Source organism: Tabrizicola thermarum (assembly GCF_003574395.1).
Taxonomy (GTDB): domain Bacteria; phylum Pseudomonadota; class Alphaproteobacteria; order Rhodobacterales; family Rhodobacteraceae; genus Tabrizicola; species Tabrizicola thermarum.
In genome coordinates, this window is the sequence record NZ_QMJY01000072.1 from 1 (window position 1) to 53,828 (window position 53,828).

A 53,828-nucleotide genomic window follows, 5' to 3' on the forward strand; every position below is an offset into this window, starting at 1 on the left:
TTTGGTTGCGGGGGCAGGATTTGAACCTGCGGCCTTCAGGTTATGAGCCAAAGGTGAGCGATTCCAATATCTTAGCCAGTCCAGCCACTTAGGCGGCAAGCTTTTGTTTAGGCGGGGTTTTCGCCTCCGCACTCAGCCGCGTTCGCAGGCATTGACATGCAAAACAAGTGTGCAGCCCGCAGTCGCAGGTTGATGTGGTGTTGATGTAGCCCACGCGCCCGCCCCGCAGATCATAATCGCAGGCCGTCTTGTCGGCCTTCATTTCCGATGCTCCCGCAGCCCAAGCTCGACCCACATCCAGCCGAAATCGTATTCGGCAATCGGACCCTCGCCATGTCCGGCGCTGCGGTTCTCCAGCATCTTCAGCCACTCGATGACCTTCTCACGCCCCGCGACGGTCCGGACCGCCTGGCGCGGTGACTTGCCGCCCAATGCCGGGATCGGAGCGTCCAGCGTTTCGCGGTAATGCTTGTCCAGGTGATCCCGCATGAGCTGTCGCGCGATCTCGGGCGGGATTTCATCGGCCGCCTCGCTTGGCTCGTCACGCCGTTGGTCGGCCCGCATCTGCTCGACCGTCCGGATCGTGGTCAAGGGTGCCCTCAGCAGATCCCCGGCGGCGGCGCCGATCAAGGTCTGGACCTTGGCCGCGCGCTCGGCCGAGTTGACAGTCACGAGCAGCGTCTTGCCCGTCAGTTCCAGCGAGCCCAGAACGGTTGCGCCTTCCATCTGCGTGTCGAGCATGATGCCGCCGCCCGCCTTGCCACCACGCCCCTTGCGCGTGGCCAGCCAGTTCCAGAACTTCGGCCCCTCGGGCAGGAAGCCCTTTACGCGGTCCAACCGCTCCGCCACCGCTTTCTGCGTGACGCCGGTGGCAAACGGATACCGCAGATCGTGAAACAGCACATCATCGCCGTCCGAGTTGGTGAACTGCGGCTGCACCGGGGTGAGAGCACGGTCGATCTCGATGAACAGCCAGGCGGAGGTGAAGATCGGTGCGCAGCCCATCAGTTGATCGTGCGAAAGCCGCAGCGCATCCCGCTTCTTCAGCTTCAGGGCATCGCGAAGCCCGGCGAAAAGAAAATCCACCGCCTCGGCCCGGAAGGGCAACAGCGCCCCGGAGATGACATGGTGATCGCGCTCGGGCACCACCCGCACAGCGATCCGGTCCCATTGCTTCAGCGTGCGCGTGGCGGATTTCTCTTTCACCGTGACGGGTGCGGCATCCGACAGCAGGTCGCGCAGCACCATCGACGTGCCGGGCTGGACATCGCTGACTTCGTACAGACTGACCGGCGCATCCCGCAGCGCCGCGAAATAGGCCCGGTTCAGCGCCGTTTCCTTCCAGCCGCGCCGTTTCAGATAGAGATCGACGATGTTGCCGTCCTCGTAGTGCTGGCCAAGGAAATCCTCGAACCCGCAGCCCCAAAGGACGCCTGACCACTGCTCGCCCAGCAGGTCGGCCAAGCTGTCCTGATCGATCTCGAATTCCTCCAGCGCGGGCATCAGGTGTTCGGCGACAACATCCTGCAGCCGGTCGCGCCAGTCCCCTTCCCGGCCGATGAAGGCCAGAAGGCCGGAAATGTCGTTTCGTTCAGCCATTGCCCCTCACTTGTCTGATCGCGCGAAACGAAGCCGAGAGTTTCTGCCCTGGGCCAGAAACCCGCAGCTTGGCATCCATTTCTAGGTAAGGCGCCGCTGGAGCGCCACACGATAGCTGTACGGTGCCACTTCCTCGACCGTCACCATGTCCCCGGCACAAACGCCATGCCGTTCGAAGAACTCCCGGATCCAGCCGCGCTTGCGGAAGAACTTCTTCTGACCATCGAGGTCTGTCATGACAACGGTCGCTCCGCCCCAGTCGACGGCAATTTCGCGCTGGGCGACCGAGGCACGGTTTGATCCGCCGATCGCATCCGCCGGGAACTTCTCAAAGAAGCTCCTGAGATAGATGTGACTGTTGTCGATGTTGCCCTGTTTGATTTCGGTCGTGCCGATGTGGCGCCGCGAGTGCTGGCGCGGGATTGTGTCTGGTGACAGCAACGGTGCGGCCGGAGCCTCCCGCATAACCATCACGGTGTTGTCGTCGTCCTCGATCAGGTCGAAATCCTCGTCGTCCACAATCACAATCTGGCCCGTCGGAACCGGAGGCTGCGTGCGAACAGGCTGAACGCCTTCGGCGCGAAGGACTACCTCCGCCGCTGCGCGGGCATCCTCGCCTGCGTCATGATGCTCGAACATGAGGCCAAGATGCTGCTTCAGGCTTGCAAGGCCATGGCCGCCATTGCCCCGCAATTCGGGCCAGGCAGCCCGGGCAACGTGAACACTGTCGCGCCAGTCCCACTGCGGGACCGTCAGGCCGCAGTTGCCACAGGCCGCGGCGACGGCGCTGCGGTCAAAGCCAGAGTGCTGATAGACCGTAGCGCCGTTCAGCGCATCCCGCAGGACCGGCAGCACCTCGGCAAAGGTCGGAGCGGCCTGCACCGTGCGGGCGCTGATCCCGTGAAGGTAGGTGAACATCCAGCGATCCACCCGCGGATCGACATAGGTCACCCAAGTCTCAATTGAATTGTTGGGGCGCACGCAGGCGACGCCGATCTGGCAGATGCTGCCACGGTCGTTGTTCGCCGTCTCGACGTCCAAAGCAAAGAAGCGGAACGGGCCCTTCGGAAACGGTGTGACATTTGCCTGCCGCATGGATGCACGCTTCGGCGCTGGCGCCGCGACGGGACCAACCATCGCGGAAAGGAAGCGCAGGCGCTGCCGTTCGATAGCCGCCTTTTCGCGAACACCCCAGCCAAGGCGGCGCAGAGTGGCCTCGACCAGATCAACCGGTTCGTCATAGGCCTGCATCCGGCGCCGGTTCCAGGCGATGGCATGATCGGGCGCGAGGGAGAGCACCTCGGCCTCCAGCCGCGCGATGTCGGCGGTGTCGGGCAAGGGAAGCCAGACAGCGCGGCAGTGATCGACGACGAATTCGTTGCGCAGTGCCTTGGCGATGTCGCCATCGGCCTTGGTCAAAGCATCCGTCCGGTCGCGCCACATCCGGCCGGTGTTGTACATGGCAGAGAAATAGTGGCTCGTGTTCTCGGACCCGGTGCGATGGCGCTGGTGGATCCGTTCATAAAGGGTCTGTTCCCTCGAACTGGTCGAGCCGATGTAGCGAAGATCACCATGGTGATCGACGAGGCCGTAAAGGCCACGTGCATCGCGCGGCGCCTGAACGGTCGGGCGGGGCGCCACTTCGAGCAGCGCGGAAAGCAGGTCTTCGGCAGAGAAGCGCATCATCAGACTCCGGATCACATCGACATCAGCTGGCGACGTTCGATGCGCTTCCAGTCGCGCCCCGAGACAATGCCCCAGTTGCCCGCCTCGTTCGGACGGCGCCAGCGCGGCGTGGCCATCTTCTGCAGGGCAGCGAGCGCCTCGTTGAAGGAGGGATACGAGACCTCCTCGCCCTTCGCACCGATCATGAACTTGCCGCCGCGCGCGAGACCGGGATGGAAATGGCTGCCGTCAGCGGCGACGGGGACGAAGACCACCTCGCCCGAGAAATCCGGGCTCGGCGCCTCGGGGGCAGCTTCATCCGGCTGCTGCCAGATCGAGGCAAAGAATTCCTTCCGACCCTTCAGCCACGCGGCCGCGCTGACAGCCGTCACCCGCTGGCCGACCTTTTCCAGACCACCGTCACCGCTGGACAGGATGTTCCGAATCCGGCCTTCCGTGACGCCGCCGAACAATGCAAGCGACTGCAGGTCGACCTCGCCCGCGCCGGTGTCGATGGCGTGGCGCGAAAGAGCAAGATTGATGATCCGGGCAATCACGCCCTGCGGCTCCGGATTCGCAAGCTGCCGGAACTGGTCAAGCTGCTGCGCCAGCGCATCAATCCAAGCCTTGCGGGCATCGAACGGAACTTCCGCAGGAAGCACACCGTAAAGGCCGTAGATGCCCGCGTTGTCGATCAGCTTCGTGCCGCTCCAGTGCGGGGTCAGAACCGGGTCATAAGTCTCGAACGCCTCGCGCCAGTTCGTACCTTCCACATCGGGACCATGCAGCATCGCGAACAGATGCGGCGCCACTTCCTCTGCGCCGAGGATCATCTCGATCACGCGGAAACGGCTGGCGAGAAGTTCGAGAAGCTCGGGTCCATAGTCATAGTTCTGCCGGTAGTCGATGTTGTCAGCGCTGAAGTATCCAGCCAGTTCGCGGTGGAACCAGGTCTCGCGGCGCTGTTCGGCCGTCATGGTTTCGGGGGTCAGGGCGGGCATGTTCATGGTTTTGTCCTTCAAGCGTGCAGGCGGCGGATCATGGCGCGGAGGTTGTGGCGCGCGCGGTGATCGGAGGGGGTGGATGCCGCGATGAGGAACCCTCTCTCGAAATGAAGAGCGTAGTGACGACCGCGCGGCTCGATGCCGAGCAAGTCAACACCTTCAGCACGACACAGCTGCTGATACTCTCTGACGACCTTGCGCATGAGGCACTATCCGTGAAATCATATTTGTTGCATCATGTATATCCGCCGCTCCGCGCCTTCGTCAATCACATTATTTCACGATTCACGCATTTTACCTCAGCAACATGATGGCGCCCAAGCGAGGCCTATGGCGAACTGTTTTTCCACGCATTTTCATGCACAAAGCCTTGCCGCCCTCAGCGGCAGAAAGCGGTGATGCGCGGCTTCACGCACCAGCCAGCCTTATCCACAGCGTCATTCGGACCACCCCCTTGCTCCGAATCGAAGCCCACGGCAGGTTGCATCCTTGAGGAGAGCAGCCCTCAACCATAAGCATAACAGGTCTATCAGAACGGCATTCTGGCAGGGTCGAGGCGCTTTGGCGCCCTCAACGACCTTGCTACCGATCATGTTTTCCCCCGCACCGTCGTGCTGCGGGCTGCGGGTGGTTTGAGCCAAGCCGATCCTCTGTCTGAAGGAGGATGTATCGTTCATGGGCTTGCCGCCACGCGTCTATTTCACCGTTCACGAAGTCACTGCCCGCTGGGGCTGCAACATCGCCGATGTCGCCGGATGGGCCGATGCAGGCCGGTTCCGGATCCTGACGGGCATCCCCGCCGTCCGCTGCGGCGACGATGTCGTCGCGGGAAAGGTGGTGCTGTCCCCGATGGACCTTCTGCCGCTCTTCCGCCGCTGCGGCACCGGCCCGACCGAAGGAATGATGCGCCGTATCCAGCCGATCGGGCGACAGGACTGGCTGCTCATCACGGATCCTGCTTGCGGCATACCCGTCGCCGTTGCCGACATGCTGGTTCTGGCCGAAGAGGTTCATGCCTTCGAGGAAGAGAACGAGATGGTGCGCCGCGTGACGAGCGGGCCGGGTGCTGCCACGCCCTACGACTGGGAGGGCATGACGGTCGCCCTGATCCATCGCATCCATGAGCGGGGCCTCCCCGCCACGCAGGCCGAGCTGGTCGCCGAGATGCAGGACTGGTTTGCGGATCAGACGGACGGCCGGAAGATCCCCGACAGCCGCAGCATCCGGCGCAGGGTAACCCCGGTCTGGAAGAAGCTGCGGGGAGATGGGGCGTAAAGTTGCGGCGCGACTATCTGGGTCACGCGGACTGGCGTCCCCCCTGCTCGTCGGCGTCATGGACCAGCCGGGGCTTCGGCCGGAAGGCGCTGGCCACGGCGTCCACACCGGCGCGCAGAGGCGAGTCCATCAGGTGGGCATAGCGCAGGGTCGTCTGCATCTGGCTGTGGCCCAGAAGCTTGCCAATCATTTCCAGCGAAGCCCCGCCGCTGACCAGAAGCGACGCAAAGGTGTGGCGCAGGTCATGGATCCGGACGTCGTGCAGCCCGCACTGCTTCTGGACCTGCGCCCAGAAGCGGCGCACCTCCTGAACCGGCTGGCCGGGCGTGTCGCCGGGAAAGAGCCACGGCGATCCCTTCGGCACCAACAGCTGCCGCTGGCGTACGATGGCGGCCGTCTCGTCCGAGATCGGCACGCGGTGGGCGCGGCGCTGTTTCGTCATGGTGGGCGGCTTCGACCAGCTCATGTGTTCGAGGTTGAACTGCTCGAACCGGGCCTGCCGCACCTCGCCCAGCCGGGCGCCGGTCAGCATGCACATGCGGATGATGTCGGCCGCGCGCCGGTCCTCGGCCGCATCCAGCGCGGCGGCAAGCTTGGCGATCTCTTCCTTGGAGAGAAAGCGTTCGCGCGGCGTCTCGGTGCGGCGATGGAAGCGCTGGGCGGGGTTGTCTTCGCACCAGCCCCACTGGACCGCCAGCGTGAACATCTTGCGCAACACCTCGCCGATCCGGTTGGCACGCACCGGCGTGGGCTTGGCACCCTGCAGCTTGCGCGCCCGGTTGTTGGGCTTTTCCTTGTGGGGCCGCGCCCTGCCCTCGGCGATCTTCGCCAGCAGCTTGTCGACGTCGGTCGGCGTGATTTCCGTCACCAGCTTCCGGCCCCAGACCGGTTCCACCATCTTGGCCAGCGCCGACCGCTGATCGGCCGCGCTGCGTTCGGCCAGTTTCGGCAGATGCTCGGCGCAGTAGCGGTCGATCAGGTCGGTCACGCGCGGGGCTTCGCGCTTTGCTTCGCGCTGGCCTAAGGGATCGGCCCCGGCGTCGATCTCGCGCCGCAGTTCCTTGGCCCGCTCCCGCGCCGCCGACACCGACCATTCCGGCCAGCGCCCGAAGGTCATCCGGCGCTGGCGCCCGGCATGGCGGTAATCCAGCGTGAAGGCCCGCCCGCCGCCGCGATAGATGCAGACGGCAAAGCCCCGGACGTCGGTGTCGAAAATCTGGTAGTCCCGCCCCGGCACCGGCTCGGCGTCGCGCAGCACCTTCTCGGTCAGCTTGATGCGTTCGGGCATGGCTTCGGTCCTTCTTGCATCCGACATGAGGCGTGGTTTCGCCTGGTTATCAAGGCAAGCATGGCGCCTCGGATGGCGGGGAGGCAGAGGGTGGCAGGAAGGACGCCCGAGCCGTGCCACCCCTTGTTTTCATGGGATTTCGGCGCTGGGCGGATCGATGCGCGACTGGCGACGACAGGCGCAATGTGACGTGTGAAAGGGCAAGCACGGTCGTCGCGCTGCAGATCCGGCATTCAACGAACCGCAGAGCGACAAATCCTCAAGGAATTCAATGGGTGGCAGGGGTGCCGTGTCGGGTGCCACCCCCTCTTTGCCCATCAATGCCGGACAAACACGGTCAATCCGGCTGTTCGCTGGTGGTTGCGGCCTTGGTGTCCGTTTCGTCCATCTGGCAGGACTGGCCGTAATTTCCCCACGCCATCCGACCACCATCGCAAATCCCAACAAAACAAGGGGTGGCACAAAGGCGGCATCCTTTCCGCCACCCTCCGCCTCGCCGCCACCCCGCGGGCTCTGCGCTCACTGGTCCCTGCAAGACGTCCCCGATCTTCGGGGCCAGGACCAGGAGACCCCGATGCCGCATCTCGGATCGATGCCAGACCCGAAGGACAAACCCCGCAGCCTGCTGGTCGGCTGGATCAGCCGCCTCGACCTTGCGCTGGAACTCGGCCTTTCGGTCGACACGCTGCGCCGCTGGGAGGCGATGCGGACGGGCCCACCCTGTGTTCGGGCCGGACGCAAGGTCTACTACCGTCGCGCAGCTGTCGAGGAATGGCTGGAGGAGCAGGAGCAGGCCGCCCCGCGCCGCCGTCGTGCCGGAGGGCGCCGGTAATGACGATCCAGTCCCGCACATCCGCCTGGCCCGCCGACCGCGTGGCCGAGGCGCGCGCCGTGATCGCCGACGTTGCGCATCACAGCGATCTCCTGATCCGGCTCGCCTGCAATGTGCTCGCCCAGCATGGCGAGACCCCGGGCGAGTGCGCCGATGCCCAGCGCCTGCTGGTAGTCGTCGACGCTCGACGCCCCGTTCGGCGCGCCCAGCGCGAGGATCAGGGGAGGGCCGCACGATGATGCGCCGTGGTACCCCCGAGGCTGATTTGCAGCGCACGGTCGTACAGGCGCTCCGCATCGCCCTGCCCCGCACTGCCATCATCCACCACTGCGCCAACGAGGTCACCGAGGCCGGGCCCCGCGGGGCAAAGCGCCAGGCAATCCTCGTCGGCATGGGCGTCCATGCCGGGTTCGCTGACCTGATGGTGATTTGCGACGGCCGGGTCCTGTTCCTCGAGCTAAAGGCACCGAAGGGGCGGCTGCGGCCGGAGCAGGAGGCGTTCCGCGATGCGGTGCAGGCGCAGGGGTTCGGCTGGGCGCTGGTGCGCAGTCTCGACGACGCGCTGGGCGCGCTGGCGGATCACGGCTTCACCACGCGCATCGCGCCCGGCCCGCGGAGGCCCGAGCCATGAGCCACGAGGCCACCAACTGGGCCATCAAGCAGCGCGGGTTGAAGCCCACGACCAAGATCGTGCTCTGGCACCTCTGCGACCGGTTCAACCCGGATTATGGCTGCTTTCCCTCGCAGGATCGGCTTGCGCATGACTGCGAGATCAGCCGGTCGACGCTGAACGATCACCTTGGCCAGCTCGAGGCCGTGGGCCTGCTGCGGCGCGTGCCGCGGCTCGATCCAGTGACCAGGCGCCAACTGCCCACCCGCTACATCCTGGGGTTCGAGCCCGGCTTCACACCTGTGGCTGTAGTGCCGTGTCCGGAAATCGGACACGGGGACGACCGCGGCGCAGAAAACGTCGACGATGCCTATGGTTGTGCTGGTGACGGCATGGCCGATACGCTGCCGTGTCCGGATTTCGGACACGGGGATGAGGCGGGAGCCGTGTCCGAATTTCCAGCCGAGCCGTGTCCGGAAAATGCCGAAAGCCGTGTCCGGATTTCGGACACTAACCCTGTAAGGGAACCTCTAAGTAAACCAGTAAAGGAGGAGGAGGGCGCGCAAGCGCGCGAGGGCGTTTCCGATGAGGTTTTTGGGGATCTGCTCGACGCGCTGGGCCTCGATCCCGCCGCCCTGCCCGGCTGGTGGCAAGGCTGGCCACCCCGGCTGCACGTCCAGCGCTGGCGCGACGAGCTCGGGCTGACCGAGGCGGAGATCGTCGGTGCGGCCGAGGCCTCCCGCCAGGAACATCCCGAACCGCCCGATGGACCGAAAGCGCTGGACCGGGCCATGCAGCGCGCCGCCCAGCGCAAAGCCGAAGATGCAACGCGGAAGCGCCGGAAGGCGAAGACGGCCCCGGCCCCGGCCGCGAAGCCGATCACCGACCTCCCCGCCTTCTACGCTGATCTGGTCAACTCCGACCGCTATCTGCCGGTCAGCGCGATCAGCAACACGATGCGCGATGCCATGCTGGCCCGGGGGCTGGTCACGGCCGAACGCCTGCGCGAGCGCGGGGTGCGGTGAATGGCATGGTGTCACGTCCCCGGCACGGACTCTCCCTCTGCGCAGGCGGCGGAGGCCTTGATCTGGGCCTCATGCTCGCCGAACCCGGCTATCACACCCGCGCCTTCGTCGAATGGGGGGACTGGCCAAGGGCGGTCCTCATCGCCGCCCAGCGCCCGGGTTACTTCGCCCCAGCCCCGATCTGGACCGATCTGCGCAGCTTCGACGCCCGTCCCTTTCGCGGCGCATTCGATGCTGTCCTCGCCGGATACCCCTGCCAGCCCTTCAGCGCGGCGGGAAAGCGCGGTGGCGCTGACGACCCTCGCCACCTCTGGCCCGACGTCGCCCGCGTCATCGGAGAATGCCGTCCCGAATGGGTCTTCCTCGAAAACGTCGCCGGGCATGTCACCCTCGGACTCGAGACCGTCCTGCGAGAGCTTTGGGGATTGGGCTACACGCCTGCGGCGGGCCTGTTCTCGGCGGCAGAGGTCGGCGCGCCGCATGAGCGGTTGCGCATCTTCATCCTGGCCCACACCGATGAGCCTGCATCCCGGCACCGGCCGCTACAACCCGGCCGGGAACAGCGACTTCACCCGCAAGGCCGAGGCGCTGGCGCTGGGCATCGCGAAGGCTCTGCCGAACCACTGGCCGAGCCCGGCCGCCCAGAACTGGAAGGGCAGTTCCGAGGCCAGCATCACCCGCACCGACGGCAAGTCCCGGATGGACCTGCTGCACTACCGGGCCGAACAGGGCTTCACCCGCCCGGCCCCGGCGATCACGCCGGATGGGCTGCGGTTCTCGCATCACGCCCCGATCTCGCGCCCGCTCTGGGCTTCAATGATTGCCTCGCATGGGCGCGTCGTCTCGCGGCGGATCCTGAAGGGCCGGTCGCGGCGGCGGCTGAACCCGCTCTTCGTCGGATGGCTGATGGGCTGGCCCATCGGGCACGCGCTCTGCGCCTGCTCGGAAACGGAGTTCACCCTCTGGCAGCGGCACATGCGTGGCGCTCTCTCGCAGCTGCCCATGGCCTCGGGCCCGTGGATCTGGCGGCCGACGGATGCAGCCCAGCGCCCGGCGCAGATGGATTTCCTTGAAGGATTGCAGCCATGAGTTTCCACGGCCGCGTCAGCGGTACCAGGATCAAACGCGCGCTGGGCGTGCAGGCCGCGCTGGAATGGGCGTTCCGGATCGAACAGGCGCAGCTTGAACTGCCTCTGCCCCCCGACGTCACCGAGGAAGGTTTCGGCTTTGGCCTGGAATACGTCCTGCTCCAGCGCGCCGTGCTGGGCTGCAAGATCGACGGCGGCCAGCACAAGATCGGCGGCTACACCCACGAGGATGCCGAGGTCATCGCCGCCAGCGTCGCCGGGATCCCCGACAGTCTCGGCGGCAAGCGCATGGCGATCCGCGTCGCAGAACTGGCCCGCGCCGGGCTGACACCGGACTGGATGCCCGGCGCCATCCCGCGCTGCGTGCCGACCATCGTCAAGCAGAACCAGCACGGCACGCATGCGGGCGCCATCGTCGTCGGCACCGAACGCATCCGGGTGCGTGGAGCGGGCGCGCGCGCCACATGGAAGACCATCGACATCCTGGCCTGCCCGGTCACGTTCTCCCCCCACCCACAGCAGATCGAAGCCGCCCGGCGTGGCTACGACGACTGGTGGCAGGCGCTGGGCTGGGTTCGGGCCGGGCTGATCGAAGGCGGGATGCTGCGAGAGGTCGAGGTGACGGCGGCGATGCCGAAGGAGCGGCCTTGGGAAAGACCGCCCTGAAATGGTGCCGATGAGACGAGGCTGCGCGCACAGCCGATAACGCCGTCCGCACAGCTTTGGGATGCAAAACGATCGAAACCTCTTTAGGTTAGCCGCAATCGTCGCCAACCCGAAGGTTTCCGTTTGTCCATGTCCGATTCCCTGCGTGATCTTGTCCTTGCCCATATTCCCGAAGACGGCTCTGCCATCGGCAATGGCGCCCTGCTCGCGCGGCTGCGGGAAACCCTGCCCGATCTGACGGACGAGGACTATGCCGCAGCCAAGGACGCGCTGGTGGACGAAGGCATCATTGGCAAGGGCAAGGGGCGCGGCGGGTCGGTGTTTCTGATCACCGACGACGCTGACGAGGACGAAGATCAGGACGACGATTTCGAACTGACACCCACCGAGGAACCCGCCCCAAGGGCCAGGCGCGCGGCGGCCAAGACCAAGGCCGCGCCGCGCAAGTCGGGGGAACCCGCGCAGGTCATCAGCTATCGCCACACCGACACGCGGGTGAACAACCCCGAGGTCGGCATGGTCCACCCCGACAACGACCCCGACCAGCCGAAAACCGTCTGGGCCTATGACCCGCACCTTGACCCGGCGCTGATGTTCGACAGCCGGCGCGCCCGGGTGGAGAGATTGATCGACGATGCGCTGGCCTCGGGTGATGCCGTCACCATGCGCGACACGCTGGAAGAACTGAAGCGGCTGCAGGCGCCCTATCTGAACTGGGCGGGCAAGGCGGAACGGACGAGTTTCGAGGTCGATACGGTATCCCTGCATGTCCACGAGCGGGTGGATCCGGCGACGATCCTGGCCAATGCGAGGAAGCGGCTGAAGGGCGAGGCGAAGGCGGCCGAGGTCTGGCGCCAGGCCGATCTGTTCGCCGCCCCGTTCGAGAACCTGCCGCTGCGGCAGGCGCTGGATTTCTACCACCACGAAAAGGGCTGGTCGAACCGGCTGATCGCGGGCGACAGCCTGCTGGTGATGAACTCGCTGTTGCAGAAAGAGGCGATGGCGGGACGGGTGCAGATGATCTACATCGACCCGCCCTATGGCATCAAATACGGGTCGAACTTTCAGCCCTTCACCAACAAGCGCGACGTGAAGGACGGCGCGGATGACGACCTGACCCAGGAACCCGAGATGATCAAGGCGTTCCGGGATACCTGGGAACTGGGCATCCATTCCTACCTGACCTATCTGCGCGACCGGCTGTGGCTGGCCAAGGACCTGCTGCATGAGAGCGGGTCGGTGTTCGTGCAGATTTCGGATGAGAACCTGCACCATGTGCGGGAGCTGCTTGATGAGGTCTATGGCCCTAGCAATTTAGTCAGCGTGATTACGTTCAAGAAAACGACGGGCGCAGGCAGCCCAACTGGCGGCACAAATGTGCTGGCAGCAACGAACGATTATATCATCTGGTATGCGAAAGACCTTTCACGGGTCAAATATCGTCAGCTTTACCTTTCGCGGGGTGGAGAAGGCTGGGTCAATTACAACTATATCCGGGCCATAAACGGCGAATTTCGAAGGATGAGTAAAGACGAAGCCTCGGATTGGTCGGCATTGCCGAAGGAAGCTGAGGTCTATCGACGGGACAATCTCACTTCGACTTCTTCTGCCGGGGAAGCTGCAAACCCCTTCGCCTTTCAGGGAGTGAGCTACTCTCCTCATCCTGGAGGCTGGAAAACATCGGCCAACCCCGGGCTTCAACGCTTGCTGCGCTCCGAGAGAATGGAGGCGTATGGCAAAACGCTTGCGTACAGACGCTTTGCTACAGATTTCCCGTGGTTCAAGATAACGAACCTATGGGACGACACAGTTACAGGAGGCTTTGCAGAAGATCGCCACTATGTCGTCCAGACCGGCGCGAAAGTCGTTGAACGTTGCATGCTCATGACCACGGACCCCGGCGATCTGGTGCTTGATCCGACCTGCGGCTCGGGCACCACCGCTTTCGTGGCCGAGAAGTGGGGCCGTCGCTGGATCACCTGCGACACCAGCCGCGTGGCGATCACGCTGGCGAAGCAGCGCCTGATGACCGCAAGTTTCGATTACTTCCGCCTCGCCTATCCGCATGAGGGGCTGAAGGGCGGCTTCGTCTATCAGACGGCGCCGCACATCATGCTGCAGTCGATCGCCAACAACCCTGACATCGACACGATCTACGACGCCAAACACCCCGCCATCGTCACAGCGCTAACGGCGCTGAACGCCACCCTTTCCACCGCCCCGCCCTTCCGCCCCACCCAAGGCGCGCGCAAGGGCAAGCCCGTCACCTTCACCAAAGGCGAGCGGCTGGAGGAATGGGAGGTGCCGTTTGACCTGCCCGACGACTGGCCCGCCGCCGCCGCCGAACCCTTCGCCGCCTTCCACGCCGCGCGTCAGGCCATGCAGGCCGCGATGGATGCCTCGATCCGCGCCCATGCCGATCAGGAAACCCTCTATGACAAGCCCGAGGTGGACAAGACCCGCCTGCGCATCACCGGCCCGTTTAGCGTCGAGGCCGTGCCCGCGCCATCGGTCCTGTCGCTTGACGATGTGACCGCCCCCGACCAGGCCGATGCGACAGTCGCGCGGTCGGGCGAAACCTCGCGCCAGACGCAATGGCGCGACGAACTCGTGCGCACCGGCCTGCGCGCCAAGGGTGGCGCCGTTCTGAGGATCACCGATCTGCAGGTCGCCCCCGGCCTGTCGCATATCCATGCCACAGGATCGGTCGCCGAGACGGGCGAGACGATTGCGGTCAGCTTTGGCCCTGAACATGCCGCGCTGGAGCAACGCCAAGTCGAGCGCGCCATCGAAGATGCGCAGAAGCTGGTCCCGAAGCCGAAGTTCGTGGTGTTCTGCGCCTTCACCTTCGACCCCGAGGCCGCCAAGGACATCGACGAGATGCAATGGCCGGGCGTGACCCTGCTGAAGGCGCAGATGAACACCGACCTGCTGACCGAGGATCTGAAGAAAGCGAGATCGTCGAACCAGAGCTTCTGGCTGATGGGCCAGCCCGAGGTGGAATGCCGCAAGCGCGCCGACGGGATGTTCGAGGTCGAAGTGCTGGGTTTCGACTATTTCGACCCGCGAACGGGCAAGCTTGAGGGCGGCTCGACGAAGAACATCGCCATGTGGTCGCTGGACACCGACTATGACGGGCGCAGCCTGATGCCGCATCAGGTATTCTTCCCCATGGCCGGGGCCAAGGACGGCTGGAACCGCCTGAAGAAGACGATCCGCGCCGAGCTGGACGAAGATCTGCTGGAGCAGTTCCACGGCACGGTGTCGCTGCCCTTCGAGGCGGGCGACCAGCGCCGCGTGGCGGTGAAGATCGTCGATGACCGGGGGATCGAAAGCCTCAAGATCATCGCGCTGGGGGCGTGAGGGATGGAAAGGCCGAAGTCCCTGATCATCAACTCGCCCTTCGTCTGCCCGGCCCAGCATTGGGTCGAGGGTCAGGGCGGGAAGCTGGAAATCAAGCCCGAACGCCGCCCCGCGAGTTACGAGGTGATCGACTCGCGCAACAACACCAAGCGGGTGGAAACGCTCGACCTGGTGAACACGATCCGCGGCCGGGTGGATGCCTGGCGCGCGGCAGGCTGGCCCGGCATCACCATCGTCACGCGCAGGCTGCTGGAACACTGGCACGACCGGACCGAGGGCATCCGGCCCTATCCGTTCTACTTTTGCCAATTGGAAGCGATCGAGACCCTGATCTGGTGGGTCGAAGGGGCGCAGGAATTCAAGCAGGGGATCGTCATTCCGGGCGATGGCGGCCAGTGGGAACGGCTCTGCAACAAGATGGCGACCGGGTCGGGCAAGACCACGGTCATGTCCATGATCATCACCTGGCAGGTGCTGAACGCGCTGACCTATCCGAAGCGGAACAAGGATTTCTCGCGCGCGATCTTCATCGTGGCACCGGGGCTGACGGTGAAGGAGCGGCTGCAGGTGCTGATGCCCAGCGAGGGCAGTTATTACGACGAGTTCAATCTGTGCCCGTCTGAGGCGATGCGCCAGAAGCTGAACCAGGCCGAGGTGCGGATCGAGAACTGGCACACGCTGATGCCCGCGGCCGAGCCGAAACGGTCGGTCGTGAAGAAGGGCGCTGAGTCCGACGAGGCCTTTACCCGGCGCGTGCTGGGCAAGCTGGCGGCGCACAAGGACATCGTGGTGATCAACGACGAAGCGCACCACGCCTATCGCAAACCCGCCGAGGTGAAGATCAGCAAGAAAGTGGCCGCGGAACAGGGGATCGACCTGGACGAGGCGACGCGCTGGATCGAGGGGCTGGATCGACTGCACAAGACCCGCCGCATCCAGCGATGCTTCGACCTGTCCGCCACCCCCTTTGCTCCGACAGGCAAGGCCAGCACCGACACCGCGCTGTTCGACTGGATCGTCTCGGATTTCGGGCTGAACGACGCGATCGAGGCCGGGCTGGTAAAGACGCCACGCGTCGTCGTCAGGGATGACGCGATGCCCGACAGCGCGACCCTCAGGTCAAAGCTCTACCACATCTACCGCGATCCCTCGGTGTCCGAGGACCTGAACCGCGCCAAGGCCGAGCCGCACGAGCCTCTGCCAAAGCTGGTGCAGGACGCCTATACCCTGCTGGGCGCCGACTGGCGAGAAACCCGGCGCCAGTGGGCCGAGGCAGGACACCACTCACCGCCCGTGATGCTGACTGTCTGCAACCGGACGGAGACCGCTGCCAGGATCGAGCACTACTTCAATCAGGGCGACGTGCATTGGCAGGAACTGTCCTCGCCCACGCAGACCCTTCGCGTCGATTCACGGGTGCTCGAGAAGGCCGAGGTCGGGGAGACCGCCACGGCCGACAAGGGCTATGAGGAGCGGTTGCAAGGGATCGTGGACGCGGCGCGGATCCCGGAGACCCGGAAGGATCGGCTGAAGGCTCTCAAAAAAGAGGAGCTTCTGCGCGAGATTGTCGACAACGTCGGCAAGCGCGGCAGCGCCGGGCAGGACCTGCAAAAGGTGATCTCTGTCGCCATGCTTTCCGAGGGATGGGACGCGAAGAACGTCACCCACATCATGGGGCTCAGGGCGTTCACCTCACAGCTGCTCTGCGAACAGGTCATCGGGCGCGGCCTTCGGCGTGTGACCTATGACACCGACGAAAATGGTTTGTTCTGCCCTGAATACGTCAACGTCTTCGGCGTACCGCTGTCGATTTACGAACCGGCCGAGGGGGGCGAGGCACCGCCGCCACCGAAGCCATCGACCCAGATCGATGTGATCCCGGAACGGGCGGAATTCGAACTGCGATGGCCGAACGTGCTGCGGATCGAAACCGTGGTGAAGCCAGTTCTGACAGTCGACTGGAGTACCGTCGATCTGCTGACCCTCGACCCGGCAGCCACAGCAATCTCAACAGAACTTGCGCCCGCGCTAGGCGGCGCAACGGACATTAGCAAGGTCCGAAACATCGACCTCGCTTCGCTGCCCGAGGGATTCCGGCTGCAACGGCTGACTTTCGTTGCTGCGCGAAAAGCCTTCTCGACGTTGAAGGGCAGCTTCAAGGGTAACGAGGAATACCTCCTGCTGCAGCTGATCCGTCTGGTCGAAACCTTCCTCGCCAGTGGCAAGGTAGATATCCCATCGCTGTTCCACACAGACCCGATCCGCCGCCGCGTGCTGATCGCGCTGAACATCGACAACGTGGTTCAACACCTGATGCGATTCGTCACCATCCAGAACACCACGGAACTGACACCCGTCTTCGACGAGGAAAACCCCATCGGCAGCACCGGCCAGATGCGCCCGTGGTACACGACGAAGCCCAACTTCCCGACCATCAAGTCCCATATCAGCCACGTCGTCGGGGACTCGGCCTGGGAAGGCTATGCCGCCAACGTCTTCGAGACACGGGACGAAGTGGTTTCCTTCGCCAAGAACGATCACCTTGGCTTCCAGATCCACTACCTCTGGCAAGGGTCGCGGCGGCGCTACGTACCGGATTTCATCCTGCGCCTCAGGAACGGCGTTACGCTCGCGCTCGAGATCAAGGGGGTCGACAGCCCACAGAACAAGGCCAAACGCGCTGCACTGGCGGAGTGGGTGAGTGCAATCAACGCTGCCAGCGGCTTCGGCACCTGGGCCTGGGACGTCGCCTTCGAGGCGGCGCAGGTGCATGATATCGTTTCGAAGCACACATCAGGGACAGGCCCGGCTGCAAAACACGAGGCATTCGCTTGAGCCTGGAAGGTCAAATCAGGGATCAGAAGTCGCTGCGGGCCGTCGTCGGCAAGACCGCCGACTGGAAAGAACTGGCCAAGGACTGCGTTGCTTTTGCGAATTCCGTCGGTGGAAAGCTGATCATTGGCATCGAGGATGGCGCGGATCAACCGCCCGAAGGACAGACGATACCGGCTGGCCTCACGGATGCAATCCGGAAGCGAATTGCCGAACTGACGGTCGGCGTCACCGCCTTGCCCGAGGTGTTGGTGTCGGACACGGGGGCTGAGTTCATCGAGTTGACCATCCCACGATCGACTGGCGTCGCCTCAACCAGCGATGGCAGATATTTCATTCGGGTCGGGGACGAAAGCAGACCGGTCACTGGCGATGATGTCATGCGCCTCGCCAGCGAGCGGTCAGCAGTGCCATGGGAAACGCAGACCACCCTCAGAATTGGGCGCTCTTCGGTGGACGTCCAAAAGCTCGACCGCCTTTTGGCTGATTTGCGTGCATCAGATCGTGTGAAGCCTTCGGTCAAGGAGAAGACGTCTGACGAGTTGCTCGACCATTATCTTCTGGCCGACGGCGATTTCCTTTCGAACCTTGGGATCCTCTGCATTGGTGCGCAGTCCGCGCGTGCCAAGCTCGGCAGTGCACCAGTCGTCCAGTTCATCAAGTACGATGAAACTGGGCAGAAGGTGAACAAGATCGTATGGGACGATCATACCCTCAGCCCTATGGAGCTCGTCAGTGCCGTATGGCACGAGGTTCCTGATTTTCGGGAACGGTATGAACTGCCTGACGGGTTATTCCGTCAGCACGTTCCAGCATTCGACGAAGTCGTTGTGCGGGAACTTCTGGTTAACGCACTGGTTCATCGCCCTTATACTCAACGGGGCGACATTTTCCTGAATCTTCACCCTGATCGGCTGGAAATCACCAATCCTGGCCAGCTGCCGTTGGGCGTGACTCCCCAGAATGTCCTTCACACCACAGTACGTCGCAACGAGCACCTGGCGCGGCTGTTCCATGACCTGAAGCTGATGGAGCGCGAAGGCAGCGGGTTCGACCGCGTCTACGAGGTGCTTCTCTCGCAGGGGCGCCCTGCACCGATCATTAGCGAAGGTGCGGACAGTGTCACCGTCGTCGTCCGTCGACGAATTCTCAAGCCTGAGGTCATAGACTTCATTGCCAAAGCAGATGAGACCTTCCAGCTGACCCAGCGAGAACGGATCGCACTCGGCTTGCTCGCACAAAGCGATGCCCTTACAGCCCGGGAACTTTGCGCCACCCTCGAACTGAAGTCTCTCGACGCTCTTCAGCCATGGATCAAGCGCATCGTCGATTGGGGCCTGGTCAAGACTTCTGGCAAGACCCAAGCCACCAAGTACTTCGTCGACCCGATGTTGCTGCAAACCCTGAACTTCGCCGGTACCACGACGACCCTCAAGCGCATCGAGCCCCATCGCCTCGCGGCATTGATCGAGGAGGATGTACGGCGCTACCCTCGTTCACAGATCAGTGATATCCATGCACGTGTGGGGGCGGAGATACCTCGCACCCAGATCAAGCGCAGCATTGCGGAGTTGGTCAGATCAGGCAGGTTGCTGTCTGAAGGTATCCGGCGCGGAACGCGCTACAGCACTCCGTGATTTGGTTCGGTTTCGCGCCTATCCACAAGCAGCGATCCAAACGGCCGGTCCAAACCTCCCTTGAAGGCTCTGCAATTCTTTGAAGACGCAAGAGATTTGATTTGGTTCACGACTTCGGATTGCTCGATCTGTGAGCCAAATGCCCGAACGCAGAAAGAGAACATATTGAAAACATTTATATTTCATCGAGCCAGACCGCGGCTTGCAACGCCGCCCCCCTCCCAATGGTTCCTCCCCGGCCCTGAACGTATGCGGGGGGGCGCAGCGCGGCGGTTCGCTAGCGTGAGGCGTTTTCACCGGGGAAGCCAGGCGGAAGCCACCTTGCGACCTGATGCCGGAATTCGTGAGTCAGATCAGCGACTTGCGGAATCACGATCTGGCCGGGGTGGATTCCCGGCGGGAAGCCAGGGAAGCCACCTTCGGGGAAGCCAGGTGGCCAGAAGCCACCACAAAAAGCCAATTCGTCAGAAGCCGTTGAATCCGCTTCACTTTTCGGGTTGACAGACCTGCCCCCATTGACCTACCCCTTGATCATCGAAGAATTGCGCCCGGAGGAAACCCCTCGCGGGCGCTTTTCATTTCCCCTCCCCCACATCCCGAGCCCCATCCCATGGACCTCGTCTTCGCGCCGAGCCAGATTGAAACTTGGCCGATTGCCCGGCTGCGCCCCTATGCCCGCAATGCCAAGATGCATGGCGACGACCAAGTGGCTAAGATCGCCGCCAGTATGGCCAAGTTCGGCTGGACCGTGCCCTGCATGGTGGCCGACGATGGCGACCTGATCGCGGGCCATGGCCGGGTGCTGGCGGCCACCATGCTCGGGCTGACCGAGGTGCCGGTGATCCGGCTCAGCCATCTCGATGAGGCGGAACGCCGGGCCTACCGGATCGCCGACAACAAGCTGACCGAACTGGGCGAATGGGATGAGGCGATCTTGCGTGACGAGATCGCAGGGCTGCTGGCCGAGGATTTCGACCTGACGCTCTTGGGCATCAGCGACGATGACCTTGACGCCCTGCTGCAGGATCCCGAGGCGCTGGGCGGGGATGGCCCGGTCGAGGGCGAGGACGAGGTTCCGGAGCTTCCGGTCACGCCGGTGTCGGTGCCGGGCGATCTGTGGCAACTGGGCGCGCATCGGCTGATCTGCGGCGACAGCACTGCGGCCGATGTCGTGGGGCGGCTGCTCGGCGACGTGAAGCCGCTGTTGATGGTGACGGACCCGCCCTATGGCGTGGAATATGACCCCTCTTGGCGCAACCAGGCGGGGGCGGCCAAAACCAAGCGCACCGGCAAGGTGCTGAACGATGACCGGGCCGACTGGCGCGAAGTATGGGCACTGTTCCCCGGCGACGTGGCCTATGTCTGGCACGGCGCGCTGCACTCCTCGACCGTGGCCGAGAGCCTGGTGGCCGCAGGCTTCGCGATCCGGTCGCAGATCATCTGGGCCAAGGAGCGGCTGGTGCTCAGCCGGGGCGATTATCACTGGCAGCACGAACCCTGCTGGTATGCGGTGCGCGCCAAGGGAAAGGGTCACTGGGCGGGGGACCGCAAGCAGACGACGCTGTGGCAGATCGCCAACCGGGATCAGGACGCCGACACCGTGCATGGCACGCAGAAGCCGGTCGAATGCATGCGGCGGCCGATCCTGAACAACTCGAGCCCCGGCCAGGCGATCTATGAACCGTTCATGGGATCCGGAACCACGCTGATCGCGGCCGAGACGACGGGCCGGGTCTGCTTCGGCATCGAGTTGAACCCGGCCTATGTCGATGTCGCCATCGAGCGATGGCAGTCCTTCACCGGTCAGGAGGCGGTGCTGGCGGAAACCGGCGAGACCTTCGCCGCCCTGAAGGCAAAGCGGCGCGCGGCATGAACGCGCCCCTCCTGCCCGGCCGGATCGAACACTGGCCGCTGGCCCGCCTCCGGCCCTACGCCCGCAACGCCAAGACCCACGATGCCGAGCAGGTGGCGAAGATTGCTGCCAGCATGGCCGAGTTCGGCTGGACGGTTCCCTGCCTCGTCGCCGCCGACGGCGAGTTGATTGCGGGGCACGGCCGCATCCTGGCCGCGGCCCAGCTCGGGATTGCCGAGGCGCCGGTCATCATATTGGGCCATCTGACCGAGGCGCAGCGCCGGGCCTACCGGATTGCCGACAACAAGCTGACCGAACTGGGCGGGTGGGACGAGGCGCTCCTCCTCGAGGAACTGCGCGGGCTGATGGCCGAGGACTTCGACCTCGGGCTGATCGGGATCCCCGAGGATGAACTGGACACGCTGCTGAACGATACCGTTGACCGCGCGCCCATCGACGATGACGCGGCCGACACGATCCCCGAGGCCCCGGCCGAGCCGATCACGCGCTCCGGCGACATCTGGCGGCTCGGGCATCACCGGCTGATCTGCGGCGATGCCACTGACCCGTCCGTAGTGGCGCGGCTGATGGATGGCGCGCAGGCGGCGCTGATGTTCACCTCCCCGCCCTATGCCCAGCAGCGCGACTATGGCGCGGCGAAGGAAAAGGTCGGCGATTGGGACGCGCTCATGCACGGCGTCTTCGCCGCGGCGCCCGTCACCGCCGATGCCCAGCTGCTGGTGAACCTCGGCCTCGTGCACCGCGACAGCGAATGGATCCCGTATTGGGAAAACTGGACCCTTTGGATGCGCGCGCAGGGCTGGCGGCGGTTTGGCTGGTATGTCTGGGACCAGGGGCCCGGCCTGCCCGGCGACTGGAACGGGCGGCTGGCGCCGTCGCACGAGTTCATCTTCCACTTCAACCGCCAGCCGCGGAAGCCGAACAAGACAGTCGAGAGCAAGCACGCGGGCGAAACCCTCGGCGGTGGTGGTCTGCGCGGTGCGGACGGCACCGTCCATCGCAAGACCGGCTTCGGCAACGCGATCCAGAGCCACCGCATTCCGGACAGCGTGTTTCGCATCATGCGCCACAAGGGCGGGCTGGGTGCCGCCGGATCGCACCCAGCCGTATTCCCCGTGGCGCTGGTGGAGGCTGTGCTGGAAGCATTCACAAGCGCGGGCGACGTGGTTTTCGAGCCGTTCTGCGGCTCCGGCACCCAACTGATCGCGGCTGAACGCACCGGACGGCACTGCTGCGCGGTCGAACTGGATCCGGTCTACTGCGATGTGGCGGTGCGGCGGTGGGAAATGGCGACGGGGCGGACGGCCTACAGCAAATCCACCTAGCAGGTGGGCACACTCTTCCTTAACATCTGGCATGCAAATGCCTTTGCGAGAGTGCCATGCCCAACCTGATCTGCAATGTCGTCTGGATGCCTCATTACCGCGGAGAAGCAGACGTTCATGCAGGCGGCTTCGACTATGTGTCGATCAATGGCTACGGGCATGAATTGCTTAATTTTGATGCTCTGAACGGCAAGGTATACGGCTTCGTTCAAACAAGGAACTCGACCGTCAACATAAACAGGCTGGGTGCAAAGCCTGAAGACGACTTCATGGACGGCGTTCGCGTGATCTTCATTTCGACCCATGAAGAGCTAGGGCCCGTCGTAATCGGCTGGTACGAAAACGCCCGTGTTTGGCGCCGAAAGCAACCAGGTCTTCGGTCCGTTCCAACACACCCAGACGTCAAGATCGACTTTCAGTTCGAAGCATCTGCAGATAACGCAATGCTGCTACCTTTGTCCCAGAGGTTGCTCACCGTTCCCAATCGGAAAAAGGGCTTCCCCGGTCAAAGCCCTGTCTTCTTCCCGGACGAAAGCGACGAAATGCGCACATGGATGCGCAAGTTCGAAAAGTACTTCGACGAGAAGAAGTCCGGACAGACTTCAGGTACCAATAAGTCAAACGGGTCGGGGCGCAGCACTGACGCAGAGCATAACGCGCTGGTAGAGATCTCGGCTATTGAAGCTGTCATTGCAGCACTGGGCCCCGACTATCGTGACCGTCAGGCAGACAACTGCGGATGGGACCTAGAGTTTGAGCGAGGCGGAAAGAAACTCTGCGTTGAGGTAAAGGGGAACTCCGGATTGACCCCTCGTGCAGAAGTATCCCCCAACGAATATCGGATCATCAAGGAAGTAATGGCGGGGCGCTTCACGGACGGCGACTATAGATTGGCGATTGTTACCGACGCCTTCGGCGGCCGAAACGTCCACTTGTTCGCATTCACAGTGAACAAGGGTTGGGTATGCGAACGCACTGGCGCGTCCGTGAATGCGACGGAGCGCATAGCGGCGGTGTTCGGCTAGACGCGATACACGGTGCCCCTGCCCTCGACCTTCTCGGCCTTGATGGGCAGGCCCAGCTTCTTCTTGAGGGCCCCCGAGATGCAGCCGCGAACGGTATGGGCCAGCCATCCGGTGGCATCGGCCATCTCGGCGACCGTCGCCCCCTCGGGCAGCTGGAGCATGGCGATGATCTGGGCCTGCTTGGTGCCAGCGCGGATAGCGACGGGTTTTGCGGTGTCTGTCACCACCGACGTCGACGCAACCTCTGGCTTCGGCTTGGTCTTTCGCACGCTGGCGACGGCGCTGGCCACCACCGGCTCGATCCCGATGGCTTCCAGACCGGCCTCGGTGGCGATCAGCGTGGTGCCGTGGCCGTCGCCGGTCTCGCGCCACATCGGCTCATTGCGGCGCAGGTTCGCCTCGACCTCCTCGAGCCAGCCGCGGGCGATCATCTTGCCGACGACCATCCTGGCGGCGGCGCCGACCAGCCCCTCAGGCAGCGGCAGGGCAAGGTTCCCCGGCCGGGTCGAAGCGCGGGACAGGATCAGGGACTGGGTGTCGGACGGGGTGGTCATCGGGGCCTCCGGGCGCTGTGGCGCGCGACGTGCGCGCCTTCTACGGACGTTCGCCCGGCTTACGCGGCCCCACCGGGGCCACGGTCCGGGCTCACCCCCGTCGTCGGACGGGGCGGCCGTCGCGCCGTGTGGGCGCGTCAGGCGGCGTGTTCGCCTTCCTTGAAGGCGCTGTCGGTGATCTGGCGCAGCAGGCCCGCGTAGTGCTGCAGCGTCCCGACATGCCCCCAGTGGATCTCGTCGGGGTGGGTCTCGAAATGGTCGTCGCTGAGGGCTTTCAGGCGCTCCAGCATGGTGTCGATCTCGGCCTTGGCGGCGATGAAGGCGTCGAGGGCTTTGTTCGACCGCTCCCTCGAACCGGTGGCGGGAGCGGTCTCACTGTCGGCGGCGCGGCGGGTCGTCATGGCGGGGCATCCTTCGGTGAGTTGCATCGTTTCCTTCCGATCAGATTCGCTCTGTCGCGTCCTCTAATCAACTGAATACCAAGCAATATCATCAGCTTGATCGGATTGTCCTCGCCATGAAGGGCATGAGCGAACGCGAGTATGCGGCCCATTCCGGCCTCTCCCGCGGCGGGGTGCAGAAGGCTCGGAAGAACGGGCGGCTGGTGGTCCATGACGACGGGTCGATCAACGCCGCGGCCTCGGACGTGCGGCGGGCCGAGATGACGGACCCCGACCAGCAGCGCCGGTCGTTGGGCGGTGACGGGCTGGCCAGCGGCCCCGGCGACACGACATCGTATATCAAGGCGCGCACGGCGCTGACGGTCTACGCGGCGCAGGAACGTCAGCTGGCCGTCCAGAAAAAGAAGAGCACGCTGGTCGACCGCGCGCGGGCGGAAACACTGGTGTTTCGTCTCGCACGGCAGGAACGGGATGTCTGGGTGACCTGGCCCGGACGGGTGGCCGCGCTGATGGCGGCGCAGATCATGGCGGAGGTGGAACGGCATTCCGGGGCATCGGTGACGATCGAGACCGCGATCATGCAGAGGGTGCTGGAAGCCCATGTCCGCGAACAGCTCGACGCCCTCGCCGACCTCCGGGTTTCCCTCGGATGACGACAACGACCTGACCGCCGGTCTCGACCTCGGCTTCGATGGCGCCGAGGATCTGCTACGGGTCTGGCGGCAGGGGCTGCGGCCTGATCCGAACCTGACGGTGTCGGAATGGGCGGATCAGCATCGCTGGCTGTCGTCGCGCGGCGCGGCCGAGCCGGGGCGGTATCGCACCGCCCGCGCGCCCTACCTGCGCGAGATCATGGATGCGCTGTCCCCAGGCCATCCGGCGCAGCGCATCACCTTCATGAAGGCCGCGCAGGTGGGCGCGACCGAGGCCGGGAACAACTGGATCGGCTTCGTCATCCACCACGCGCCGGGGCCGATGCTGGCGGTGCTGCCGAGCCTCGAACTGGCAAAGCGCACCTCGCGGGGCCGTCTAGATCCCCTGATAGCGGACAGCCCGGCGCTGCGCGAGCGGGTCAACCCGGCCCGGTCGCGGGATGCCGGGAATTCGATGCTGTCGAAGGAGTTTCCCGGCGGCATCCTCGTGCTGACCGGCGCGAACTCGGCCACCGGCCTGCGATCGATGCCCGCGCGCTATGTCTTCCTCGACGAGGTCGACGCCTATCCAGCCTCGGCCGACGAGGAAGGCGATCCGGTCACGCTGGCCGAGGCGCGGACCACCACCTTCTCGCACCGGCGTAAGGTCTTCATGGTCTCGACGCCCACGATCCGGGGGCTGAGCCGAATCGAGCGCGAGTTCGAGGCATCGGACCAGCGACGTTACTTCGTGCCCTGCCCGCACTGCGGGGCGATGCAGTGGCTGCAGTTCGACCGACTGCGCTGGGCGAAGGGGAAGCCGGAGACCGCCGTCTACCATTGCGAGGGTTGCGAACGCCCCATCGCCGAGCACCACAAGACCGAGATGCTGGCCAAGGGTGAGTGGCGGGCGACAGCGGTTTCCAGGGATCCGAAGGCCATCGGCTTCCACCTCTCGGCGCTCTATTCACCGCTCGGGTGGAAAAGCTGGTCAGACGTGGCGCGGGAATGGCTGGCGGCCCAGGGGTCGGACGAAACGCTGCGCGTCGCGCGCAACACGCTTCTGGGCGAGACATGGGTCGAAAGCGGCGACGCGCCGGAATGGCAACGGCTGGCAGATCGGCGGGAAGCCTGGAAGCCGGGCACGGTGCCCATGGCCGGGTTGTTCCTGACCGCCGGGGCCGACGTGCAGAGGGACCGGATCGAAGTCGATATCTGGGCCTGGGGCCGGGGGCTCGAGTCCTGGCTCGTCGATCACATCGTGATCCCGGGCGGCCCTGACGATCCGGCCGCATGGGACAAGCTGACCGCCCTGCTCGGCCGGTCGTGGCAGCATGCCAACGGTGCCTTCATGACCGTGGCGCGGCTGGGCATCGACACCGGCTATGAAGCAGCGGCCGTTTATGCCTGGTCGCGCAAGGTCGGGTTTGAGCAAGTCGCGCCGCTGAAGGGCCTCGAAGGGTTCAACCGTTCGGCCCCCGTTTCTGGACCGACCTATGTCGATGCCACCATCCGCGGGAAACGGCTGCGCCGCGGCGCGCGGCTCTGGTCGGTGGCGACCGCGACGTTCAAGGCCGAGACCTACCGCTTCCTGCGGATCGAACGCCCCTCAGACGAAGACCGCGCCACCGCGCTGCTCGACGCTCCGGGCACGATCCACCTTCCCTGCTGGGCCGACACCGAATGGCTGAAGCAGCTGGTGGCGGAACAGCTGGTCACGATCCGCAACAAGCGCGGCTATGCCCATCAGGAATGGCAGAAGATGCGCGAGCGGAACGAGGCGCTGGACTGCCGGGTATATGCCCGCGCCGCGGCTTGGATCCTCGGTGCCGACCGATGGGACGAGGCCACGTGGCGGCGGCTCGAGGCCCAGGCGGGCGTGGAAACGCGCATGACCGCGGCCGTGGCGGCCGAAACCACAAACGACCCGGCCCAGCCCAAGGCCGGAACACTGACCACGCCACGCCGGAAACGGCGGGCCTACACCCCGAACTTCATGAGGGACTGATGGACCTGGAACGCATGCAGGCCCTGCTCACGGCACTGCAGGAAGCCCGCTTCGCCGGGCTGCGCAGCGTCAGCTATGACGGCAAGACGGTGACCTATGGCTCGGACGCCGAACTGGCGACGGCGATCAGGGATCTGGAAGGCCGGATCGCGACCGCCTCTGCCACGCCGCGTCGCCGCCGCTGGGGTACTGTGGCCACGAAGGGTCTGTGACCATGGTCTTCGACGCCTTCCGCGCGCGGCTCGGGTCCATCATCGGCGGGTTCGACGCCGCGCAGTCGCACCGCCGCATGCGCGGCTTCCGCGCCACCCGGGCGCATGTGAACACGCTGATCGCCGCCTCCGGCGAGACCATCACGGCCCGCGCCCGCTGGCTGGTCAGGAACAACGGCTATGCGGCGAACGCTGTCGATGCCTTTGCGAATCATGTCGTCGGCGACGGCATCAAGCCCTCGTCGAAGATCGTGGATGGAGCAAAGAAGGAGGAATTGCAGAAGCTCTGGCTTGCCTGGACCGACGAAGCCGATGCCGAGGGGCTGACCGACTTCTTCGGCCTGCAGCGCCGGGCTGCGCGGGAGGTGTTTCTGGCGGGTGAGGTCTTCCTGCGCATCCGCGCACGGCGTGCCGAAGATGGTCTGACGGTGCCGATGCAGCTGCAGATGCTGCCCTCGGAAATGCTGCCAAAGGACATGACCCGCGTCCTGCCCGGCGCGGGATCGATCCGGCAGGGCATCGAGTTCGACGGGATCGGCCGCCGCGTGGCCTATCACTTCCTGCGCCGCCATCCGGGCGACATGACCGATCCGGGGATGGCCGGGGAAACCGTCCGGGTTCCGGCCTCGGAGGTGATCCACATCCTTGACCCGGTCGAGGCGGGCCAGCTGCGCGGCGTGTCGCGCTTTGCCGCGGCCGTGGTGAAGCTGTTCACGCTGGACCTCTACGACGACGCCGAACTGGAGCGGAAAAAGACAGCGGCGATGTTCGCCATGTTCATCACCTCGCCCGCCCCGGAAACCGCCCTCGATCCGGCCGAAGAGGATCTGGAGGTCGAACCCGGCCAGGTGGTGCGGCTGGATCCCGGCGAAGACGTGACCACGCCTTCGACGCCGGACTCTGGCAGCACCTACGAGCCGTTCCAGTACCGGACTCTCTTGCAGATCGGCGCGGCGCTGGGCGTGCCCTATGGCTATCTGACGGGCGATACCGCGAAGGGGAACTTCTCGAACACCCGGATCGCCCTCGTCGACTTCCGCCGCCGCATCTCGGCCTTCCAGTATTCCGTGATGGTCTATCAGCTCTGCCGCGCCGTCTGGGCGCGCTGGATGGACATGGCGGTGCTGGCGGATGCAATGGACTTGCCGGGCTATGCCACCGACCGGCGCCAATACCTCGCCTGCGACTGGCTCCCCACGAAATGGGACTGGATCGACCCGGCCAAGGATGCCGCGGCCGAGATCCTGCAGATCGAGGCGGGCCTGAAATCCCGCACGCAAGCCATCGCCGAACGCGGCTACGACGCCGAGCAGGTCGACCGCGAAATCGCCGCAGAACGCAGACGCGAGGCCGAACTGGGTCTCGACTTCCGGCGGCCGGGATCGCCCGCGCAGGCGGCAGGCCGCGGCAGCGAGGATCAGGGCGGCGAAACGGACCCTGACGATGAGGACCAGCGCGAGAATGACGATGTCGAGGACCGGGAACCCCGGCCTGCGGAGGAAGGATGATGCACCACACCCAGATCGCCCAGCGCGTCTTCAACACGCCCCTGATGGTCGATCCCGCCAAAGCGCTGGCCTTCCTGACCGGGCTTGGCCCTCGGATCGTTGGGCGGGAAGTCAGCATCGAAGGTTTGGAAATCTCGGCCGAAGATCGGGATGCCGCCAACCTCCCTTCCCGCGGCTCTCTCTTCGGCGACGACCTGACCAAACGCCAGGCGCGAAACGGTGGCCTGCCCTTCGCCGTCGTGGACGGCATCGCTGTCATCGAGATCGCGGGCACGCTCGTCCATCGCGGGGCGTGGATCGGGCAATCCTCCGGCCTGACCTCCTATGAGAGGATCGCGGCGCAGTTGCAGGCGGCGCTGGCCGACCCCGCCATCCGCGGCATCGCGCTCGACATCGACAGCTTCGGTGGCGAGGTGGCCGGTGCCTTCGACCTGGCTGACCGCATCCGCGCGGCGCGTCAGGTCAAACCCGTGCAGGCTTTCGTCGCCGATCACGCCCTCTCGGCCGCCTATGCGCTGGCCTCCCAGGCCGACCGGATCATCCTGCCCCGCACCGGCGCCGTTGGCAGCATCGGCGTCGTGGCCATGCACAGCGACATGAGCGGGGCGCTCGACCAGAAGGGCATCGCAGTGACGCTGATCCACGCAGGCGCCCGCAAGGTCGATGCGAACCCTTACCAGCCCCTGCCCGAGGCGGTCCGCGACCGGATCGAGGGCGAATTGGAAGACCTGCGCCAGCTCTTCGCCGAGACCGTCGCCGAAGGGCGCGGCCGCCGCCTCGACACAAGCCAGGCACTGGGCACCGAGGCCGCCGTGTTCCGCGGGGAGGCGGCGGTCTTCGCCGGTCTTGCCGACGAGGTGGCCGATCCGGTCACCGCCTTCCGCGCTTTCGCCGCCGCACCCCGCGGCACATCCACCCCCAGAGGAAAGGGCCCGATGATGACCACCGCCCCCGAAGATCATGCGCAGCCCTCGGCCGCGCCTGCCATCAGTCCTGCGCCGGAACCGGCCGCGCCCACGGCAATCGCACCGCCGCAAACCACGGCGGCCGCCATGTCGCCCGAAGCGATCCGGGCCGAGGCGGCTGAGGTCGCGCAGGTCTGCGCGCAGGCCGCGCGCCTCGGCATCCAGATCGACGCCGCCGATGCGGTCGCCAAGGGCGTGAAGCCGGAAGCGCTGCGCGCCAAGGTCCTGGCCGATCTAGCTGCCCGAAGCGACGCCGCGGGCATCATCGCCACCGCCCCGGCCGTGGGCGCGAAGGAAAGCCACATCGTGGCAGCCGCGAAGAAATCGGCCGCCGCCTCGCGCTGATCCCGGCACCGATCACTGCCGCGCGCGCCATCGAACAGCGCACCCCATCCCCCGAACACCGTGGAGACTGAACCATGCCCGTCCTGACGGAACCGCCCAGCATGGGCGATGTCCTCAAATATGAGGTCAACCCGAACTACACCCGCGAGGTGGTGACGCTGCTCGCGGGCACGCCCTATCCCGTCGGCGCCGTCCTTGGCCGCATCACGGCCAGCGGCAAATACAAGCTCGCGACCAGCAGCGGCACCGATGGCGCACAGATCGCCTCGGCCGTCCTGCTCTATGCCGTCGATGCGACGTTGGCCGATGCCACCGGCATCGTCGTGGCCCGCGGCCCGGTCATCGTCTCGCGCGCGGGTCTCGCCTACGACGCCACTGTCGATGACGGGGCAAAGATCACCACCAAGATCGGCCAGCTGGCCGCCGCAGGCATCGTCGCGCGCGACAGCGTCTGATCCCCCTCATTCCCCCGGAGCATCCCCCATGACCCTCGTCCGCAATCCCTTCGACGCTGGCGGCTATTCGCTGGCCGAGATGACGCAGGCCATCAACATCCTGCCCAACCTCTACACCCGCCTCGCCCAGATCGGCCTCTTCCGCTTCGAAGGGGTCAGCCAGCGCTCGGTCATCATCGAGCAATACGAGGGCGTCCTCAGCCTCCTGCCCTCCGTCCCCCTCGGCGGCCCCGCCACCGTCGGCACCCGTGAAGGCCGGTCCATGCGCAGCTTCGCCCTGCCGTGGATCCCGCATGACGACGTGGTCCTGCCTGCCGACATCCAGGGACAGCCCGCGCTGGGCGGCGCGTTCGATGCGGCCGATCCCCTCGTCGAGGTGATGAACCGCAAGCTCCTCCTCATGCGGCGCAAACATGCCCAGACCCGGGAATACATGGAGATGAACGCGCTCCGCGGCATCGTGAAGGATGGCGCGGGCACGACGCTCTACAACTACTTCACCGAGTTCGGCCTGGCGCAAATCTCCGTCGACTTCGTCCTCGGCACCGCAGGCACGAACGTGCAGGGCAAGGTCCGTGAGGTGCTGCGCGCCATCGAGGACAACCTGCTGGGCGAGGCCATGACCAGCGTCCATGCCCTCGTCAGCCGCGAGTTCTTCGACAAGCTGATCGCCCATCCCAAGACGGAAGAGGCCTACAAGTTCTATGCCTCTACCGGCGCCCAGCCCCTGCGCGAGGATGTGCGGCGGAACTTCCCCTTCGGCGGGATCCTGTTCGAGGAATACTCCGGTACCGTCACCCTCTCGACCAAGGCCACCGAACGGCTGGTTCCGGCGAACGAGGGCATCGCCTTCCCGCTCGGCACGATGGACACCTTCACAACCTATGGCGGCCCGGCGAACCTGCTGGAAACCGCCAACACCATCGGCCTGCCTCTCTACGCCCGCCAGCATCTGGACGAGAAAGGCCGCTGGATCGACGTCATGACCGAGGCCTCGATCCTGCCGGTGAACAAGCGGCCGCGGCTGGCGATCCGCCTGCACACGTCGAACTGACGGACGCACCCATGTCCGTCTTTGCTGCCGCCATGGACCGCATCTTCACCGATGCCTCCATGGCGGCCCCGGCCCTCTGGATCTCGGCCACCACATCCGAGGAACGCCCGATCCGCATCATCCGCCACGCCCCGGATCGCGTGACCGACTTCGACGCGGGGCGCTTCGTTAGCGACACGACGGTGGTGGATGTGCGCGTCGCCGACCTGCCCACCCCGCGCCCGGGCGACGTGATCGTCATCGGCGCGGACAGCCATGTCATCCAGGGGGAACCGCTGCGCGACCGGGAACGGCTGATCTGGACGCTGGACCTGAGGCCCGCATGAGGCTGAAGCTGGAAATCAGCCCCGACCTTGCAGCCCTGCTGCAGGCCGAAATCGCCGCGGGCGAGAAGGCCGTCACCACCGCCATGCGCGAGGCGGGCATGGGCCTCAAATCTGCCTGGCGCGGCCAGATCACCGGCGCGAGCCTTGGCACCCGGCTTGGAAACTCGATCCGCCTCGCAACCTATCCCAAGGGCAGTGAGAGCCTGAACGCCGCGGCGCTGGTCTGGTCGAACGCCCCGGTGATCGTCGGCGCGCATGACGCGGGGCCGATGATCCGGTCGCGCAACGGGTTCTGGCTGGCCATCCCCACCCCGGCCGCGGGCAAATCCACCCGCGGCGGGCGTATCACCCCCGGCGACTGGGAACGCCGTACAGGGCTGCGGCTGCGCTTCATCTACCGCCGCCGCGGTCCGAGCTTGCTGGTGGCCGAGGGGCGGCTGAACAGCAAGGGACATGCGGTTGCGTCACGAGCTAAAACCGGTCGCGGGCTGACCACAGCGCCGATCTTCCTGCTGGTACCGCAGGTCAAGCTGCGCAAGCGGCTCGATCTTGCGCGGGATGCGGAGCGGGCCATCGACGGCGTGCCGGGGCGGATCGTGGCGGGGTGGGTAGAGGAGAAAGGAAGCGGACTTCTGCGATAGGGACGGATACAACATCGATATCGCGGCGGCAGCACGAGCCAGACAACCAAGTTACAGCGGTAGTTCGGGGGCGTATCAGTCCCAACGATCAACCCAACTGTATTGCGGAGGGATAGTTGCGTTCTGGATCAGATCAGGATTGACGATCTCCTGCCCATCGCAGATCAGCACGGCTGGGCCAACGCAACGATGCTGATACCTTGAGGCTATTTGGTCGGAGAAACTCATCACCTTCTTAGACAATTGCATCGGCGACGTGCTGGACGGATATGGCAGCTTTGGAGACGGGAACACAACCAGATGATCATAGATCAGCGCAATAGGAAAATAATCGGTCCTAAAGCGCATTAACCCAATGCAAGGATTGGCAATCTCTCTTGTCGGCACCTCAATAAGATAATTCCAATACATGAGCTCAGTATCTGGGGAAAGTCTGATCAACGCGGTGGGCTGCGCCGAGATTGTTGCTTGATCGCTTCGGAGACCCGGGCACGGGTCGTTGGCGGTCCATTTCGCGGTTTCTCGGCCACCGTATCGGCGGTTTGGCAAATTCCGGACAGACTCGTCCTCATGCCAGCAGCCGCCTTCGGACCAGGAACAGGTTGCCGAGGGCGAACAGCGTGAAGAGCTGGGCGCGGTTCTTGGCCAGTCCCCGGTAGCGGGTCTTCACGTAGCCGAACTGCCGCTTGAGGATGCGGAACGGGTGCTCGACGCGGGCTCTGACCATGGCGATGATGCGGTTGATCTTCTCGTCCTCGGGGTGGAGCTTGCCGCCCTTCGGCGCCTTGCGCATCACGCCCCAGACCTTGCCATCGTCGCTGAACGCGGCCTCCCGCTCGGCGTTGACATAGCCCTTGTCGGCCCAGACCGAGGTCTCCTCTCCATGCAGCAGCTCGTCCCAAATCCGACTGTCATGGACCCTGGCGGTCGAGGTCTCGAGACTGTGGGTCACGCCGCTTTCGGCATCGACGCCGACATGCGCCTTCATGCCGAAGTACCACGTGTTGCCCTTCTTCGTGGACGACATCTCCGGATCGCGGGCGCCCGCCTTGTTCTTGGTCGACGACGGCGCGTCGATGATCTTGCGCGGGCTCTCTCGGACCGATGGCGTTCGCCCGCTCACATCCACCAGGGTGCCCGAGCGCAGGGTGATGCCCTTGTCGGCCAGATGCGCGTTCACGTCCGCAAAGATCGCCTCGGTCAGCCCGTGCCGCTCCAGCAGGTGGCGGAAGTTCAGGATGGTGGTCTCGTCCGGGATCCGGTCATCGCCCAACTCGATCCCGGCAAAGCGGCGCATTGCTTCGCTGTCATACAGGGTCTCTTCTGCCATCGGGTCGCTCAGCGCATACCAGTTCTGCAGGAAGTAGACCCGCAGCATCGTCTCCAGCGGCATCGGCGGGCGGCCACCCTTCGGCCCAGCCTTGGGATAATGCGGCGCGATCAGCGCCAGAAGCCGACCCCAGGGAACCACCGCATCCATCTCCGACAGGAACAGCTCGCGCCGCGTCTGCTTCTTCTTCATCGCGTCCCGAAGACCGGGAAAGGCGGGCTGTTTCGGCATCTGGTGGGGCTCCTTGAAAGGATGCCCAAGTCTATCAGATCAGGCGGAAACAGGGAGGTTTTTCAGACGCTCCCTAAGTCTTGCATCCCTTCCTTGCAACGTGGCCTTCACGCGGCGAGCGTAAACGGACTTCTTGTCCGCAAAGACCTCAATCCACCAAACGCCCATTGGACATCAAATGCCCACCACCCGCGAAACCGTCCTCGCCGCGCTGCACGCGCGGCTGCAGCCGCTTGCCGCCCTCACCCTGCGTGACGAGGTGCTGCCAGAGCGGATCCCGGCGGCCGGGCTGATCATCCTGCGCGATGGCCAGCCGGGCGAGCCGGAGGTGACGCTGTCGCCGCTGCGCTATCATTTCCAGCACCGGGCCGAACTGGAGGTCGTCGTCCAGGCGGGTACCGGCCGGGCAAGCGCCTTCGATGACCTGGTCGCCGCCATCGGCACGGCGCTGGAAACCGACCGGACGCTGGGCGGCCTCTGCGACTGGGTCGAAGCCGAGGCCCCGGCCTCGGTCGACCTGCCCGTCGAGGGCGGGGCGGCCTTGAAGGCAGCGGTGATCACCGTCGCCCTGCACTACACCACCACCGGCCCCTTGGCCTGACAACCCCATATAGGAGACCCCCATGGCACGCGCACACGGCGCGCGGGCGCAGATGGCGCTTGCGTTCGAGACGGTTTACGGAATCCCGCCCGCCAGCGGCTATCGGCTGATGCCCTTCGCCCGGACCACGCTCGGCGCGGAACAGCCGCTGCTGAATTCGGAGCTTCTCGGTTACGGCCGCGATCCCCTGGTACCCATCAAGGACGCTGTCACCGCCGATGGCGAGGTGGTGGTGCCGATCGACGTCGAGGCCTTCGGTTTTTGGCTCAAGGCCGCCTTCGGTGCCCCCACAACGACAGGCACCACGCCCAAGACCCATACCTTCCAATCGGGGAACTGGACCCTGCCCTCGATGGCCATCGAAGTGGCCATGCCCGAGGTGCCGCGGTTCGCGATGTATGCAGGCTGCGTGATGGACCAACTGTCCTGGCAGATGAACCGCTCCGGCCTGCTGACCGCCACCGCCCGGCTGATCGCGCAAGGTGAGGCCATCGCTGCCACCACGGCCGCGGGCACGCCGACCGCGCTGGGCCTGCAGCGCTTCGGCCATTTCAACGGGGTGGTCAAACGCAACGGCACGGCCTTGGGGAACGTCGTCTCGGCCGAGATCACCTATGCCAACGGCCTCGACCGGATCGAGACCATCCGCAATGACGGCAAGATCGAGGGTGCCGATCCCGGCATGGCGGCGCTGACCGGCCGGATCGAAGTCCGTTTCGCGGACTCTGCCCTCGTCACCCAAGCCATCGACGGTACGCCCTGCGAGCTTGAGTTCGCCTACAGCCTCGGGGCGAATGCCAGCTTCACCTTCACCGCCCATGCCGTCTACCTGCCCGTCCCGCGGATCGAGATCCCCGGGCCCCAAGGCATTCAGGCTACCTTCGACTGGCAGGCCGCCAAGGCCACCAGCCCCGCCCGCATGTGCACCGCCGTCCTCGTCAACACTGTCACGGGATACTGATCATGATCCGACTGAACCTGTCGAACCGGCCCGAATGGCTGGACCTGCTGCCCGGCCTGCGCGTTCTGGTGGCCCCTCTGACCACCGCCCTGATGGTCTCGGCCCGCGCCGACCCGGCCATCGACGGCCTGTCGGAAACCTCCAGCCAGGAGGACATGGCCCTCGCGATGGCCAAGGCAGTCGCGCGCCGCGCGGTGCTGGAATGGGAGGGGGTCGGTGACGAGGCAGGCAACCTCGTGCCGGTCAGCCCGGCCGGGATCGATGCCCTCCTCGAAATCTGGCCCGTCTTCGAAGCCTTCCAGGCACAATACGTCGCCCGCGGCCTGATGCTGGACGCGGAAAAAAACGCCTCCGCGCCCTTGCCGACTGGTCCTTCGGCGGGGGCGACGGCTACTGCGCGGCCTGCACGGGCCCCTGCCCCGACTGCCCCGCAAGACTGAACCGGCCGCAGACAGTCGAAGGCTGGCAGGTCTGGGACCTCACCCAGCGTCTTGGCGGCCAACTGCGCATCGCGCCGGGGGCGGTGATCGGATGGGACATGGGGGCCGCCCTCGCGCTGGCGCAGGCGCTGGGCATTGCGCCGTTGATCGCCGCCGAACTGCTGCCCGAGATCGAGGAAGTGATGGTGCGCAAACTGAACGAGCAGATGGAAGGACGCCGGAATGGGTGAGAAGAAGGTCTCCGTCCGCCTCGTGGCGGAGGGCGGACGTCGCGTGCGCGCTGAACTGGAGGGGGTAGGTGATGCCGGGGCCCGTGGCTTCGGCCGCCTGTCCTCGGAGATGGAACTGGCCAACACGCGCCTCGCCAGTTTCGCGCACCGGGCCGGGATCGCGCTGGCGGCGGTCTCGGCGGCTGCGGCGGCGGCCGGGGTGACGATGGTGCGCTCGGGCCTCGCGAACATCGACGCGCAGGCGAAGCTCGCGCAGTCGATGCGCACCACTGTCGAGAGCATCCAGACCCTGACCTGGGCTGGAGAGCTTGCGGGCGTTTCGATGGGCGAGATCGAGCAGGCGACGAAGAAGCTGACGACACGCCTGTCGGAGGCCGCCAGCGGTTCGGGCGCGGCGGTCGGCGCGCTCCGGCGGCTGAACCTGACGGCGGCGGAACTGCAGGCGCTGCCGCTCGACCAGCGCATCGTCGCGATCCAGGACGCGCTGAACCGCCTCGTGCCCGAGGCGGAACGTGCCGCAGTTGCCTCCGACCTCTTCGGCGACCGCGCGGCGCTGGCCTTCCTGCGGATCGACAGCGCCACGCTGCGCGATGCTGCCCGCGATGTGCAGGACTTCGGGGTGGCGGTCAGCGCTGCGGATGCGGCGCAGATCGAGCGGACGGGCGACGCCATCGCGAGGCTCAGCCTGATCTGGACCGGCCTCGTGAACCGCCTGACCGTGGCCGTCGCCCCGGCGCTGGAAACCATCGCCACGAAGCTCGCCGACATGGCACGCGCGACCGGCCCCATCGGGCAGGCGATCACCGCGCTCTTCGACAACCTCGGGCGGATGGCCACCTATGCCGCAACCTTCGCCACCGTCATGGTCGGGCGCTGGGTGGCGGGAATGGCGGCCGCAGCCTTGTCGGTGCGCGGCCTCGCGACGGCGCTGGTCTTCCTCCGCGGTGCCCTGATCCGCACCGGCATCGGCGCGCTGATCGTCGGGGCGGGCGAGCTGGTCTATCAGTTCTCGCAACTCGTCACCCGGGTCGGCGGGGTGGGCGAGGCCTTCCGCCTGCTGGGCGATCTGGCCCGCGAGGTCTGGTCCCGCATCGGTCTTGCGCTTGACGCGGCCCTCGCCCGCATGGCGGCCGGATGGGAGGGGCTGAAGGCGGCCGGTCTCTCGGCTCTCGAGGGCACCATCGCGGGGGTGGTCAGCTTCGGTGATCGGACGGCGGCGATCTTCCAGGGGGCGTATGACGCGGCGGTCGCAATCTGGGGCAGCCTGCCCGGTGCCATCGGCAATTTCGCCTTCCAGGCCGCGAACGGTCTGATCTCCGGCGTCGAGGCGATGCTGAACGGCGTCGTCACCCGGATCAACAGCTTCATCGAGACGCTGAACGCCGCCCTCGCGCTGCTGCCCGAATGGGCGACCGGCGAAGGCGGGGTGCGGATCGGTATCCTCGACCCGGTGGAACTCGGCCGCATCGGCAACCCCTTCGAGGGTGCCGCGACCGCTGCCGGTGCTGCCGCGGCGAATGCCTTTTCGGCTGCGCTGTCCCGCACCTACCTCGACCCGCCCGATCTCGGTCTCGGCGCGATGGCCGATGACGCCCTCGCTCGGGCCGACGGGTACCGCGGAGCGGCAGGCATGCTCGCAGATGCGGCCGGTCGGCCACTCGCCAGCTGGCAGGCCCTGAAGGATGCCGTCACCGGCACGGGGACCGAGGCAGAGACCGCGCTGGCAGATGCCGCCGCCTCGGCCGATGCCTTGACCACGGGGCTGAACGACACCGCCACCGCCGCCGAGGGCGCAGGCGGTGCCGCGCGCGACGCCGGGGCGGCTGCCGCCGAAGGCGCGGACACGGCCCTCTCCGGCTGGCAAGCCGTCACCGCCGCACTCGCCGACTACGCCGCGAAGGCGCGCGACATCGGCGGGGACATTGGCAGCGCACTCGTGGGCGCCTTCCAGAGCGCCGAGAACGCCATCGGTGACTTCGTGAAGACCGGCAAACTCGACTTCCGCGACCTGGTCACGTCGATGATCGCCGATCTGGCGAAGCTCGCCGCCCGTCGTTTCATCCTTGGCCCCATCGCCAATGCCCTTTCCGGCGCGCTGGGCGGCGCGGGTGGGATTCTCGCCAACATCCTGCACTCGGGCGGGATGGTTGGCGCCCCTGGTCCCGGCCGGATGGTCCCGGCGCTGGCCTTCGCCAATGCCCCGCTCATGCATTCCGGAGGGACCGTGGCCCCAGTGGGGCCGCGTAAGCCCGGAGGAAGCGGCTGGGCCGGGCTGCGCCCGGACGAGGTGCCCGCGATCCTCCAGCGCGGCGAGCGGGTCCTCTCCCGGCGCGAGGCAGCAGGGTACGGCCAGGCGGGCGCCTCGACCGTCAATGTCACGATCAACGCCCGCGACGCCGAAAGCTTTCGCCAGTCGCGGACGCAGGTCGCGAGCGACATCGCCCGCGCTGTCTCGCTGGGTCAAAGGGGCATGTAATGGCCTTCCACGAGGTCCGGTTTCCGGACAACATCAGCCGCGGAGCGCGGGGCGGCCCCGAGCGGCGCACCCAGATCGTCGAACTGGCAAGCGGGGCCGAAGAACGCAACGCCAGCTGGGCCAACTCCCGCCGCCGCTACGAAGTCGCCTACGGCATCCGCCGCGCCGACGATCTGGCGGCGGTCGTGGCGTTCTTCGAGGCGAGGAACGGCCGCCTGCATGGCTTCCGCTTCAAGGACTGGGCAGACTTCAAGTCCTGCCTGCCATCGCAGACGCCGGGCCCGACCGATCAGCCCATCGGCACCGGCAACGGCTCGGCCACCCTGTTCCAGCTGACCAAGCGCTACACCTCGAGTGCGCAGTCCTGGACGCGAACCATCACCAAGCCCGTCGCCGGTTCCGTCACCATCGCCCTGAACGGCGCGCCGCAGCCCTCCGGCTGGTCCGTTGCCGCCACTACCGGCCTCGTCACCTTCGCCACGGCCCCGGCCGCTGGCGTGGCCATCACCGCAGGCTTCGAATTCGACGTCCCTGTCCGCTTCGACACTGACACCCTCGACGTCACCCTCGATCTCGAACGACTCGGGTCAATCACCTCGATCCCCCTCCTGGAAATCCGCACATGAAGTCCCTGAACCCCGCGCTGCAGGCGCACCTCGACGAGGGCACGACGACCCTCGCATGGTGCTGGCGGATCGCCCGCGCCGATGGGGTCAGTTTCGGCTTCACCGACCACGACCGGACACTCACCTTCGATGGCACCGAGTTCGAGCCGGAAAGCGGGCTGACAGCGTCCGAGGTGCGCTCGGGCTCCGACCTGTCCGTCGACGCGCAGGACGCGCAAGGCGTGCTGTCATCAGACCGGATCACCGAGACAGACATCCTCGATGGTCGCTGGGACAACGCGGCGGTCGAGGTCTGGCGGGTGAACTGGGCGAGCCCGTCACAACGCGTTCTCCTGCGCCGCGGGGCCATCGGCCAGATCCGGCGCGGGCGGCAGGCCTTCGTGGCGGAGGTCCGGTCGTTGGCCCATGTCCTTGGCCAGACGGTCGGGCGCACGTTCCAGGCCAGTTGCGATGCTGCGCTGGGCGATCCGCGCTGCGGGGTGAACCTCGAGGCCCCGGCATTCAAGGGCACCGGCGCGGTGGTCGATGTACTGCGCGACCGGGCCTTCACGGCCTCCGGACTCGCCAGCTTCGCGGCGGGCTGGTTCGCCTTCGGCCTCGTCGAATGGTCGACCGGTGCGAACGCCGGGCGGCGTGTCGAGGTGCTGTCGCATGACCTCGTCGACGGCGTCGCCATCCTGACCCTGCTGGAGGCGCCAGTACGACCAATCACGGCGGCGGATGCTTTCGTGGTCCGGGCGGGCTGCGACAAGCGGATCGCGACTTGCGGTGCGAAGTTCGCCAATGTCGCCAACTTCCGGGGCTTCCCGCACATCCCTGGTCAGGATGCGGTGCTGCGCTATGCCACCAGAGATGGCGGCCACGAGGGGGCGGTGCTGTGAAGACCGCGGATCCCGCGCGCGTCATCGCCGTTGCGCGGTCCTGGCTAGGCACGCCCTACCACGACCAGGCGAGCCTGCGCGGGGGCGGCTGCGATTGCCTCGGTCTCGCGCGAGGCGTCTGGCGCGAGGTCGTGGGCCCGGAACTATTCCCGATCCCGCCCTACAGCCGGGACTGGGGTGAGACCGGCCCGCGCGAAGTTCTGGCTGACGGGGCGCGGGCGGTGATGCCGGAAATCGCACCCGCCGATGCCCGACCCGGCGCGCTGGTCCTCTTCCGCATGATGCCGCGCGCCATCGCGAAGCATGTGGGCATCCTCACCGGACCTGACACCTTCCTCCATGCCTATGAACGCCTCGGCGTGATCGAGGAACCGCTGACGACCGCATGGCGACGCCGCATCGCCTTCGCCTTCCTGTTCCCCGCACGCTGAGATTTTCCCATGATGGTGTGGATGGCTCCTCCCCCCAACGGCATCGCAATGTGCCATGCTGGTAGTGTCATCGACCAACAAAGGAACGGGAGCCATCCACATGGAGATTACAACACTCGGGATTGATCTGGCCAAGTCGGTATTTCAGCTGCATGGCACCGATGCTGGCGGCAGGGTCGTCCTGCGCAAGCGGCTGCGGCGCAACCAGGTGCTGGAGTTCATGGCCAGTTTGCCGCGCTGCCTGGTAGGCATGGAAGCCTGCGGCACCTCGCATTACTGGGCGCGGGAAATCCTGGCGCTCGGGCATGATGTGCGGCTCATCCCTCCCGCCTATGTGAAGCCCTACGTGAAACGCCAGAAGAACGACATGGCCGATGCGGCGGCGATTTGCGAGGCGGTCACGCGGCCCAGCATGCATTTCGTGCCGGTGAAATCCGCCGAACAACAAGGCGTGCTGGTGCTTCATCGAACCCGCAAGCTGTTGTCGCGTCAACGCACGATGATGCTGAACGCGCTTCGCAGCCATCTGGCGGAATTCGGCATCATCGCCCCCAAGGGGCCATTCCACCTGGCCCAACTTGCCATTGCGCTGCGGAACGGAGAGCATGATCTGCCCGAGGTGGCGCGCGTTGCCCTTCTGGGCTTTGCCGATCAGCTGGCCGCGCTGAGCGAGGAGATCAAGTCGCTGGAAGCCCAGCTTCTGGCCTGGCACCGCCAGAGCGCGCTGAGCCAGCGGCTGCAGACCATTCCCGGTGTCGGGGTGCTGACCGCCACGGCCATGGCGGCGTCGATCCCCGATGCAACGCTGTTCCGCTCGGGTCGGCAGTTTGCAGCTTTCCTCGGGCTCGTGCCGAAACAGAACTCGTCGGGCGGCAAGGAGCGGCTGGGCCGCATCTCGAAGATGGGCGATCCCTACCTGCGAACGCTGCTGGTGAACGGGGCGACCTCCGTGATCCGGCGCATCACGAATGCCGCGGGGCCGACCGCGATCTGGATCCGCAGATTGCTGGAGAAAAAGCCGACCCGCCTTGTCACGGTGGCGATCGCCAACAAGACCGCCCGCATCGCCTGGGCCGTCATGGCGCGCGGCGAAGACTATCGCAGGCCCGCTATGGGCTGAGCCGGTTTGCGGCCTGAAGACGGGCCGCTTGATTTGCGAGGGCAATGAAGGTGATGATGATCCAGAGGACCCGCCGCAAGGACACCCCGCAGTCGTAGCCCGGGCGTTACAGCTCGATTCCATGATTGGGACCTTCGCGTCGCGGACTTCATCAGGGCCAGCGGTCATGCAGCACCGCGCCAACAGGCCGAACACATGACCGCAATCCGCAGCGATCACGGTCACCCGAAAATCACCCTTGCAAAAACGGAGCCATCCACACATGGCCACCCTTGTCCTCGGCGCCGTCGGTTCTGCCATCGGCGGGGCCTTTGGCGGCGCGATCCTCGGCTACTCCGGGGCCGCCATCGGTGGCTTCATCGGCTCGACCGTGGGGTCGGTCGTCGACAGCTGGATCGTCTCCTCGCTGGCCCCCGCGCAGAAGATCGAGGGCCAGCGTCTCGACAGTCTTCGGATCACGTCAGCGACGGAGGGAGCGATCATTCCGCGCCTCTTTGGTCGCATGCGGATCGGCGGCAACATCGTCTGGGCCACCGACTTCCGTGAACAGACCAGGACCACCACGCAGGGTGGCGGCAAGGGCGGTGGCGGACCCAAGGTCCGGACGACCGAGTATCTCTACTATGCCAGCTTCGCCGTGGCGCTGTGCGAAGGCCCGATCACCGGGATCGGGCGCATCTGGGCCGACGGCAAGCCGCTCGACATGACCGGCATCACATGGCGCTGGTATCCGGGGAACGAGGCGCAGGCGGCTGATCCGTTCATCTCCGCGAAGATGGGGGCGGCGAACACGCCGGCCTATCGCGGGACGGCCTATGTCGTCTTTGAGGAATTGCCGCTGGCAACCTACGGCAACCGCCTGCCGCAGCTGTCTTTTGAAGTCTTCCGGCCGCTCGCGGATCCCGACACCGCTGAAGGGCTGGTCAAGGCCGTCACCATGATCCCCGCCTCTGGCGAGTTCACCTATGCGACGGAGACGATCCGCAAGAGCGCGGGCGGCTTCGGCGGCTCGACCTCTGTCGAGAACCTGAACGCGCTGCCGGATGAGGCCGATATCGTCGTGGCCCTCGACCGGCTGCAAGCCATGGCCCCGGCCGTCGAGAGCGTCAGCCTGGTCGTCGCCTGGTTCGGCAATGACCTGCGCGCGGGGAACTGCACGATCAAGCCCGGCGTCGAGGTGGCGACGAAGGTCACGAGCCCCAAGACCTGGACGGTCAACGGGGTTGCTCGGGCCAATGCGCATCTCGTCAGCCGTGACGCCGAGGACCGCCCGGTCTACGGCGGCACGCCTGCCGACTTCGCGGTGGTGCAGGCCATCCGCGAGATGAAGGCGCGCGGCCTGCGGGTGACCTTCTATCCCTTTCTGCTGATGGACGTGCCGCCCGGCAACACGCTGCCGAACCCCTATTCGAACAACGCCGCTACTCCCGGCCAGCCCAGCTTCCCCTGGCGCGGGCGGATCACCTGTTCGCCTGCGCCGTGTTATACCGGGACAACGGAAAAGACCGCCGCAGCGGCGACGCAGGTCTCCAGCTTCTTCGGCGCGGCCACTCCGGCGCAGTTCTCGGTGTCGGGCGACAGCGTCAGCTGGACCGGCCCCTCGGGCGACTGGGGCCTGCGCCGGATGATCCTGCACTACGCCCATCTCTGCGCGGTGGCGGGCGGGGTCGATGCCTTCCTGATCGGGACCGAGATGCGCGGGCTGACCACGATCCGCTCCAGCGCCAGTTCCTATCCGGCCGTGACCGCGTTCAAGGCGCTGGCGGCGGATGTGAAGTCGATCCTCGGGCCGGGCACCAAGGTCGGTTACGCCTCGGACTGGTCGGAATATTTCGGCCACCAGCCCGGCGACGGCAGTGGCGACGTGTTCTTTCACCTCGACCCGCTCTGGTCGGACGCCAACTTCGACTTCATCGGCATCGACAATTACATGCCGCTGTCGGACTGGCGCGACGGTTTCGACCATGCCGATGCCCTCGAGGGCTGGCCCGGCATCCATGACCGGGCCTACCTGCAGGCCAACATCGCAGGCGGCGAGGGCTTCGATTGGTTCTATGCCAGCGCTGCCGACCGGTCGGCGCAACTGCGCACCCCGATCACCGATGGCAGCGCGGGTAAACCATGGGTCTTCCGCTACAAGGATCTGCGGGCTTGGTGGTCGAACCCGCATTTCAACCGGCCGGGCGGGGTCGAGAGCGGCACGCCCACCGCATGGGTGCCGCAGTCGAAGCCGGTCTGGTTCACGGAACTCGGCTGCCCCGCCATCGATAGGGGCACGAACCAGCCGAACGTCTTCTTCGACCCGAAGTCGTCCGAAAGCTTCACGCCCTGGTTCTCCCGCGGCTGGCGCGATGACGCGATCCAGCGTGCCTACCTCGAGGCCAGCTATCTCTGGTGGGGCGATGCCGCGAACAACCCGACGTCGTCCGTCTACGGCGGCCGGATGGTCCACGTCCCCGAATGCGCCGCCTGGACCTGGGATGCTCGGCCCTATCCGTTCTTTCCCGAACTGACCGGGGTCTGGACGGATGGTCCGAACTGGCGGCTCGGGCACTGGCTGACCGGACGGCTGGGTGCGGTATCGCTCGCCGCGCTGGTGCGTCACCTCTGCCTGCGCGCCGGGCTGGCGGAAAGCCTGATCGACGTCTCAGGCCTCTGGGGCGCGGTCGAGGGCTATGTGATCGGCGCGCTGGAAAGCCCCCGCGCGTCGATTTCCACGCTGGCACGGCATTTCGGGTTCGATGCCATAGAGACCGAGGGCATGATCCGCTTCGTCATGCGCGGGCGGGCATCGAGCCTCACACTTACGGTGGATGATCTGGTCTCCAGCCGGGAAGGCGAGGCGTTCGAGCTGACCCGGGCGCAGGAGACCGAGCTGCCGCAGGCGCTGAAGTGGCAGGTCGCGCGGGCGGATGAGGATTACGACGCGGCCCTCGTCGAAGCCCGCCGCATCACCGTCGACGCGACGCGCATCGCCTCGGAAAGCTTCCCGATGGCGATCCCACCCGAGGAAGCCGAACGCCGGTGCCGCCGCGCGCTGATGGAGGCGTGGATCGGACGCGAGAGCGCGACCTTCCGTCTGCCGCCCTCGCGCCTTGCCCTCGATCCAGCCGACGTGATCCGGCTGGCGCATGACAGCCGCGAGGTAGAATTCCGTCTCGTCTCGGTGGCCGATGCAGAAGCGCGCGGGATCGAGGCGGTGCGTCAGGACCGCGCCGCCTACGACCTGCCGCCTGGCGATCCTCGACCGGCCTCGCTCGCGAGCCCCGTCGTCTTCGGCACCCCCGAGGTGGTGATGCTGGACCTGCCGCAGATCAGCGAGGACCAGCCCGCCCATCGCCCCCTGATCGCCGCCCATGCCAGCCCCTGGCCGGGCGAGATCGCCGTCTTCCGCAGCGCGTCCACGGATGGGTTCAGCCTTCTGACCACCTTCGGCAGTCGGGCGCGGATCGGCACGCTGACGTTCGACTTCTTTCCGGGGCCGACCTCGCGCTTCGATCTGGGTAACGCGCTGGTGGTCGATCTGCTGTCCGGAACGATGGAAAGCGTGACGGACGTCGCGCTGTTCAGCGGGGCCAATGCACTGGCTGTCGAGTCCGGGGCCGGGGTCTGGGAGATCGTCCAGGCGGGCGCGGCCGAACTGATCGGACCCGGCCGATACCGGCTGACCCGCCTCCTGCGCGGCCAGCGCGGAACGGAACATGCCATGGGCAATCCGGCCCCTGCTGGTGCGCGGGTCGTTGTACTGGATACGACGTTGGCCTCACTGCCAATCGCCGAGGCCGACCTCGGCCTGCCGTGGAACTGGCGGGTCGGCCCGGCCGCGCGGGCGGTCAGTGACGCAAGCTATGCCGCGCTGGGCTTCGTCCCGACCGGGCGGGGCCTTGTCCCCTTCGCGCCGGTCCATGTCGAACAGCCATGGCGAACGGCACGCAGTCCCGGCGATCTCGCCATCCGCTGGACGCGGCGTTCCCGCGCGCTGGTCGCGGATGCCTGGGAGCAGGTCGAGGTGCCGCTGGCAGAAGATGTCGAGGCCTACGAGGTGCGGATCCTCGACGGCGCTGCGATCAAGCGCACACTGACCAGCAGCACGACCTCCGTTCTCTACACCGCCGCACAGCAGACCGCTGATTGGGGCGCTCTGCTCGGACCCGCCCAGACGCTGGCCATCCGCATCTACCAGCTTTCGAACCGCCTCGGCCGCGGCACGCCCGCTTCCGTGACCCTCCAGTTCTGACGGGATTTCCGATGTCCGACACCACGACCCACCTGGGCCTGCCTTACCTCCTGGCTGCCCAAGCCCAGAAGCATGTCACGCACAACGAGGCGCTGCGCCTGCTCGATGCCATGGTGCAGCTCTCGGTCCTGGACCGCACGCGCACCGCGCCCCCGGCCAGCCCCACCGACGGCAACCGCCTTCTTGTGGCCACCGGCGCGAGCGGACTCTGGGCCGGGTGGGATCTGAACATCGCCTTCTGGGTCGACGGCGCGTGGATCCGGCTGGTTCCCCGGACCGGCTGGCTGGTGTGGGTCGCGGCGGAGGGCATCTTCCTCGTCTGGACCGGTTCGGCCTGGGAGGTCGTGGGCGAGCCGCGCGACGTCTCGGACGCCGTGTTCAGCCTGGTGAACGATGCAGACCCGACGAAGAAGGCCACTTTCTCGCTGGCAGGCATCAGCGCCGGGACCACGCGCAGCTTCACCCTGCCCAATACCTCCTCCGAACTGGCAATCCTCGCAGGCACCCAGACCTTCACCGGCAACAAGACCTTCTCCGGCACGCTAACCGCCTCGGGAACGGTGACGACGTCCGGGGCCACAGCGACCATCGGGACGGCAACCGGGACCGCCACCTATGGCATGGGGACCGGGGCCACGACGACGGGCGTGACCAAGACGGTGAACATCGGCACCGGCGGCGCGTCCGGATCGACCACCGTCGTGAACATCGGCTCGGCCACCGCCGGGGCGGGCGGCACGACCGTCATCAATACGCCCACCGTCACCTTCGCCAATGCCGTCACACAGGTCGGCATGCCGCAGGCGAACCTGACGGCGCAACTCCTGGGCCTCGGCGGGGCCACGGCCGACAGCTACAACCGTCTGTCGGTGAACACACCGGCAGTTCTGCTGAACAACGCCGGGGCCGGGATCGAAGCCACAGTAAACAAGGCCGCTGCCGGGAACGACGCGGCCTTCGCCTTCAAGACCGGCTTCTCGGCCCGCGCCCTTATCGGGTTGCTCGGGAATGACGATTTCAGCTTCAAGGTCAGCCCGGATGGCTCGGCCTTTTTCGACGCGATCAGGATCGACCGCACCAGCGGTCAGGTAGAACTGCCGCAGCCCACGGTCTTGCCAGGTCTGGCCGCAGCGCCATCGCCGCCGCCCGCAGGCAAGGCCGCCCTCTATGCGCGCAACCGCGCAGGCGCACCGTGGATCGACGTCATGCGCCCCTCTGGACGGGATTTCCCGCTCCAACCCCATTTCGGGGTGAACCGCATCGCCAACTGGTCTCCCTCCGTCAGCACCACGATCACGACCGAGGGCCTGCCGATCACTTCGGTCGGGACCGTGTCGCACCCCACCCTGGCCGCGACGAACCTTGCCGCCTCGATGCGCCGCTGGCGCCTGACCTCGGCGGCCGTCGTGGACTCGGTCGCCGACCAGCGATCCGCAGGCTGGGCCTGTTGGCGCGGCAACGCGGCGAGCCTCGGCGGCTGGACCTTCGTCACGCGGATTTCGCTGACAACGCTGCAGGCGACCGGGATGGGGTTCTTCGGCCTCTATGGCTCGACCGCCGCGCTGGCCACCACCCTGACGCTGGCCGCAGCCATCAACTGCATCGGCATCGGTTTCCAGCGCGGGACGCACACCCGCTGGCAACTGGTCGCGAACGACGGGACCGGCGCACCGACCCTGACCGACATGGGGGCGAGCTTTGCCATCGCGACGGGCGGCGTGCTGACCCTGTTCATCGCCGCCCCACCGAACGGCAGTTCCGTCTGGGTGCGCGTCGTTGACGAGGTGTCTGCCGCGGTCTTCGAGCAGGAGATCACCGCAGACCTGCCCGCCGCGACGCAATTCCTGTCGCCGCGGCTGTTCCTGAACACCGGCGCGACCGCCGCCGCCGTCGCCTACGACTGCGCCGGTGTCTACCTCGAAACTGATTTCTGACCAACCGCAGCCTGCGGCAATGAAAGGACCGTCATGAACGACCAGACCACTCTTGCCGGGGAGGTCGCGCGGGCCTTTCGGGACCACGGGATCACCGCCGCGCTGACCGCCCTGATCGGCGGCACCATGACCCTGATCGCGGCGATCACGAGGAAGGCCTTCACCAACGAGGCCCTGCTGGATCGCCTCGACCGGGAACTGATCGCCGACCGGGACCGGATCGACCGTCAGCGCAGCGAGGATCGCAAGGCCGATGGCGACCGCCTCGACCGGATCGAGACGGACATCCGCTCGATGCGCGACATGCTCTTCGACGCCTTCCAGCGCGGCCGATCCGACTGAATTTCCTGACCCTTGGCAACCGACACCCTACCCGCCCCAGAGGCGGGTTTTTTCATCTGGAGGATCCACCATGCCGACCCTGTCCTACCCCCACTGGCGCGATGTGCCCGCCAACACATGGCGCTGGCCGAACTTCTCGGCCGCCGAGATCGCTTGCCGCGGCACCGGCGCGATAAAGATCAACACGGAAGCCATGGACAAGCTGCAAGCCCTGCGCGACCGGCTGGGCAAGCCGCTGATCATCCGCTCAGCCTACCGCAGCCCGGAACACAACCGTGCCGTGGGCGGGGCCCCTGCCTCGAAACACATGCAGGCCACCGCTTTCGACATAGCCATGGCGAACCACGATCCAGCGGCCTTCGAGGCGGCGGCGCGGGCAGTCGGGTTCCTCGGCTTCGGCTATTACACCCGGTCGGGCTTCATGCACATCGACCTCGGGCCTGCCCGATCCTGGGGCGATCCCTTCCCGGCGCGGGCCGTACCCTTCGCGCCGGAACTGCCGCCCGCGCGCGAAGTCCTGTCGGAAAGCCGCACCCTGCGCGGTGGCGGCGCGGCTGGGGCAGCCACCGTGGGCGCGGCCGGGGTGGAAGTGCTGCGGGACGTTCTTGCGGAAACCCAGTCCACGATCCAGCCGCTGGTGCCATACCTCGACAGCCTGCGCTGGGTTCTGATCGCCATCGCGCTGATCGGCATCGCGGTCACCATCCACGCCCGGCTCGATGACTGGGAACGGGGCCAGCGGTGATCAGCTGGCTTCTGACCCATGGCCCGGCGCGAAAAGCGCTGGGCCTCATCCTCACCGCAGCAGCGATCCTGCTGTTCCTGATGAACCTGCGCTGTGCCGGTGAACGCGCTGGGCGCGCGGCCGAACGGCTTGATGCCAGTGAGAGAAATGATGCCATCCACCGCCAGATGCTCGACGCCGCCGCCCGCCGCCCTCATGATCGCCATGCTCTGGCTGAGCGGCTGCGCGATGGACGCTTCTGAGACCCGCGCACCTTGCCCGTCTGTGGTGGAGTACTCCAGCGCCGAGCAGGCCCGCGCGGCCGACGAGGTCGAGGCGTTACCGGAAGGGGCCGTCGTCGTCCGGATGCTCAGCGACTACGCCGTGTTGCGCGATCAAGCGCGGGCGTGCAGTTGAAATCCGGGCCGGACAAGGCCCCCCACGCGACAAGCGCCAGACGCCTCGACCGCAGCGCATTGCCCGGCCCGGACGATAAATTCACGGTGTCAACGAGCGGCAGGGGGGCGCTGCTGGTCGATGATGGCAGATGCGGTCATTCCAGTCCGGTGCCGCGATGGGCACAATTGTGCACCTGCGAGGGTGTGCCATTCGCCGTTACGGCAGTGCGGGGGACATTTCTCCGATGGCAGTCAGGATCCGGCCACGAATGCGGTCCATCAGGTCGGTACCGGTGGAGATGTCAAAGCTCGCCGTTTCCAGCAGCGTTTCCTGACCCGTCACCCGGAACCGCGCACGGATCCCTTCCTCGTCGCCGAGGCCAGCGTGGTGGGGATAAAGCAGCGTCAGCCGCGGGGCCTTGTAGAGGTGGGCATAGGCCATCATCTGATAGACATCCGCCTGGGAGACCCCTTGCTTCGGATCGTCGATCCGGTCGGAAATCCGTTTCCACTTGGTGTCGATCACATGGGCGACCTGACCAGCGCGCCAGATCAGGATGTCGGGCTTGGTCTGGAACACCGCCCGATCATCCTCAATCGACGTCAGACAGAACAGGCGGCCACCCTGCAGCGTCACTCGGAATTCGGACCCTGCAAGTGCTCGCGTCACCAGACGGCCGATGTACTCCTCGAACAGGGCGTTCATCTCGAACAGCAGTGCCGATCCCTGCCCCGATCCGGCGCTGGTGGTCTGGTATCGGTTGCGCAGGAACAGCTGAGCCATTCCAAAGAGTTCCTGCCACGCGCTGTTCGTGCGGTCGATGACGACGTCGTCCCACCGCAGGGCGGGCACCTGCACCTCCGCCACATCGGCATAGACGAAGGCCAGCTCCCGCAACCGCTGCACGTTCGCCGCGTTGCGCGACATGCCCGCCAGATGCGAGATGGTCGCCTTCATGATGCGGTTAAGGGCGATATCCTCGGACAGCTCGTCATAGCGGCACGCGAGGCGGCCCGGGTTTGCGAGATGGCGGGTGAACTGGCGCGGGATATCCAGCGATCCGCGCAAGGTTGGCAGATCGTCGTCGTGGAGGGTATAGCGCCGCGGCATGCCCCGGCGAACCGCCTCGGTCAGCTTGTCGCAAAAAATGCGGATCAGGATTTCCAGCAGCGTTTCGCGCTGCCAGTCGAGATCGGTCATGCGCCCGGTCTGGATTTTCAGGTCCAGGGCCACCGCGAGCATGTGGACAAGACGCTTGCGGATCTCGCGCGTCTCTTGCGCTGAGCCCTCTTTTTCACCTACGTCGATCTTCGGCAGGATTTCCAGCGTGCAGCCCGGCACCGCCAACACGCCAACCACGCCACGCGCTCGCAGGTCATGGCGCCGATCCTCCAGCACGCCACCGCCGCCACGCCCGGCGAAAGGGGAAGCCTTGGCAAGTGCCACAAGGCGCTGGGCAAGATGCGGCGGAATGCATCCTTCCCCATCGCCGTGCGGCACAGCCTCCCATTCGCGGACAGAGTAGGCGGGCATCAGGCCACGAACTCGGAAAAGTCGAACTGGTCCTTCACCCGCCAGCGCAGTTTTTCGTCGAGGACATGTTCGGCAGCAAGCCCAGGGGGCGCGTTCAGGCGGCGTGCCTCCAGAAACCGGGACGGGCCTTGCGGGCCATCGCCCAAAACGGCGGCGACCTTGGACCAATCCTCGTAGAAATACTCGGACAGGAGCGGAATGACCTTGTGCCGCATGACATCCTCGACGGCCTCGGGCGATGCGCAGCCGGTGAAATAGGCGTGCCCGATCTGGTGTTCGCGGTCGAAGAGATACTCGATGCGGTCGTTGATCGTCGCCAGCAGCTTTTGCAGATTGATCCCACCAATATTTGGAGGCAGGAGATCGGGGTTCGGCATCAGTTCCTTGAAGGTGAAGCGGCGGCGCAGGGCGGTGTCCAGAAGCGCAATCGAGCGGTCGGCCGTGTTCATGGTGCCGATGATGTGAAGGTTGGGCGGCACCCCGAAGCGCTTTTTCGAATAGGGCAAGGTCAGCTGGATTTCGTCGCGCCGCCCGAGGCGCTTGTCCGGCTCAAGGAGCGTGATCAGTTCACCGAAGACTTTCGAGATGTTGGCGCGGTTGATTTCGTCGATGATCAGGACGAAGGGCCGCGCCACGTCAAGTTGCGGTACAGCCTTCGGGCCGAAAATCACCACGTCCAGCGCTTCCCAGTCCAGTTGATCTTCAAGCAATGGATAGGCGGTATGGAACGAGGTGAAGTCCTTGCCGTAGATCCCGGCCCGGTTCACGCCTTCGATGCTGTGCCAAAGCCAATCCACCTTGCGCAGATGTCGCGTCGGCTGGTCAGAAGCGCGTGGCATGAACTCGTAGTCGCCCTTTAATTTTCCGACGGCGACGATCTTGCCCTTTCCAACGGTGAGCGCCACGTAATCACCTACTTCTGCCCCACGAAACAACCAGGTCCCGTAGACAGTCGGATGGGCGCCGAATATCGCGGGCTCCTCTTCCTGGCGCTTCGCCTTGATCGCGTCCCAACTGTCGAACTCTGGCGGCGACCAGTCTACGTCGCCGCCATGCGGCCATTCGACGGCTTCTTCGCGAATGGCGCGTTCGAATTTTTCGCGCCAATTTGCTCCGGTAAGCCCAAGTCGTATGATCCGGTGCGACCGATCAAGCCGGTTGGCGTCAGATGTCTCTCCGGAGTCGCGTTCCGCCCGAGCACAGATGGTCCTGAATATCCCGGGCTCGTCTTTCAAACGAAAACCATTTGCGTGGGCTATGTCGTCTGGCGGAGCGTCCGGCTGCCGAGAGCCGGTCTCCGGCCTCAATCCCTCGACAAATTCCTCATACGACATCGACTGGTGGAAGGTCACGAACTCGATCCGGCCCTCGGACATCAAGCGCCGGTATTCCGCCATCAACCGATCACGTTTGCTATCGCCGGAGAGATCAGCGGCGACGTCCTCGCCCAGACAGAGGCGAACCGCCTCCCACGCCGTCTGGTAAGTCTTGCCGGTGCCGGGAGGTCCGTAGAGGATCAGGTTGGTCGTCTTGACCGCCGTCGAGGCAAGCTGGTCCTGCGAGCCGGTTTCTGAGTCTGCCATCGCGTTACCCTCTTTGTTCCCGGTATCGAGGGTGAATGTGAAAGTCGTCGTGCTGGACGGATTGGGCGTGGTCGACTGAAGCGTTGAGTAGCCCGCCATGTCTTTGAACTTCTTGCCACCCAAGGCGCTGCAAATTGTCGGAAAGGCATCTTGCTCGGAAATGTCGCGAGCTACGTCCCGCGCACGGATGGCCACTGAAGACATGTCAGCTTCGCGGGCCGGTGCGATGTAGTAATTGAGTGCGACCAAACGCACGCGGTCTGCCCCGCGCATCAGGTGGGTGTATTGTTCCGGCAGCGGCAAAGGCTCGTCGTCTTGATCGACAATAATGTAGCCTGCCGCGTGGAGACGTGCGGCCGCATCATGTGGCTGACTCCATCCGCCAGTGAGTGCATTTGACGCTTTGGCCAGCAGGTATCCGACAATCGGCTTTGTCGGAAAGCGCCTGTCCTGGCGTGGGCGGGTCGACCGCACCCAATACTCGGATGGCGTGCCGAAGCTTGAGATCGCATCGGCATGGGCACCAGACGTGCGGAACTGGTCGTAGGCGTCCATCGCACCCTCGATCCGGTCGCGAGAGAAGGCGTCATCTCCGCCATTGGCACCCTTGCGAAGGATCTCATACCCAAGAGCCTCGAGTTTGGCGAAGGATTGCGCCTCTCCGAAGCCGTTGAAAAACTCCTTCGCTGCGAGGGCGCGGCCATCGGGAAGATGCCCCAAGGCTGCTGCGACCGTCGCTTTCGCCGGATAGGACTGCTCTTTGGCATCATCGCTGACCCAGACCTGTGGGCTGGCAAAGCCACCGCGGGCGAGGAAGGCCTTCAGGCCCAACCGATCGCACTCCTGCATCGCCGCGTCGATTTCCTTGCGGGTGAGGCGGTCGACCAATGCCTTGTGTTCTGACTTGTCGGGCACATTGCATTGTTCGGTCAGGAAGGAATGGTACAGTTTCAGGGCTTGTTGGAGGCTGGCAAGACCCGTGCGCAAGACACCGTCGATGGGAACAGGCGAGGGATTGGGGCGTTCCGCGCGTTCATCCTCGGCCGTATAGGCAAACCGGTTGAGGATGCTGTCCCGATCCTCCTGCGCGAACAACTCATCCAGATCGCCCAGATACTGCTCCACGCGCTTGGCACTGCTCACGCGCGACGAAGCGGTCGCATCCGTTTGCCCCTGCGCAACCAACCACTTCCGGAACTCGTCCTGCTTCATCGTATGCCCGTCCATCTGCCTGAGAGGTGCTGATCCGAGGTCAGGAAGCCGAGGGCAAAATCCTTCGTCGTCAATTCACCGTCCAGAGAACCACGGGTGGATGATGGCGGGAACCGGAATCGCGCGCAACTGCGAGTTGCCCGCCGTTGCCTGCCAATGCGGGCTTATGCGCGCCGCTGCGGTTTTTCTGGTGCGGTGTTGATGTGGCGTTGATGTCGACTGCAAACGACGAAAGCCGAGCGTTATGCTCGGCTTTGAAGTCTTTGATAGGACTGGTATTTTTGGTTGCGGGGGCAGGATTTGAACCTGCGGCCTTCAGGTTATGAGCC

At 65.7% G+C, this 53,828-nt stretch carries 49 protein-coding genes and 1 pseudogene; 38 read left to right on the forward strand and 12 right to left on the reverse strand.

The features are described from left to right. Positions 1-258 precede the first annotated feature (258 nt). From D5084_RS10185 to D5084_RS10200, 4 genes are all read right to left on the reverse strand, one after another. Positions 259-1,599, reverse strand: a complete 1,341-nt coding sequence (locus D5084_RS10185) for a DUF7986 domain-containing protein (protein WP_128515383.1) — start codon at positions 1,597-1,599, stop codon at positions 259-261. An 81-nt stretch (positions 1,600-1,680) separates the two neighbouring features. Beyond that, positions 1,681-3,282: a 3'-5' exonuclease gene (locus tag D5084_RS10190; protein ID WP_202910052.1), complete on the reverse strand. Its 1,602-nt coding sequence runs from the start codon at positions 3,280-3,282 to the stop codon at positions 1,681-1,683. Positions 3,283-3,296: 14 nt separating this feature from the next. Continuing rightward, positions 3,297-4,271 (reverse strand): hypothetical protein, encoded by a 975-nt coding sequence (locus D5084_RS10195; RefSeq protein ID WP_238382602.1) that lies wholly within the window; start codon positions 4,269-4,271, stop codon positions 3,297-3,299. A gap of 11 nt (positions 4,272-4,282) precedes the next feature. Then, positions 4,283-4,471 carry a hypothetical protein gene (locus tag D5084_RS10200; RefSeq protein ID WP_114350963.1) on the reverse strand — a complete coding sequence of 63 codons (189 nt, stop codon included), beginning with the start codon at positions 4,469-4,471 and terminating at the stop codon, positions 4,283-4,285. Positions 4,472-4,943: 472 nt separating this feature from the next. Here D5084_RS10200 and D5084_RS10205 point away from each other — a divergent pair, with 472 nt between their 5' ends. Next, the gene (locus D5084_RS10205) at positions 4,944-5,543 is read left to right on the forward strand and encodes a hypothetical protein (RefSeq protein WP_128515386.1); all 600 of its coding nucleotides are present in this window, start codon (positions 4,944-4,946) and stop codon (positions 5,541-5,543) included. A 22-nt stretch (positions 5,544-5,565) separates the two neighbouring features. Here the strand turns inward: D5084_RS10205 and D5084_RS10210 are convergent, their stop codons facing one another. Beyond that, positions 5,566-6,831: a tyrosine-type recombinase/integrase gene (locus D5084_RS10210; RefSeq protein ID WP_128515387.1), complete on the reverse strand. Its 1,266-nt coding sequence runs from the start codon at positions 6,829-6,831 to the stop codon at positions 5,566-5,568. Between the two features lie 574 nt (positions 6,832-7,405). Here D5084_RS10210 and D5084_RS10215 point away from each other — a divergent pair. The 13 genes and pseudogenes from D5084_RS10215 (at position 7,406) to D5084_RS10270 (ending at position 23,107) form a co-directional block, all read left to right on the forward strand. After that, positions 7,406-7,663, forward strand: a complete 258-nt coding sequence (locus tag D5084_RS10215; RefSeq protein ID WP_128515388.1) for a helix-turn-helix transcriptional regulator — start codon at positions 7,406-7,408, stop codon at positions 7,661-7,663. After that, positions 7,663-7,902, forward strand: a complete 240-nt coding sequence (locus D5084_RS10220; RefSeq protein WP_128515389.1) for a hypothetical protein — start codon at positions 7,663-7,665, stop codon at positions 7,900-7,902. Before D5084_RS10215 ends, D5084_RS10220 begins: the two co-directional genes overlap by 1 nt. Next, on the forward strand, positions 7,899-8,294 hold the full coding sequence (locus D5084_RS10225) for a VRR-NUC domain-containing protein (protein ID WP_128515390.1): 396 nt from the start codon (positions 7,899-7,901) through the stop codon (positions 8,292-8,294). The genes D5084_RS10220 and D5084_RS10225 overlap by 4 nt, the downstream gene beginning before the upstream one ends. Continuing rightward, positions 8,291-9,298, forward strand: coding sequence for a helix-turn-helix domain-containing protein (locus tag D5084_RS10230; RefSeq protein ID WP_128515391.1), 1,008 nt, complete (start codon positions 8,291-8,293; stop codon positions 9,296-9,298). Before D5084_RS10225 ends, D5084_RS10230 begins: the two co-directional genes overlap by 4 nt. A gap of 71 nt (positions 9,299-9,369) precedes the next feature. Continuing rightward, positions 9,370-9,765 (forward strand): annotated as a pseudogene (locus tag D5084_RS18745) (DNA cytosine methyltransferase); the annotation flags it as partial. A 49-nt stretch (positions 9,766-9,814) separates the two neighbouring features. Beyond that, positions 9,815-10,387 (forward strand): DNA methyltransferase, encoded by a 573-nt coding sequence (locus tag D5084_RS18750; RefSeq protein ID WP_238382603.1) that lies wholly within the window; start codon positions 9,815-9,817, stop codon positions 10,385-10,387. Further along, positions 10,384-11,052, forward strand: a complete 669-nt coding sequence (locus D5084_RS10240; RefSeq protein WP_128515393.1) for a hypothetical protein — start codon at positions 10,384-10,386, stop codon at positions 11,050-11,052. Before D5084_RS18750 ends, D5084_RS10240 begins: the two co-directional genes overlap by 4 nt. 129 nt (positions 11,053-11,181) lie before the next feature. Then, positions 11,182-14,415 (forward strand): site-specific DNA-methyltransferase, encoded by a 3,234-nt coding sequence (locus D5084_RS10245; protein WP_128515394.1) that lies wholly within the window; start codon positions 11,182-11,184, stop codon positions 14,413-14,415. A 3-nt stretch (positions 14,416-14,418) separates the two neighbouring features. Continuing rightward, positions 14,419-17,250, forward strand: coding sequence for a BPTD_3080 family restriction endonuclease (locus D5084_RS10250; protein ID WP_128515395.1), 2,832 nt, complete (start codon positions 14,419-14,421; stop codon positions 17,248-17,250). Next, positions 17,247-18,884, forward strand: a complete 1,638-nt coding sequence (locus D5084_RS10255) for an ATP-binding protein (RefSeq protein WP_128515396.1) — start codon at positions 17,247-17,249, stop codon at positions 18,882-18,884. The genes D5084_RS10250 and D5084_RS10255 overlap by 4 nt, the downstream gene beginning before the upstream one ends. 610 nt (positions 18,885-19,494) lie before the next feature. Next, positions 19,495-20,757, forward strand: coding sequence for a site-specific DNA-methyltransferase (locus tag D5084_RS10260; protein WP_128515397.1), 1,263 nt, complete (start codon positions 19,495-19,497; stop codon positions 20,755-20,757). Further along, positions 20,754-22,082: a site-specific DNA-methyltransferase gene (locus D5084_RS10265; RefSeq protein ID WP_128515398.1), complete on the forward strand. Its 1,329-nt coding sequence runs from the start codon at positions 20,754-20,756 to the stop codon at positions 22,080-22,082. The genes D5084_RS10260 and D5084_RS10265 overlap by 4 nt, the downstream gene beginning before the upstream one ends. A 56-nt stretch (positions 22,083-22,138) precedes the next feature. After that, complete coding sequence (locus D5084_RS10270; protein WP_128515399.1) at positions 22,139-23,107, forward strand: protein NO VEIN domain-containing protein; 969 nt, start codon at positions 22,139-22,141, stop codon at positions 23,105-23,107. Here the strand turns inward: D5084_RS10270 and D5084_RS10275 are convergent. Together D5084_RS10275 and D5084_RS10280 are read right to left on the reverse strand one after the other, a co-directional pair. Next, positions 23,104-23,661 carry a DUF3489 domain-containing protein gene (locus D5084_RS10275; protein WP_128515400.1) on the reverse strand — a complete coding sequence of 186 codons (558 nt, stop codon included), beginning with the start codon at positions 23,659-23,661 and terminating at the stop codon, positions 23,104-23,106. The genes D5084_RS10270 and D5084_RS10275 overlap by 4 nt on opposite strands. A gap of 137 nt (positions 23,662-23,798) precedes the next feature. Continuing rightward, positions 23,799-24,062, reverse strand: a complete 264-nt coding sequence (locus D5084_RS10280) for a hypothetical protein (protein ID WP_128515401.1) — start codon at positions 24,060-24,062, stop codon at positions 23,799-23,801. A 116-nt stretch (positions 24,063-24,178) separates the two neighbouring features. On the opposite strand from D5084_RS10280, the gene D5084_RS10285 reads away from it, so the two are divergent. The 9 genes from D5084_RS10285 to D5084_RS10325 all read left to right on the forward strand — a co-directional run bounded on the left by D5084_RS10285 (position 24,179) and on the right by D5084_RS10325 (position 32,208). Next, positions 24,179-24,715, forward strand: coding sequence for a hypothetical protein (locus tag D5084_RS10285; protein WP_128515402.1), 537 nt, complete (start codon positions 24,179-24,181; stop codon positions 24,713-24,715). Next, positions 24,663-26,702, forward strand: a complete 2,040-nt coding sequence (locus D5084_RS10290; RefSeq protein ID WP_128515403.1) for a phage terminase large subunit family protein — start codon at positions 24,663-24,665, stop codon at positions 26,700-26,702. Before D5084_RS10285 ends, D5084_RS10290 begins: the two co-directional genes overlap by 53 nt. Next, on the forward strand, positions 26,702-26,914 hold the full coding sequence (locus D5084_RS10295; protein WP_128515404.1) for a phage head-tail joining protein: 213 nt from the start codon (positions 26,702-26,704) through the stop codon (positions 26,912-26,914). The genes D5084_RS10290 and D5084_RS10295 overlap by 1 nt, the downstream gene beginning before the upstream one ends. A 2-nt stretch (positions 26,915-26,916) precedes the next feature. Continuing rightward, positions 26,917-28,422, forward strand: coding sequence for a phage portal protein (locus D5084_RS10300; protein ID WP_128515405.1), 1,506 nt, complete (start codon positions 26,917-26,919; stop codon positions 28,420-28,422). After that, entirely contained in the window at positions 28,422-29,732 is a 1,311-nt protein-coding gene (locus tag D5084_RS10305) for a S49 family peptidase (RefSeq protein WP_128515425.1), read from the forward strand. Before D5084_RS10300 ends, D5084_RS10305 begins: the two co-directional genes overlap by 1 nt. A gap of 74 nt (positions 29,733-29,806) precedes the next feature. Further along, entirely contained in the window at positions 29,807-30,187 is a 381-nt protein-coding gene (locus D5084_RS10310; protein WP_128515406.1) for a head decoration protein, read from the forward strand. A gap of 28 nt (positions 30,188-30,215) precedes the next feature. Continuing rightward, positions 30,216-31,241 carry a major capsid protein gene (locus D5084_RS10315; RefSeq protein WP_074556081.1) on the forward strand — a complete coding sequence of 342 codons (1,026 nt, stop codon included), beginning with the start codon at positions 30,216-30,218 and terminating at the stop codon, positions 31,239-31,241. Positions 31,242-31,252: 11 nt separating this feature from the next. Beyond that, on the forward strand, positions 31,253-31,567 hold the full coding sequence (locus D5084_RS10320) for a head-tail joining protein (protein ID WP_128515407.1): 315 nt from the start codon (positions 31,253-31,255) through the stop codon (positions 31,565-31,567). Beyond that, positions 31,564-32,208, forward strand: coding sequence for a DUF6441 family protein (locus D5084_RS10325; RefSeq protein ID WP_128515408.1), 645 nt, complete (start codon positions 31,564-31,566; stop codon positions 32,206-32,208). The genes D5084_RS10320 and D5084_RS10325 overlap by 4 nt, the downstream gene beginning before the upstream one ends. 75 nt (positions 32,209-32,283) lie before the next feature. Here the strand turns inward: D5084_RS10325 and D5084_RS10330 are convergent, their stop codons facing one another. After that, positions 32,284-32,649 carry a hypothetical protein gene (locus tag D5084_RS10330; protein WP_128515409.1) on the reverse strand — a complete coding sequence of 122 codons (366 nt, stop codon included), beginning with the start codon at positions 32,647-32,649 and terminating at the stop codon, positions 32,284-32,286. 127 nt (positions 32,650-32,776) lie between these two features. After that, on the reverse strand, positions 32,777-33,769 hold the full coding sequence (locus tag D5084_RS10335) for an IS5 family transposase (protein WP_128515410.1): 993 nt from the start codon (positions 33,767-33,769) through the stop codon (positions 32,777-32,779). A gap of 178 nt (positions 33,770-33,947) precedes the next feature. On the opposite strand from D5084_RS10335, the gene D5084_RS10340 reads away from it, so the two are divergent. The 15 genes from D5084_RS10340 (at position 33,948) to D5084_RS18865 (ending at position 49,189) form a co-directional block, all read left to right on the forward strand. Further along, entirely contained in the window at positions 33,948-34,370 is a 423-nt protein-coding gene (locus tag D5084_RS10340) for an acyl-CoA transferase (protein ID WP_128515411.1), read from the forward strand. A 22-nt stretch (positions 34,371-34,392) separates the two neighbouring features. Beyond that, positions 34,393-35,331, forward strand: a complete 939-nt coding sequence (locus D5084_RS10345) for a phage tail tube protein (protein ID WP_128515412.1) — start codon at positions 34,393-34,395, stop codon at positions 35,329-35,331. A 2-nt stretch (positions 35,332-35,333) separates the two neighbouring features. Then, positions 35,334-35,771, forward strand: a complete 438-nt coding sequence (locus D5084_RS10350; protein WP_128515413.1) for a phage-derived protein YdaY family protein — start codon at positions 35,334-35,336, stop codon at positions 35,769-35,771. A gap of 83 nt (positions 35,772-35,854) precedes the next feature. Beyond that, complete coding sequence (locus D5084_RS18860; RefSeq protein ID WP_435532674.1) at positions 35,855-36,001, forward strand: DUF7697 family protein; 147 nt, start codon at positions 35,855-35,857, stop codon at positions 35,999-36,001. After that, positions 35,994-38,477, forward strand: a complete 2,484-nt coding sequence (locus tag D5084_RS10355) for a phage tail tape measure C-terminal domain-containing protein (protein ID WP_128515414.1) — start codon at positions 35,994-35,996, stop codon at positions 38,475-38,477. Before D5084_RS18860 ends, D5084_RS10355 begins: the two co-directional genes overlap by 8 nt. Beyond that, complete coding sequence (locus tag D5084_RS10360) at positions 38,477-39,103, forward strand: DUF2460 domain-containing protein (RefSeq protein ID WP_128515415.1); 627 nt, start codon at positions 38,477-38,479, stop codon at positions 39,101-39,103. The genes D5084_RS10355 and D5084_RS10360 overlap by 1 nt, the downstream gene beginning before the upstream one ends. Further along, a complete protein-coding gene (locus D5084_RS10365; protein ID WP_128515416.1) occupies positions 39,100-39,984 on the forward strand; it encodes a phage/gene transfer agent baseplate hub protein in 885 nt (294 codons plus the stop codon). The genes D5084_RS10360 and D5084_RS10365 overlap by 4 nt, the downstream gene beginning before the upstream one ends. Further along, positions 39,981-40,415 (forward strand): NlpC/P60 family protein, encoded by a 435-nt coding sequence (locus D5084_RS10370; protein ID WP_128515417.1) that lies wholly within the window; start codon positions 39,981-39,983, stop codon positions 40,413-40,415. The genes D5084_RS10365 and D5084_RS10370 overlap by 4 nt, the downstream gene beginning before the upstream one ends. A 100-nt stretch (positions 40,416-40,515) precedes the next feature. Next, a complete protein-coding gene (locus tag D5084_RS10375; protein ID WP_128515418.1) occupies positions 40,516-41,535 on the forward strand; it encodes an IS110 family RNA-guided transposase in 1,020 nt (339 codons plus the stop codon). Positions 41,536-41,797: 262 nt separating this feature from the next. Then, complete coding sequence (locus D5084_RS10380; protein WP_128515419.1) at positions 41,798-45,772, forward strand: baseplate multidomain protein megatron; 3,975 nt, start codon at positions 41,798-41,800, stop codon at positions 45,770-45,772. Positions 45,773-45,783: 11 nt separating this feature from the next. Next, positions 45,784-47,706, forward strand: coding sequence for a DUF2793 domain-containing protein (locus D5084_RS10385; protein ID WP_128515420.1), 1,923 nt, complete (start codon positions 45,784-45,786; stop codon positions 47,704-47,706). Between the two features lie 33 nt (positions 47,707-47,739). Beyond that, a complete protein-coding gene (locus D5084_RS10390; protein ID WP_128515421.1) occupies positions 47,740-48,048 on the forward strand; it encodes a hypothetical protein in 309 nt (102 codons plus the stop codon). Between the two features lie 70 nt (positions 48,049-48,118). Then, the gene (locus D5084_RS10395) at positions 48,119-48,793 is read left to right on the forward strand and encodes a YcbK family protein (protein ID WP_128515422.1); all 675 of its coding nucleotides are present in this window, start codon (positions 48,119-48,121) and stop codon (positions 48,791-48,793) included. Next, positions 48,790-49,035, forward strand: coding sequence for a hypothetical protein (locus D5084_RS10400; protein WP_128515423.1), 246 nt, complete (start codon positions 48,790-48,792; stop codon positions 49,033-49,035). The genes D5084_RS10395 and D5084_RS10400 overlap by 4 nt, the downstream gene beginning before the upstream one ends. 25 nt (positions 49,036-49,060) lie before the next feature. Next, a complete protein-coding gene (locus tag D5084_RS18865; protein ID WP_274378888.1) occupies positions 49,061-49,189 on the forward strand; it encodes a hypothetical protein in 129 nt (42 codons plus the stop codon). A gap of 198 nt (positions 49,190-49,387) precedes the next feature. Here D5084_RS18865 and D5084_RS10410 read toward each other — a convergent pair whose 3' ends face one another. From D5084_RS10410 to D5084_RS18460, 3 genes are all read right to left on the reverse strand, one after another. Next, positions 49,388-50,704, reverse strand: a complete 1,317-nt coding sequence (locus tag D5084_RS10410; RefSeq protein WP_128515424.1) for an McrC family protein — start codon at positions 50,702-50,704, stop codon at positions 49,388-49,390. Then, the gene (locus D5084_RS10415) at positions 50,704-53,499 is read right to left on the reverse strand and encodes an AAA family ATPase (protein WP_202910053.1); all 2,796 of its coding nucleotides are present in this window, start codon (positions 53,497-53,499) and stop codon (positions 50,704-50,706) included. Before D5084_RS10415 ends, D5084_RS10410 begins: the two co-directional genes overlap by 1 nt. Before the next feature lie 70 nt (positions 53,500-53,569). Continuing rightward, positions 53,570-53,828, reverse strand: a 259-nt coding sequence (locus tag D5084_RS18460; protein ID WP_162302418.1) for a hypothetical protein, incomplete at its 5' end; no start/stop codon positions are given.

Bases quoted from the DNA above. Each gene is read 5' to 3' on its own strand.
- D5084_RS10185 (WP_128515383.1), bottom strand. From the start codon at position 1,599: ATGGCTGAACGAAACGACATTTCCGGCCTTCTGGCCTTCATCGGCCGG.
- D5084_RS10190 (WP_202910052.1), bottom strand. From the start codon at position 3,282: ATGCGCTTCTCTGCCGAAGACCTGCTTTCCGCGCTGCTCGAAGTGGCG.
- D5084_RS10195 (WP_238382602.1), bottom strand. From the start codon at position 4,271: ATGAACATGCCCGCCCTGACCCCCGAAACCATGACGGCCGAACAGCGC.
- D5084_RS10200 (WP_114350963.1), bottom strand. From the start codon at position 4,471: ATGCGCAAGGTCGTCAGAGAGTATCAGCAGCTGTGTCGTGCTGAAGGT.
- D5084_RS10205 (WP_128515386.1), top strand. From the start codon at position 4,944: ATGGGCTTGCCGCCACGCGTCTATTTCACCGTTCACGAAGTCACTGCC.
- D5084_RS10210 (WP_128515387.1), bottom strand. From the start codon at position 6,831: ATGCCCGAACGCATCAAGCTGACCGAGAAGGTGCTGCGCGACGCCGAG.
- D5084_RS10215 (WP_128515388.1), top strand. From the start codon at position 7,406: ATGCCGCATCTCGGATCGATGCCAGACCCGAAGGACAAACCCCGCAGC.
- D5084_RS10220 (WP_128515389.1), top strand. From the start codon at position 7,663: ATGACGATCCAGTCCCGCACATCCGCCTGGCCCGCCGACCGCGTGGCC.
- D5084_RS10225 (WP_128515390.1), top strand. From the start codon at position 7,899: ATGATGCGCCGTGGTACCCCCGAGGCTGATTTGCAGCGCACGGTCGTA.
- D5084_RS10230 (WP_128515391.1), top strand. From the start codon at position 8,291: ATGAGCCACGAGGCCACCAACTGGGCCATCAAGCAGCGCGGGTTGAAG.
- D5084_RS18750 (WP_238382603.1), top strand. From the start codon at position 9,815: ATGAGCCTGCATCCCGGCACCGGCCGCTACAACCCGGCCGGGAACAGC.
- D5084_RS10240 (WP_128515393.1), top strand. From the start codon at position 10,384: ATGAGTTTCCACGGCCGCGTCAGCGGTACCAGGATCAAACGCGCGCTG.
- D5084_RS10245 (WP_128515394.1), top strand. From the start codon at position 11,182: ATGTCCGATTCCCTGCGTGATCTTGTCCTTGCCCATATTCCCGAAGAC.
- D5084_RS10250 (WP_128515395.1), top strand. From the start codon at position 14,419: ATGGAAAGGCCGAAGTCCCTGATCATCAACTCGCCCTTCGTCTGCCCG.
- D5084_RS10260 (WP_128515397.1), top strand. From the start codon at position 19,495: ATGGACCTCGTCTTCGCGCCGAGCCAGATTGAAACTTGGCCGATTGCC.
- D5084_RS10265 (WP_128515398.1), top strand. From the start codon at position 20,754: ATGAACGCGCCCCTCCTGCCCGGCCGGATCGAACACTGGCCGCTGGCC.
- D5084_RS10270 (WP_128515399.1), top strand. From the start codon at position 22,139: ATGCCCAACCTGATCTGCAATGTCGTCTGGATGCCTCATTACCGCGGA.
- D5084_RS10275 (WP_128515400.1), bottom strand. From the start codon at position 23,661: ATGACCACCCCGTCCGACACCCAGTCCCTGATCCTGTCCCGCGCTTCG.
- D5084_RS10280 (WP_128515401.1), bottom strand. From the start codon at position 24,062: ATGACGACCCGCCGCGCCGCCGACAGTGAGACCGCTCCCGCCACCGGT.
- D5084_RS10285 (WP_128515402.1), top strand. From the start codon at position 24,179: ATGAAGGGCATGAGCGAACGCGAGTATGCGGCCCATTCCGGCCTCTCC.
- D5084_RS10290 (WP_128515403.1), top strand. From the start codon at position 24,663: ATGTCCGCGAACAGCTCGACGCCCTCGCCGACCTCCGGGTTTCCCTCG.
- D5084_RS10295 (WP_128515404.1), top strand. From the start codon at position 26,702: ATGGACCTGGAACGCATGCAGGCCCTGCTCACGGCACTGCAGGAAGCC.
- D5084_RS10300 (WP_128515405.1), top strand. From the start codon at position 26,917: ATGGTCTTCGACGCCTTCCGCGCGCGGCTCGGGTCCATCATCGGCGGG.
- D5084_RS10305 (WP_128515425.1), top strand. From the start codon at position 28,422: ATGCACCACACCCAGATCGCCCAGCGCGTCTTCAACACGCCCCTGATG.
- D5084_RS10310 (WP_128515406.1), top strand. From the start codon at position 29,807: ATGCCCGTCCTGACGGAACCGCCCAGCATGGGCGATGTCCTCAAATAT.
- D5084_RS10315 (WP_074556081.1), top strand. From the start codon at position 30,216: ATGACCCTCGTCCGCAATCCCTTCGACGCTGGCGGCTATTCGCTGGCC.
- D5084_RS10320 (WP_128515407.1), top strand. From the start codon at position 31,253: ATGTCCGTCTTTGCTGCCGCCATGGACCGCATCTTCACCGATGCCTCC.
- D5084_RS10325 (WP_128515408.1), top strand. From the start codon at position 31,564: ATGAGGCTGAAGCTGGAAATCAGCCCCGACCTTGCAGCCCTGCTGCAG.
- D5084_RS10335 (WP_128515410.1), bottom strand. From the start codon at position 33,769: ATGCCGAAACAGCCCGCCTTTCCCGGTCTTCGGGACGCGATGAAGAAG.
- D5084_RS10340 (WP_128515411.1), top strand. From the start codon at position 33,948: ATGCCCACCACCCGCGAAACCGTCCTCGCCGCGCTGCACGCGCGGCTG.
- D5084_RS10345 (WP_128515412.1), top strand. From the start codon at position 34,393: ATGGCACGCGCACACGGCGCGCGGGCGCAGATGGCGCTTGCGTTCGAG.
- D5084_RS10350 (WP_128515413.1), top strand. From the start codon at position 35,334: ATGATCCGACTGAACCTGTCGAACCGGCCCGAATGGCTGGACCTGCTG.
- D5084_RS10355 (WP_128515414.1), top strand. From the start codon at position 35,994: ATGGGTGAGAAGAAGGTCTCCGTCCGCCTCGTGGCGGAGGGCGGACGT.
- D5084_RS10360 (WP_128515415.1), top strand. From the start codon at position 38,477: ATGGCCTTCCACGAGGTCCGGTTTCCGGACAACATCAGCCGCGGAGCG.
- D5084_RS10365 (WP_128515416.1), top strand. From the start codon at position 39,100: ATGAAGTCCCTGAACCCCGCGCTGCAGGCGCACCTCGACGAGGGCACG.
- D5084_RS10375 (WP_128515418.1), top strand. From the start codon at position 40,516: ATGGAGATTACAACACTCGGGATTGATCTGGCCAAGTCGGTATTTCAG.
- D5084_RS10380 (WP_128515419.1), top strand. From the start codon at position 41,798: ATGGCCACCCTTGTCCTCGGCGCCGTCGGTTCTGCCATCGGCGGGGCC.
- D5084_RS10385 (WP_128515420.1), top strand. From the start codon at position 45,784: ATGTCCGACACCACGACCCACCTGGGCCTGCCTTACCTCCTGGCTGCC.
- D5084_RS10390 (WP_128515421.1), top strand. From the start codon at position 47,740: ATGAACGACCAGACCACTCTTGCCGGGGAGGTCGCGCGGGCCTTTCGG.
- D5084_RS10395 (WP_128515422.1), top strand. From the start codon at position 48,119: ATGCCGACCCTGTCCTACCCCCACTGGCGCGATGTGCCCGCCAACACA.
- D5084_RS10410 (WP_128515424.1), bottom strand. From the start codon at position 50,704: ATGCCCGCCTACTCTGTCCGCGAATGGGAGGCTGTGCCGCACGGCGAT.
- D5084_RS10415 (WP_202910053.1), bottom strand. From the start codon at position 53,499: ATGAAGCAGGACGAGTTCCGGAAGTGGTTGGTTGCGCAGGGGCAAACG.